At 58.1% G+C, this 56,507-nt stretch carries 58 protein-coding genes (1 of these 58 only partly in view); 32 read left to right on the top strand and 26 right to left on the bottom strand.

Annotated features, from left to right (window positions below):
* The first annotated feature begins 359 nt into the window (after positions 1–359).
* From cyoA to BHE81_RS03090, 6 genes are all read left to right on the top strand, one after another.
* A complete protein-coding gene (gene cyoA, locus BHE81_RS03115) occupies positions 360–1,304 on the top strand; it encodes a cytochrome o ubiquinol oxidase subunit II (protein ID WP_002891641.1) in 945 nt (314 codons plus the stop codon).
* A gap of 19 nt (positions 1,305–1,323) precedes the next feature.
* The gene (gene cyoB, locus BHE81_RS03110; RefSeq protein ID WP_002891638.1) at positions 1,324–3,315 is read left to right on the top strand and encodes a cytochrome o ubiquinol oxidase subunit I; all 1,992 of its coding nucleotides are present in this window, start codon (positions 1,324–1,326) and stop codon (positions 3,313–3,315) included.
* A complete protein-coding gene (locus BHE81_RS03105; RefSeq protein WP_002891635.1) occupies positions 3,305–3,916 on the top strand; it encodes a cytochrome o ubiquinol oxidase subunit III in 612 nt (203 codons plus the stop codon). Before cyoB ends, BHE81_RS03105 begins: the two co-directional genes overlap by 11 nt.
* Positions 3,916–4,245, top strand: a complete 330-nt coding sequence (locus BHE81_RS03100) for a cytochrome o ubiquinol oxidase subunit IV (protein WP_002891634.1) — start codon at positions 3,916–3,918, stop codon at positions 4,243–4,245. Before BHE81_RS03105 ends, BHE81_RS03100 begins: the two co-directional genes overlap by 1 nt.
* Positions 4,246–4,256: 11 nt before the next feature.
* A complete protein-coding gene (cyoE, locus tag BHE81_RS03095) occupies positions 4,257–5,144 on the top strand; it encodes a heme o synthase (RefSeq protein ID WP_002891629.1) in 888 nt (295 codons plus the stop codon).
* Positions 5,145–5,392: 248 nt separating this feature from the next.
* Positions 5,393–5,725 (top strand): hypothetical protein, encoded by a 333-nt coding sequence (locus tag BHE81_RS03090; protein ID WP_004178748.1) that lies wholly within the window; start codon positions 5,393–5,395, stop codon positions 5,723–5,725.
* Between the two features lie 39 nt (positions 5,726–5,764).
* Here BHE81_RS03090 and BHE81_RS03085 read toward each other — a convergent pair whose 3' ends face one another.
* A complete protein-coding gene (locus tag BHE81_RS03085) occupies positions 5,765–6,523 on the bottom strand; it encodes an IclR family transcriptional regulator domain-containing protein (RefSeq protein ID WP_002891624.1) in 759 nt (252 codons plus the stop codon).
* Between the two features lie 152 nt (positions 6,524–6,675).
* Between BHE81_RS03085 and BHE81_RS03080 the strand changes: the two genes are divergently transcribed.
* From BHE81_RS03080 to BHE81_RS03045, 8 genes are all read left to right on the top strand, one after another.
* Positions 6,676–7,497 carry a shikimate dehydrogenase family protein gene (locus BHE81_RS03080; RefSeq protein WP_019705321.1) on the top strand — a complete coding sequence of 274 codons (822 nt, stop codon included), beginning with the start codon at positions 6,676–6,678 and terminating at the stop codon, positions 7,495–7,497.
* A complete protein-coding gene (locus BHE81_RS03075) occupies positions 7,494–9,170 on the top strand; it encodes an FAD-dependent oxidoreductase (RefSeq protein WP_023302235.1) in 1,677 nt (558 codons plus the stop codon). Before BHE81_RS03080 ends, BHE81_RS03075 begins: the two co-directional genes overlap by 4 nt.
* A 13-nt stretch (positions 9,171–9,183) precedes the next feature.
* Complete coding sequence (locus tag BHE81_RS03070; protein ID WP_002891541.1) at positions 9,184–9,504, top strand: NIPSNAP family protein; 321 nt, start codon at positions 9,184–9,186, stop codon at positions 9,502–9,504.
* Positions 9,505–9,514: 10 nt separating this feature from the next.
* Entirely contained in the window at positions 9,515–11,212 is a 1,698-nt protein-coding gene (locus tag BHE81_RS03065) for an FAD-dependent oxidoreductase (protein ID WP_023302236.1), read from the top strand.
* Positions 11,213–11,269: 57 nt separating this feature from the next.
* A complete protein-coding gene (locus BHE81_RS03060; RefSeq protein WP_023302237.1) occupies positions 11,270–12,088 on the top strand; it encodes a sugar phosphate isomerase/epimerase family protein in 819 nt (272 codons plus the stop codon).
* Between the two features lie 10 nt (positions 12,089–12,098).
* Positions 12,099–13,463, top strand: coding sequence for an MFS transporter (locus tag BHE81_RS03055; protein WP_002891473.1), 1,365 nt, complete (start codon positions 12,099–12,101; stop codon positions 13,461–13,463).
* Positions 13,464–13,794: 331 nt separating this feature from the next.
* Positions 13,795–14,973: a Gfo/Idh/MocA family protein gene (locus BHE81_RS03050; RefSeq protein ID WP_004191717.1), complete on the top strand. Its 1,179-nt coding sequence runs from the start codon at positions 13,795–13,797 to the stop codon at positions 14,971–14,973.
* Between the two features lie 159 nt (positions 14,974–15,132).
* Positions 15,133–16,497 (top strand): MFS transporter, encoded by a 1,365-nt coding sequence (locus BHE81_RS03045; RefSeq protein WP_004144660.1) that lies wholly within the window; start codon positions 15,133–15,135, stop codon positions 16,495–16,497.
* Positions 16,498–16,541: 44 nt separating this feature from the next.
* Here the strand turns inward: BHE81_RS03045 and BHE81_RS03040 are convergent, their stop codons facing one another.
* Positions 16,542–17,033 (bottom strand): YajQ family cyclic di-GMP-binding protein, encoded by a 492-nt coding sequence (locus BHE81_RS03040; RefSeq protein ID WP_002891465.1) that lies wholly within the window; start codon positions 17,031–17,033, stop codon positions 16,542–16,544.
* A 191-nt stretch (positions 17,034–17,224) separates the two neighbouring features.
* On the opposite strand from BHE81_RS03040, the gene panE reads away from it, so the two are divergent.
* From panE to BHE81_RS03025, 3 genes are read left to right on the top strand one after another with little or no spacing between them, the layout of a single operon-like run.
* Complete coding sequence (gene panE, locus BHE81_RS03035; RefSeq protein WP_004178742.1) at positions 17,225–18,136, top strand: 2-dehydropantoate 2-reductase; 912 nt, start codon at positions 17,225–17,227, stop codon at positions 18,134–18,136.
* Positions 18,099–18,692, top strand: a complete 594-nt coding sequence (gene yajL, locus BHE81_RS03030; RefSeq protein WP_002891460.1) for a protein deglycase YajL — start codon at positions 18,099–18,101, stop codon at positions 18,690–18,692. Before panE ends, yajL begins: the two co-directional genes overlap by 38 nt.
* 50 nt (positions 18,693–18,742) lie before the next feature.
* Positions 18,743–19,219, top strand: a complete 477-nt coding sequence (locus BHE81_RS03025; protein ID WP_110246391.1) for an SRPBCC family protein — start codon at positions 18,743–18,745, stop codon at positions 19,217–19,219.
* 66 nt (positions 19,220–19,285) lie between these two features.
* Here the strand turns inward: BHE81_RS03025 and thiI are convergent, their stop codons facing one another.
* Positions 19,286–20,734: a tRNA uracil 4-sulfurtransferase ThiI gene (gene thiI / locus BHE81_RS03020; RefSeq protein WP_004151340.1), complete on the bottom strand. Its 1,449-nt coding sequence runs from the start codon at positions 20,732–20,734 to the stop codon at positions 19,286–19,288.
* Positions 20,735–20,915: 181 nt separating this feature from the next.
* On the opposite strand from thiI, the gene xseB reads away from it, so the two are divergent.
* Genes xseB through BHE81_RS03000 form a run of 4 tightly spaced genes read left to right on the top strand, consistent with a single transcriptional unit; the run spans position 20,916 to position 24,974 of the window.
* The gene (xseB, locus tag BHE81_RS03015) at positions 20,916–21,158 is read left to right on the top strand and encodes an exodeoxyribonuclease VII small subunit (protein WP_002891398.1); all 243 of its coding nucleotides are present in this window, start codon (positions 20,916–20,918) and stop codon (positions 21,156–21,158) included.
* Positions 21,159–22,058 carry a (2E,6E)-farnesyl diphosphate synthase gene (gene ispA / locus BHE81_RS03010; protein WP_004144656.1) on the top strand — a complete coding sequence of 300 codons (900 nt, stop codon included), beginning with the start codon at positions 21,159–21,161 and terminating at the stop codon, positions 22,056–22,058.
* Between the two features lie 18 nt (positions 22,059–22,076).
* The gene (dxs, locus tag BHE81_RS03005; protein ID WP_110246390.1) at positions 22,077–23,939 is read left to right on the top strand and encodes a 1-deoxy-D-xylulose-5-phosphate synthase; all 1,863 of its coding nucleotides are present in this window, start codon (positions 22,077–22,079) and stop codon (positions 23,937–23,939) included.
* Between the two features lie 60 nt (positions 23,940–23,999).
* Positions 24,000–24,974: an aldo/keto reductase gene (locus BHE81_RS03000; protein ID WP_023302238.1), complete on the top strand. Its 975-nt coding sequence runs from the start codon at positions 24,000–24,002 to the stop codon at positions 24,972–24,974.
* A gap of 45 nt (positions 24,975–25,019) precedes the next feature.
* Here the strand turns inward: BHE81_RS03000 and pgpA are convergent, their stop codons facing one another.
* From pgpA to nrdR, 6 genes are all read right to left on the bottom strand, one after another.
* Positions 25,020–25,523, bottom strand: a complete 504-nt coding sequence (gene pgpA / locus BHE81_RS02995; protein WP_004177266.1) for a phosphatidylglycerophosphatase A — start codon at positions 25,521–25,523, stop codon at positions 25,020–25,022.
* The gene (gene thiL, locus BHE81_RS02990) at positions 25,516–26,487 is read right to left on the bottom strand and encodes a thiamine-phosphate kinase (RefSeq protein WP_004178737.1); all 972 of its coding nucleotides are present in this window, start codon (positions 26,485–26,487) and stop codon (positions 25,516–25,518) included. The genes pgpA and thiL overlap by 8 nt, the downstream gene beginning before the upstream one ends.
* Positions 26,488–26,558: 71 nt before the next feature.
* Positions 26,559–26,978 carry a transcription antitermination factor NusB gene (nusB, locus tag BHE81_RS02985; RefSeq protein WP_002891356.1) on the bottom strand — a complete coding sequence of 140 codons (420 nt, stop codon included), beginning with the start codon at positions 26,976–26,978 and terminating at the stop codon, positions 26,559–26,561.
* Between the two features lie 19 nt (positions 26,979–26,997).
* On the bottom strand, positions 26,998–27,468 hold the full coding sequence (gene ribE, locus BHE81_RS02980) for a 6,7-dimethyl-8-ribityllumazine synthase (protein ID WP_001021161.1): 471 nt from the start codon (positions 27,466–27,468) through the stop codon (positions 26,998–27,000).
* Between the two features lie 87 nt (positions 27,469–27,555).
* Positions 27,556–28,659, bottom strand: coding sequence for a bifunctional diaminohydroxyphosphoribosylaminopyrimidine deaminase/5-amino-6-(5-phosphoribosylamino)uracil reductase RibD (ribD, locus tag BHE81_RS02975; protein WP_004144650.1), 1,104 nt, complete (start codon positions 28,657–28,659; stop codon positions 27,556–27,558).
* Between the two features lie 3 nt (positions 28,660–28,662).
* A complete protein-coding gene (gene nrdR, locus BHE81_RS02970; protein ID WP_002890417.1) occupies positions 28,663–29,112 on the bottom strand; it encodes a transcriptional regulator NrdR in 450 nt (149 codons plus the stop codon).
* A gap of 147 nt (positions 29,113–29,259) precedes the next feature.
* Here nrdR and BHE81_RS02965 point away from each other — a divergent pair, with 147 nt between their 5' ends.
* Both BHE81_RS02965 and BHE81_RS02960 read left to right on the top strand, forming a co-directional pair.
* Positions 29,260–29,799: a DUF3251 domain-containing protein gene (locus BHE81_RS02965; RefSeq protein ID WP_023302239.1), complete on the top strand. Its 540-nt coding sequence runs from the start codon at positions 29,260–29,262 to the stop codon at positions 29,797–29,799.
* A gap of 298 nt (positions 29,800–30,097) precedes the next feature.
* Entirely contained in the window at positions 30,098–30,982 is an 885-nt protein-coding gene (locus tag BHE81_RS02960; protein ID WP_002890412.1) for a nucleoside-specific channel-forming protein Tsx, read from the top strand.
* A gap of 54 nt (positions 30,983–31,036) precedes the next feature.
* On the opposite strand, the gene BHE81_RS02955 is transcribed toward BHE81_RS02960, so the two are convergent.
* From BHE81_RS02955 to BHE81_RS28020, 8 genes are all read right to left on the bottom strand, one after another.
* Positions 31,037–31,732, bottom strand: coding sequence for a helix-turn-helix transcriptional regulator (locus BHE81_RS02955; RefSeq protein ID WP_016529544.1), 696 nt, complete (start codon positions 31,730–31,732; stop codon positions 31,037–31,039).
* 23 nt (positions 31,733–31,755) lie between these two features.
* On the bottom strand, positions 31,756–32,121 hold the full coding sequence (locus tag BHE81_RS02950; protein WP_020802573.1) for a VOC family protein: 366 nt from the start codon (positions 32,119–32,121) through the stop codon (positions 31,756–31,758).
* Positions 32,122–32,257: 136 nt separating this feature from the next.
* Entirely contained in the window at positions 32,258–33,229 is a 972-nt protein-coding gene (gene secF / locus BHE81_RS02945; RefSeq protein WP_002890403.1) for a protein translocase subunit SecF, read from the bottom strand.
* Between the two features lie 10 nt (positions 33,230–33,239).
* On the bottom strand, positions 33,240–35,087 hold the full coding sequence (gene secD / locus BHE81_RS02940) for a protein translocase subunit SecD (protein WP_002890400.1): 1,848 nt from the start codon (positions 35,085–35,087) through the stop codon (positions 33,240–33,242).
* Between the two features lie 26 nt (positions 35,088–35,113).
* On the bottom strand, positions 35,114–35,446 hold the full coding sequence (gene yajC, locus BHE81_RS02935; RefSeq protein WP_002890398.1) for a preprotein translocase subunit YajC: 333 nt from the start codon (positions 35,444–35,446) through the stop codon (positions 35,114–35,116).
* A gap of 22 nt (positions 35,447–35,468) precedes the next feature.
* Complete coding sequence (gene tgt, locus BHE81_RS02930) at positions 35,469–36,596, bottom strand: tRNA guanosine(34) transglycosylase Tgt (protein ID WP_002890395.1); 1,128 nt, start codon at positions 36,594–36,596, stop codon at positions 35,469–35,471.
* 108 nt (positions 36,597–36,704) lie between these two features.
* A complete protein-coding gene (queA, locus tag BHE81_RS02925) occupies positions 36,705–37,769 on the bottom strand; it encodes a tRNA preQ1(34) S-adenosylmethionine ribosyltransferase-isomerase QueA (protein WP_002890390.1) in 1,065 nt (354 codons plus the stop codon).
* Between the two features lie 64 nt (positions 37,770–37,833).
* Entirely contained in the window at positions 37,834–37,950 is a 117-nt protein-coding gene (locus tag BHE81_RS28020; protein ID WP_004218831.1) for a hypothetical protein, read from the bottom strand.
* Between the two features lie 74 nt (positions 37,951–38,024).
* Between BHE81_RS28020 and acpH the strand changes: the two genes are divergently transcribed.
* Both acpH and BHE81_RS02915 read left to right on the top strand, forming a co-directional pair.
* Entirely contained in the window at positions 38,025–38,606 is a 582-nt protein-coding gene (gene acpH, locus BHE81_RS02920; RefSeq protein ID WP_004178734.1) for an ACP phosphodiesterase, read from the top strand.
* A 127-nt stretch (positions 38,607–38,733) separates the two neighbouring features.
* Positions 38,734–39,336, top strand: coding sequence for a peroxiredoxin (locus BHE81_RS02915; protein ID WP_002890386.1), 603 nt, complete (start codon positions 38,734–38,736; stop codon positions 39,334–39,336).
* Positions 39,337–39,459: 123 nt separating this feature from the next.
* On the opposite strand, the gene BHE81_RS28015 is transcribed toward BHE81_RS02915, so the two are convergent.
* On the bottom strand, positions 39,460–39,627 hold the full coding sequence (locus BHE81_RS28015; protein WP_032410022.1) for a hypothetical protein: 168 nt from the start codon (positions 39,625–39,627) through the stop codon (positions 39,460–39,462).
* A 55-nt stretch (positions 39,628–39,682) separates the two neighbouring features.
* Between BHE81_RS28015 and BHE81_RS02910 the strand changes: the two genes are divergently transcribed.
* From BHE81_RS02910 to fba, 5 genes are all read left to right on the top strand, one after another.
* Entirely contained in the window at positions 39,683–40,126 is a 444-nt protein-coding gene (locus BHE81_RS02910; protein ID WP_002890380.1) for a PTS sugar transporter subunit IIA, read from the top strand.
* Between the two features lie 5 nt (positions 40,127–40,131).
* Positions 40,132–40,419 carry a PTS sugar transporter subunit IIB gene (locus BHE81_RS02905; RefSeq protein WP_002890376.1) on the top strand — a complete coding sequence of 96 codons (288 nt, stop codon included), beginning with the start codon at positions 40,132–40,134 and terminating at the stop codon, positions 40,417–40,419.
* Positions 40,420–40,439: 20 nt separating this feature from the next.
* Entirely contained in the window at positions 40,440–41,831 is a 1,392-nt protein-coding gene (locus BHE81_RS02900) for a PTS ascorbate transporter subunit IIC (RefSeq protein WP_004151345.1), read from the top strand.
* A 65-nt stretch (positions 41,832–41,896) separates the two neighbouring features.
* A complete protein-coding gene (locus BHE81_RS02895) occupies positions 41,897–42,859 on the top strand; it encodes a carbohydrate kinase family protein (protein WP_002890372.1) in 963 nt (320 codons plus the stop codon).
* Between the two features lie 35 nt (positions 42,860–42,894).
* On the top strand, positions 42,895–43,749 hold the full coding sequence (fba, locus tag BHE81_RS02890) for a class II fructose-1,6-bisphosphate aldolase (RefSeq protein WP_072145331.1): 855 nt from the start codon (positions 42,895–42,897) through the stop codon (positions 43,747–43,749).
* 58 nt (positions 43,750–43,807) lie between these two features.
* Here fba and BHE81_RS02885 read toward each other — a convergent pair whose 3' ends face one another.
* From BHE81_RS02885 to BHE81_RS02875, 3 genes are all read right to left on the bottom strand, one after another.
* Positions 43,808–45,676 (bottom strand): amidohydrolase, encoded by a 1,869-nt coding sequence (locus BHE81_RS02885; protein WP_002890368.1) that lies wholly within the window; start codon positions 45,674–45,676, stop codon positions 43,808–43,810.
* A gap of 24 nt (positions 45,677–45,700) precedes the next feature.
* On the bottom strand, positions 45,701–46,246 hold the full coding sequence (locus tag BHE81_RS02880; RefSeq protein ID WP_002890365.1) for an antibiotic biosynthesis monooxygenase: 546 nt from the start codon (positions 46,244–46,246) through the stop codon (positions 45,701–45,703).
* 186 nt (positions 46,247–46,432) lie between these two features.
* Positions 46,433–47,074 (bottom strand): hydrolase, encoded by a 642-nt coding sequence (locus BHE81_RS02875; RefSeq protein ID WP_002890357.1) that lies wholly within the window; start codon positions 47,072–47,074, stop codon positions 46,433–46,435.
* 266 nt (positions 47,075–47,340) lie between these two features.
* Here BHE81_RS02875 and BHE81_RS02870 point away from each other — a divergent pair, with 266 nt between their 5' ends.
* Positions 47,341–48,243: a LysR substrate-binding domain-containing protein gene (locus tag BHE81_RS02870; protein ID WP_002890353.1), complete on the top strand. Its 903-nt coding sequence runs from the start codon at positions 47,341–47,343 to the stop codon at positions 48,241–48,243.
* On the opposite strand, the gene malZ is transcribed toward BHE81_RS02870, so the two are convergent.
* The 5 genes from malZ to phoB form a co-directional block, all read right to left on the bottom strand.
* Positions 48,240–50,057: a maltodextrin glucosidase gene (malZ, locus tag BHE81_RS02865; RefSeq protein ID WP_023302242.1), complete on the bottom strand. Its 1,818-nt coding sequence runs from the start codon at positions 50,055–50,057 to the stop codon at positions 48,240–48,242. The genes BHE81_RS02870 and malZ overlap by 4 nt on opposite strands.
* Positions 50,058–50,208: 151 nt before the next feature.
* The gene (gene proY, locus BHE81_RS02860) at positions 50,209–51,582 is read right to left on the bottom strand and encodes a proline-specific permease ProY (protein WP_009485323.1); all 1,374 of its coding nucleotides are present in this window, start codon (positions 51,580–51,582) and stop codon (positions 50,209–50,211) included.
* 86 nt (positions 51,583–51,668) lie between these two features.
* Positions 51,669–52,988: a branched-chain amino acid transporter carrier protein BrnQ gene (brnQ, locus tag BHE81_RS02855; protein WP_004144627.1), complete on the bottom strand. Its 1,320-nt coding sequence runs from the start codon at positions 52,986–52,988 to the stop codon at positions 51,669–51,671.
* A 413-nt stretch (positions 52,989–53,401) separates the two neighbouring features.
* Positions 53,402–54,697, bottom strand: coding sequence for a phosphate regulon sensor histidine kinase PhoR (gene phoR, locus BHE81_RS02850; RefSeq protein WP_002890344.1), 1,296 nt, complete (start codon positions 54,695–54,697; stop codon positions 53,402–53,404).
* Between the two features lie 21 nt (positions 54,698–54,718).
* Positions 54,719–55,408: a phosphate response regulator transcription factor PhoB gene (phoB, locus tag BHE81_RS02845; protein ID WP_002890343.1), complete on the bottom strand. Its 690-nt coding sequence runs from the start codon at positions 55,406–55,408 to the stop codon at positions 54,719–54,721.
* 182 nt (positions 55,409–55,590) lie between these two features.
* Between phoB and sbcD the strand changes: the two genes are divergently transcribed.
* Positions 55,591–56,507: the 5' portion of an exonuclease subunit SbcD gene (sbcD, locus tag BHE81_RS02840; protein ID WP_023284724.1), read on the top strand. 289 nt of this gene lie beyond the right edge of the window; 917 of the gene's 1,206 nt are visible here — the first part of the coding sequence; the start codon lies at positions 55,591–55,593; its stop codon lies beyond the right edge, outside the window.

Raw genomic sequence — 56,507 nt, 5'->3', positions numbered from 1 at the left:
TTGACAGTTTTCGTTCGATTCTTTAAATAATTTAACCGATTCAGCTCCGGGGATTTTATTTTCCGTTTTCACAATGTCTTTTATTTGATAATTAAATGTTAAACAATTGTTCTAATTTGTGGGTGGTTATGCCCATTAGCCGCTAAGCACTCCTTTTCTTATCCCTTTCGTTATCAATCCCGCGAAAATCAGGCTTTGCAAGCGATTAAGTAACACTACGTTACATATGTGACAAACCAAGCAGAAGCCGCTAACACAGAACTGACAGAGATCCAATCATGTTTACAGTAATGCAACCTTACCGTAAAATGCCCATACACTTTAAACGCCACCAGATCCCGTGGAATTGAGGTCGTTCAATGAGACTCAGGAAATACAATAAAAGTTTGGGATGGATGTCATTAATCGCAGGTACTGTATTACTCAGTGGTTGTGATTCTGCACTCCTTGACCCAAAAGGACAGATTGGACTGGAGCAACGCTCTTTGATTCTGACGGCCTTCGGCCTGATGATGATTGTCGTTATTCCCGCCGTCTTGATGGCAGTAGGATTTGCCTGGAAGTATCGCGCGAGCAATAAAGATGCGAAGTATAGCCCGAACTGGTCACACTCCAACAAAGTGGAAGCTGTGGTCTGGACGGTACCTATTCTGATCATCCTGTTCCTGGCCGTTCTGACCTGGAAAACCACTCACGCACTGGAGCCAAGCAAACCGCTTGTCCATGACGAGAAGCCAATCACCATCGAAGTCGTATCGATGGACTGGAAATGGTTCTTTATCTATCCGGAACAGGGTATTGCTACCGTTAACGAAATCGCCTTCCCGGCGAACGTACCGGTACACTTCAAAGTGACCTCTAACTCGGTGATGAACTCGTTCTTTATTCCGCGCTTAGGTAGCCAGATTTATGCAATGGCCGGTATGCAGACTCAGCTGCACCTCATTGCTGACGAAGCTGGTACTTATGACGGTATCTCCGCTAGCTACAGTGGCCCGGGCTTCTCAGGTATGAAGTTCAAAGCGATTGCCACCCCGGATCGGGCGACTTTCGATCAGTGGGTTGCAAAAGCCAAACAGTCTCCGAACTCCATGGACTCCATGGCCGCGTTCGAGAAAGTGGCTGTGCCTAGCGAATACAACAAAGTGGAATATTTCTCTAACGTGAAACCGGATCTGTTCAAAGATGTTGTGAACAAATTCATGTCTCACGAGAGCATGAACATGTCTAAACCTGAAGGCGAGCACGCTGCTCACGACGGGATGGAAGGCATGGACATGAGCCACGCGGAAACCGCTCACTAAGGGGCCGAGGAAGAAAACGATGTTCGGAAAACTTACACTGGATGCAGTGCCCTACCACGAACCTATTATCGTGGTAACGGTGGCTGCGATTATCATTGGGGGACTGGCGCTTCTGGCAGCCATCACTTACTTCGGTAAGTGGTCCTACCTATGGAACGAGTGGCTGACTTCTGTCGACCACAAACGTCTCGGTATCATGTACGTTATCGTGGCAATCGTCATGCTGCTGCGTGGCTTTGCTGACGCCATCATGATGCGTAGCCAGCAGGTGCTGGCTTCGGCCGGGGAAGCCGGCTTCCTGCCGCCTCATCACTACGATCAGATCTTTACCGCCCACGGCGTTATCATGATCTTCTTCGTGGCGATGCCGTTTGTTATCGGTCTGATGAACCTGGTGGTTCCGCTTCAGCTCGGCGCGCGCGACGTAGCCTTCCCGTTTCTCAACAACCTGAGCTTCTGGTTCACCGTTGTGGGCGTGATTCTGGTTAACCTGTCTCTGGGCGTTGGTGAGTTCGCGCAGACCGGTTGGCTGGCCTATCCGCCGCTGTCGGGAATTGAGTACAGTCCTGGCGTAGGGGTTGATTACTGGATTTGGGCGCTGCAGCTCTCCGGTATCGGTACTACCCTGACCGGTATTAACTTCTTCGTGACCATTATCAAGATGCGCGCCCCGGGCATGACCATGTTCAAGATGCCAGTATTCTCCTGGGCATCTCTGTGCGCTAACATCCTGATTATCGCCTCGTTCCCAATTCTGACCGTCACCATCGCGCTGCTGACCCTGGATCGTTACCTGGGCACCCATTTCTTTACCAACGATATGGGTGGCAACATGATGATGTACATCAACCTGATTTGGGCCTGGGGTCACCCGGAAGTGTACATCCTGGTTCTGCCGGTGTTCGGGGTCTTCTCCGAAATCGCCGCGACCTTCTCGCGTAAGCGTCTGTTCGGTTACACCTCTCTGGTATGGGCAACCGTCTGTATTACCGTTCTGTCGTTCATCGTTTGGCTGCACCACTTCTTCACCATGGGTGCTGGCGCGAACGTAAACGCCTTCTTCGGTATTACTACCATGATTATCGCGATCCCGACCGGGGTTAAGATCTTCAACTGGCTGTTCACCATGTATCAGGGTCGCATCGTCTTCAACTCGGCGATGATGTGGACTATCGGCTTTATCGTGACCTTCTCCGTAGGTGGGATGACCGGCGTGCTGCTGGCGGTACCGGGCGCGGACTTCGTTCTCCACAACAGTCTGTTCCTGATTGCGCACTTCCATAACGTTATCATCGGCGGCGTAGTGTTCGGTTGCTTCGCAGGTCTGACCTACTGGTGGCCGAAAGCCTTTGGCTTCACCCTGAACGAAACCTGGGGCAAACGCGCTTTCTGGTTCTGGATCATCGGCTTCTTCGTGGCGTTTATGCCGCTGTACGTGCTGGGCTTCATGGGTATGACCCGTCGTCTGAGCCAGCAGATCGATCCGCAGTTCCACCCGATGCTGGTTATTGCAGCTTGCGGTGCGGCGCTGATCGCCTGCGGTATTCTGTGCCAGCTGATTCAGTTCTACGTGTCTATTCGCGACCGCGATCAGAACCGTGACCTGACCGGTGACCCGTGGGGTGGCCGTACGCTGGAGTGGGCAACCTCTTCTCCACCGCCGTTCTACAACTTCGCTATCGTTCCTCAGGTTCACGAACGTGATGCCTTCTGGGAAATGAAAGAGAAAGGTGAAGCGTACAAACAGCCTGCTCACTATGAAGAAATTCATATGCCGAAAAACAGCGGCGCCGGCATCGTGATTGCCGCCTTCGCTACGGTATTTGGTTTCGCCATGATCTGGCATATCTGGTGGATGGCGATCGCCAGCTTCATCGGCATCGTAGCGACCTGGATTATTAAGAGCTTTGACGAGGACGTGGATTACTACGTACCGGTTGCAGAAGTCGAAAAACTGGAAAAACAGCATTTCGATGAGATTAACAAAGCAGGGCTGAAAAATGGCAACTGATACTCTTGCGCATACTGCCCACGCGCATGAACACGGGCACCATGATACAGGACCGATGAAGGTATTCGGTTTCTGGATCTACCTGATGAGCGACTGCATTATCTTCGCTACGCTGTTTGCTACCTATGCCGTTCTGGTGAACGGCACGGCCGGCGGACCGACGGGCAAAGATATTTTTGAACTGCCGTTCGTTCTGGTTGAAACCGCACTGCTGCTGTTCAGCTCCATCACCTACGGCATGGCGGCTATCGCCATGTACAAAAACAACAAAAGCCAGGTGGTTTCCTGGCTGGCGTTGACCTGGTTGTTTGGCGCCGGATTTATCGGGATGGAAATTTATGAATTCCATCACCTGATCATGGAAGGCTTTGGTCCGGATCGTAGTGGCTTCCTGTCCGCGTTCTTCGCGCTGGTCGGCACCCACGGTCTGCACGTGACCTCCGGTCTTATCTGGATGGCGGTGCTGATGTTCCAGGTTTCACGTCGTGGCCTGACCAGCACTAACCGCACGCGTATCCTGTGCCTGAGCCTGTTCTGGCACTTCCTGGACGTCGTGTGGATCTGCGTGTTCTCGGTTGTCTATCTGATGGGGGCGATGTAATGAGTCATTCTACCGATCATAGCGGCGCTTCTCACGGCAGCGTGAAGAGCTACATGACAGGATTTATCCTGTCCATCATCCTGACGGTCATTCCGTTCGCCATGGTGATGAGTGGCTCCGCCTCGCATGCGGTTATCCTTGGCACCATTCTGGTGACCGCTGTGGTGCAGATCGTGGTACACCTCGTGTACTTCCTGCATATGAACAGCAAGTCCGATGAAGGTTGGAACCTGACCGCATTTATCTTCACCGTAATCATCATTGCGATCGTGGTTGTCGGCTCCATCTGGATTATGTGGAACCTGAACTACAACATGATGATGCACTAAGAGCGGCGAGTATGTTTAAGCAATACCTGCAAGTAACGAAACCAGGCATTATTTTTGGCAACCTGATCTCCGTGATCGGCGGTTTCCTGCTGGCCTCCAAAGGCCACATCGACTATCCGCTGTTCGTCTGGACGCTCCTTGGAGTATCCCTGGTGGTCGCCTCGGGTTGTGTATTCAACAACTACATCGACCGGGACATCGATCGTAAGATGGAACGGACGAAAAACCGGGTGCTGGTCAAAGGGCTGATCTCGCCAGAAGCTTCGCTGGTGTACGCCACCTTGCTGGGTATTGCTGGCTTCATGCTGCTGTGGTTCGGCGCTAACCCGCTGGCCTGCTGGCTGGGGGTGATGGGGTTCGTGGTTTATGTCGGCGTCTACAGCCTGTACATGAAACGCCACTCCGTCTACGGCACGCTGATTGGCTCACTCTCCGGCGCTGCGCCGCCGGTGATTGGCTACTGCGCGGTCACCGGTGATTTCGACAGCGGTGCGGCGATCCTGCTGGCTATCTTTAGCCTGTGGCAGATGCCTCACTCCTACGCCATCGCGATTTTCCGCTTTAAGGATTATCAGGCGGCGAATATTCCGGTGCTGCCGGTGGTGAAAGGCATTTCGGTCGCCAAAAACCATATTACGCTGTACATCGTCGCCTTTGCCGTGGCAACCCTGATGCTCTCGCTGGGCGGCTACGCCGGGTATAAATACCTGGTCGTGGCGGCAGCGGTCAGCGTCTGGTGGCTGGGCATGGCGCTGCGTGGCTATAAAGTGGCCGATGATAAAGTCTGGGCGCGTAAGCTGTTCGTCTTTTCTATCGTCGCCATCACCGCGCTGTCCGTGATGATGTCCGTTGACTTTATGGTGCCGGATTCACATAGTCTGCTGGCTTACGTGAGATAATTACGCACTCCAGTACGCTCTAAGGCCCCGTTTTTACGGGGCTTTTATTTTCTGTTCCCTCACCGGATTCTTTCGCATTTCATACTTCCCTCCCCTCCCCCGTCGCTTTCCCACTATCTTTCATATCAAAAAATGAGGAAAAATTGAGCCAGTACGCATCGGGCATCACTCGCGCCGCACGGTCCTGCGATGCTACCTTTCGCCGGGGCTCTTGCCCCTTTGGGAAATAATCACTACAAGGAATTGCAATGAAAGAGTTAACACTGAACGAAATGGAGTATATCTCCGGTGGCTTTAATCTGTTCGGCGCAGCCAGCGGCTTCGCCAGCTTTGTCGCCAACTCTGGCGTCGGCTTCACCTCTTTTGTTCTGACCTCCGGCACCGCATTTGCCTCCTTCGTCGGCGACAGCGCGATGGCGTTTGGTTCCTTCCTGACCGGACAGTCAAACTGGGAAACCTTTGTGACCGCCGGAAAGGAAAACTGGGGAAGCTTTGTTAACACCGCCGGCAACAGCTGGAATACTTTCGTGAATAACGCGGCCAGCGACTGGAACACCTTTCTGACCAAAGCGTCGGCCTAAGCGACGTCTATCTTAGGGCAGCGCCACTGGCTGCCCTGTTTAACCCACCAGCATCGCCTGCGCGCTGTAGAGCAGATCGAGGTGATCGCGGCATAACGCTTCCAGCGAAGTGCGCGATTGATGACTGGTCAGACTCAGCGCCCCCCACCAGGTCCCTTCCCTGTCGGTTAACGGCACCGCCAGCACCAGCATGCCAATCTCAAACTCCTGCTCAATGGTGGCGTATCCCTGGCGCCGTACCTGGGCGATTTTCTCCATCAGCGACGCGATATCGGTCACCGTATAGGGGGTACGTTGTTCCCGGGTTATGCGCTGCAGGACGGTCTCACACTCTGCTTCCGGCAGCGAAGCCAGCCACAGTCGCCCCCCGGCGGTACAGAAAATGGGCACCCGCTCCCCAAGCCGCACCGACGTAGAGTTGAACGGCGTATGCCGACTGCGGGCGATATAGACCAGTTCATCTTCATCCACCACCCCCACCGAGGCGTGCTCTTCGGTCCGGCTGGCGATGTATTCGACAATCGGCCGTACCATGCGAGGAAACTGCGCCGAATCGACATAGGCCTGGCCAAGCCGCAGCGTCTTCGGGGTAAGCCAGTAATAGCGCCCGTCGGTTTGCAGATAGCGCTCATGCAGGAGCGTCAGCAGAAAACGTCGCGCGGCGCTTTGCGTCAGACCGCTCATTTTCGCCGTCTGGGCGACGGTGAGCTTTGGGCAGGTTTTGGAAAAAAGCTGAATTAGCGCCAGCCCTTTTTGTAAACCGACGATCAGATCGCGTGGATGAATGGTGTTTTGCATATTCGCTCACATTTTTGCAACATCATTATCGATTTCCTGCGATTATCGCAGCGTTCGTGCGATTAACAACCGACATGTCCGAATTCTGCGTTGTCGCTCCCAGCTTCCACTGAAATACTTTCACAACATTCATTTAACAAATGAGGTTTGAAATGGTCAGTGGAACTACCCAGGTTGTCGCCGTGATTGGTCATCCGATCGCCCAGGTGAAATCACCGGATAACTTCAACCGCTACTTTGCCGAACAGCACATGGACAGCGTCATGATCCCGGTGGATATCGTCCCGGACGCGGTGGCCGCCTACCTCAACGCCCTGCGCGGCTGGCAGAACATGACCGGCGTGCTGGTGACGGTACCGCATAAACAACGCGCCGCCGCGCTGGTCGACGACCTCACGCCGCGCGCCCGCCGACTCAACGCCGTCAATGTGATCCGCAAGCTGGCGGATGGCCGCCTGCAGGGCGATATGCTGGACGGCGTCGGCTTTCAGCTCGCCGCCGAGGCGCAGGGTTTTCAGCCGGCAGGTAAGCAGGCGCTGCTCTCCGGTTGCGGCGGCGTCGGCAGCGCCATCGCCTGGGGACTGTGCGAGGCGGGGATCCGTCGGCTGGCCCTGCACGATCAAACCCCGGCCACCCGGCAGCGCCTGCATGACCTTCTGGCCGAGGCCTTTCCGGCGGTGCAACTGAGCGCGCTGCCAGACACCCTTTACGGCCTCGATCTACTGGTTAATGGCTCACCGGCCGGCATGACCGGATTTGATGAGCTGCCTCTACCGCAGGCGCTGCTGGATACGCTCGACAGCACCACTCATGTGGCCGACGTTGTCACCGCCCCGGTGATGACGCCGTTGCTCACTTTCGCCGCCGCACGTGGTTGCAAAGTACAGACCGGGCCGGAAATGGCGCTGGCGCAGATGAGGCTGATGGGCCAGTTTATCGGCGCCATCCCGCAGGCGCAGGGAGCGGCGGCATGAAGAGCTGGGATGTGATCGTCATCGGCAGCGGCGCGGCCGGTTTTGCCGCCGCGGTCACCGCCTGCTGTAAAGGGCTGTCGGTGCTGATGCTGGAGAAAGCCGGCCATTTCGGCGGCACCTCGGCCATCTCCGGCGGCGCCGTGTGGCTGCACGATACCGACCAGGCGCGCGCCGAGGGCAAAAGCGGTAGCGCCGAGGCGATGAAAACCTACCTGCGAACCATTATCGGCGAGGGCCAGTACCGCGAAGATCTTGCCGAAGCGTTTGTCAGCGCCGGGCGGGAGGCGCTGGCCTTTCTCGAGCGTGAGGGGGCAGTAAAGTACAGCCTGCGTCCGCTCTCGCCCGATTACTATCCGGATGAACCCGGCGCAGTCGACGTCGGTCGTGCGCTGGAGGTGGTGGAGTATGACGGCCGTGAACTGGGGGACGCGTTTCGCGACCTGCGTTCACCGCCGCCGGGGATGCTGCTGTTTGGCGGGATGATGGTCAACCGCGTCGATATTCAACATTTTCTCGACATGCGCCGCTCGCTGCGCTCCCTGGCCCATTGCACCCGGCTGCTGCTGCGCTATGCCCGCGACCGGGTGAAGTACCCTCGCGGTACCCGCCTGGCGATGGGCAATGCGCTGATTGCCCGCATGGCGACTACGGCGCTGCGTAAAGGCATGAACCTGCGGCTGAATGTCAATGTTCTGACGCTGTGCGAAGCGCAAGGCGCGGTCCGCGGGGTGGAGATTGAGTATCAGGGGCAAAGAGAGACGCTGCACGCCCGACGCGGGGTGGTGCTGGCCGCAGGCGGCTTCGCCGCGGGCGCGCTGGCGGCGCGCTATCGGCCACATACCCGCGAACACTTCACCATGTCGCCGCCGGCCAACGATGGCGCCGCGCTGCATCTCGCGGCGGCGCTTAACGCTCGCGAGGGAGCCGATCGGGCCTCCAACTTTTTCTGGGCGCCGGTATCGGTGCTGACCCGGGCCGACGGCAGCGAGGAGCGCTTCCCCCATCTGGTAACCGATCGCGCAAAACCGGGCGTGATTGCCGTCAATCAGCGGGCGGTACGCTTCGTCAACGAGTCCAGCTCCTATCACCATTTCGCCAGCGCAATGCAGGATGCAGCGGAAAATGCCCCCTGTTTTTTACTCTGCGACGCCCAGGTGATGAAGCGTTATGGCCTCGGACTGGCGCGCCCGGCGCCGGTCAATAATGACGCCCTGGTCGCTGCTGGCTATCTGCACAAAGCCGATACCCTGGCCGCGCTGGCGCAACAGCTTGGTCTGGATACCCAAACCCTGAGCGAGACGGTAGCCCGCTACAACCGCGACGCCGCGCAGGGCGTGGATCGGGAATTTGCTAAAGGCGGCAACAGCTATAATCGGGCGATGGGCGATCCGGGCCATCAGCCTGACGCCTGTAATGCCCCCCTGCTCAGCGCGCCGTTCTATGCCATCAAACTTTATACCGGCGATCTGGGGACCTCACGGGGCCTGGTCACCACCGCCGATGCCCAGGTCGTCAATACCGAAGGACACCCCATCCCGGGGCTGTACGCGGTGGGAAACGACATGGATTCGCTGATGGCCGGCACCTATCCGGGCCCCGGCATCACCCTCGGCCCGGGGCTGACGTTTGGCTATCTCGCCGCCTGCCATCTGGCACAACACTCCACCCACTAATCAGGAAAACATCATGATCTACGAAAAACGCACGTACACCATCAATCCGCTGAAAATGGCCGACTGGCTGGCGCTGTACCAAAGCGATGCCCTGGCGGTGCAAACCGACCATCTCGGCCAGCTAATCGGCTTCTTTTTTACCGAGATCGGCGTGGTCAATCAGGTAGTGCACATCTGGGCTTATGAAAGCCTGGACGATCGTCTGGTGCGCCGCGCGCGGATGGCCCAGGACGAACGCTGGCAGACCTTCTCGCGTAAAAATCGCGAACTGGCCGCCGTGGAACGCCTCGAGTCGGTGCTGATGCGCCCCACCGCTTTTTCACCTCTGCAGTAAGGAGTCCAACATGAGCGGGCCTGTGAAGGTGGATGTGCTGGTGGTCGGCTCCGGCGCCGCGGGGCTCTCTGCCGCGGTGACTGCGGCGATGCACGGCGCCAGCGTCATGGTGGCGGAGAAAGCGTCAGTGCTCGGCGGAACCAGCGCCTGGTCCGGCGGCTGGCTGTGGATCCCCCGCAACCCGCTGGCGCGGGCGGAGGGCATCGACGAAGCAGCCGACGCGCCGCTGACCTATCTGCAGCATGAGATGGGGGGCGAAGCCGCCGATATTCGTCTGCAAACCTTCCTGCGTTACGGGCCGGAGATGGTGGAATTTTTCCATCAGCGGACGGCGGTGCAGTTTCTCTCGGGCAGCGCCATGCCGGACTTTCACCCGTCGCCGGGTGCGGCGAACGGTGGGCGGTCGGTCACCGCGCAACCCTACGATGGCCGCCTGCTCGGCGACTGGCTCCATCGCCTGCGTCCGCCGCTGGAAACCATTAGTCTGGGCGGGATGGGCATCGCCGGCGGCGCGGATATGGCGCATTTTTTCAATGCCACCCGCTCGCCGCGCTCCGCGCTGTATGCTGCCCGCCGCCTGCTGCGCCACGGCTGGCAGCGGCTACGCGCCGGACGGGGGCAGCATCTGGTCAATGGCAATGCGCTGGTCGCCCGTCTGCTGCGATCCGCCCTCGACGCCGGCGTGCGTTTTCAGCTCAATGCCCCGGTGGTCCGGCTGCTGCAGGGTCCGCCGGGCGTGTCCGGCGCGGTGCTGCGCAGCGACGGCGGGGAGATTCACGTCGAAGCTGGCGCCGTGGTGCTGGCCTGCGGCGGTTTTCCCCACGATCGCCAGCGGCTGGCGCAGGTGGTGCCCCACGCGGCGGAGGGTTACGGCCATTTCTCCGCCGCACCGCCGGACAATCAGGGCGAGGGGATCAGGCTTGGCGAATCCGTCGGCGGCCAGTTCGACACTTCCCTGCGCCACCCGCTGGCCTGGGCGCCGGTGTCCCGCGTCACTCTGGCCAGCGGCCAGCAGCTAATGTTTCCTCATCTGGTGGAGCGCGCCAAACCCGGGGTGATCGCCGTCCTGCCCAACGGCAAACGTTTTGTTAACGAGGCCGACTCTTACCATGACTTTATCGCCGCCCTGCTGGCGGCCACACCCGCGGGCGACACGCCGCAGGCCTGGCTGCTGGCCGATCGTCGCGCGCTGCGTCGCTACGGCCTGGGCCACGCCAGACCGTTCCCGTTCACCCCCACCGCCTGGCTGCGTACCGGCTATCTGCAGCGAGGAAACACCCTGGCGGAGCTGGCGAAGCAGTGCGCTATCGACGCCAATGCGCTGGCGGAAACCGTTGAACGCTTTAACCACTTCGCCAGCGCTGGCGAAGACGTCGATTTTCACCGCGGGGCATCAGCCTATAACCGCGCCCAGGGTGACCATCAGGTGACGCTCGGACCGCTGCGCGAAGGGCCGTTCTACGCGGTGCGCATTCTGCCCGGCTCGCTGGGCACCTTCAGCGGATTGCAAACCGACGAACACGCCCGGGTGCTGGATGAACAGCAGCAGCCGATACCGGGTCTGTACGCCATCGGCAACGACATGTCGAGCGTGATGCGCGGCTATTACCCCAGCGGAGGGATCACCCTCGGGCCCGCCATGACCTTCGGCTATCTGGTGGGTAAAAATCTGGCAAAAAAAACAAATACAAACAATAACATAGCTTGATTTCCACGAATGGATGCACCCTAACTCTCTTCACCTGCAACTGTACCGGAGCCCTTTATGAACAAGCGTACCCTATCGCTCGCCGCGCTGACCCTGCTCGATGTCCCTCCCCCCGAACAGGTGCGGATTGCGGCCAGAACCGGTTTTACCCACGTTGGACTGCGACTGCTCCCCGCCACACCGACCGACCCGGACTACGACATGCTGGGCGATACCCCGGCCGTCCGGGCGACGCTCGCCGCGTTGATGGAAACTGGCATCCGCGTGTCGGACGTGGAGATCGTCCGCCTGACCCCCGGGTTTACCCTCGACGATCGGCTGCAGCGTTTTATGGAGACCGCCGCGCGTCTTGGCGCCGGACAGGTGTTAGTCGCCGGCAATGATGACAACCTTCAGCGCAGCGCTGACAACCTCGCCATCCTCGCCGCGGCCGGTCGTCCATTTGGGCTGACCATGAATCTTGAGCCGATGCCCTGGACCCAGTTGCGCAACATCGCCGCAGCGCAAGCACTAATCGCCGCCAGCGGGCGGGAAGACATCGGCATTCTGGTGGACGCTCTCCATTTCTGGCGCGCGGGAGAATCGCTCGCCGCCCTCTCCAGCCTGCCCGCGCATCATCTCAACTATATGCAACTCTGCGATGGCGCGGCGCAGAGGCCGGAGAGCGAGCAGGAACTTATCCGCCAGGCCCGCTCGGCGCGCAACGTGCCGGGGGAAGGCGGTCTGGATCTGCATGGTCTGATGTCGGCCCTGCCGGCGACGCTGCCGGTCTCTCTCGAAGTGCCGCTTGACGGCGAGCAAGGCGCCCTGCCGCCTCTTCAGCGGGCGCAGTTACTGTTCGATGCCGCGCAGCCCTACCTGCACGCCTGCGCATAAGGAATACGCTATGACACAGACTCAACGCCTGGATGTCAGAGAGTTAATAAATCGTAACCCGCTGAGCCGATTTCAGAAGCTGATTATATTTCTCGGCTTTTGCGTCATCGCTCTCGATGGTTTTGATATCGCGATCATGGGCTTTATCGCCCCGACGCTAAAGCTGGAATGGGGGGTAAGCAACCACCAGCTGGGTCTGGTGATCAGCGCCGCGCTGATCGGCCTCGCGCTGGGGGCGATTTTCTCCGGCCCGCTCGCCGACTGGCTGGGACGTAAGAAAATCATCATCAACAGCGTTTTCTTCTTCGGTTTCTGGACCATCGCCACCGCCTTCTCGCACAACGTAGAACAGATGATGTTCTTTCGCTTTATGACTGGCCTCGGGCTGGGCGCCGCGATGCCGAATATCGGGACGCTGGTGTCGGAATACGCCCCGGAACGCCAGCGTTCATTTATTATCACCGTCATCTTTTGCGGGTTCACCTTCGGTGCGGCGGCGGGAGGATTTTCGGCATCGTGGCTGATCCCCCAGTTTGGCTGGCACTCGCTGATGGCGCTCGGCGGTATTCTGCCGCTGCTGTTTGCCCCCCTGCTCATCTGGCTGCTGCCGGAATCGGTTCGTTTTCTGGTGATCAAACAAGCGCCCGCGGCGCGCATACGCGCCATTCTTAACCGTCTCTATCCCGGACAAATCAGCGACAATGTGAGGTTTATCCTACCGGCGCAGCCAGCGGCCGGCAACGCGATGCGCATTGTCCTCTCCCGCCAGTACGGTTTCGGCTCGCTGATGCTATGGCTGGTCTACTTTATGGGGCTGTTCCTGGTCTATATCCTCGGCAGCTGGCTGCCAACGCTGGTTAAAGCGGTAGGAATGACCGTTAGCCAGGCGGCCATCATGACGGCGATCTACCAGGCGGGCGGCACCCTCGGCTCGTTGTTTGCCGGCTGGCTGATGGACAGGATCAACCCCCATCGCGCGCTGGGGATAATCTACGCCGTTGGCGGCCTGTTCACCATGGCGATGGGCTACGCCGCGGGCAGCTTTGCCTTGCTCTGTATGCTGGCGTTTATCAGCGGCGCCTGCCTGAACGGCGCGAATACCGGCATGAACGCCCTCTCCGCCCGCTACTACCCTACACAGGCGCGGGCGACGGGATCCAGCTGGATGCACGGCGTCGGGCGCATCGGCGCCATTCTCAGCGCCTTTGCCGGCGCCGAGATGATGGCGCTCAACCTGCCCTTTGAAAGCGTCTTTTTGATCCTCGGTATCCCGGCAGCCCTCACCGTCGCAGGCCTGGCGGCGAAGGGCATCTTTGCGGCCGGTCATCCTCCCGTCGCTTCAACTTCCCCCGCGTCTGTGCGCGGAGCGTCATAGCGGCATCTGGTTCCCGGTGCAATCGGCGGATTGCACCGCCTTCAGCAGCTAATAAAGAAAATTTATTTCATATTTTTTTGAAACGAAAAAACGCCCGCAACAATCTGGACGACTCCGGCAGGCGATATCCCGCCCTCACCTTTTCAACCAAGCGCAAAAGAAACTATCGCTAATTCGATCCCCCTCGCATATATGGAAAATAAATTCCACAACACAATTGAAACAGAACAAACATTTCCTTAAGTTGAAGTCAGTCTATCCGGATGCGCGTTGCCGCAGGCGTCGGCATTGAGCGCCTCAGAGTGCAAATGATTTCAAAAAGGAGAGCACCATGTTAAACGGCCTGAAACCCTTATCCCGTTCCCTGCGCTGGGGCATGGTCGGCGGCGGGGGAACCAGTCAGATCGGCTACAGCCACCGCTGTGCGGCGCTGCGTGACAATGTTTATACCCTGCTGGCCGGCGCGCTTGACGTCGATGCCGAGCGCGGGCGCGCGTTCGGTGAGCAACTGGGCATCGCGCCGGAGCGCTGCTACGCCGACTACCAGACCCTGTTTCGCGAAGAGGCGCAGCGCCCTGACGGGATCGAGGTCGTCTCGGTCACCACCCCGAACAATACCCATTTCGCCATCACCAAAGCGGCGCTGGAGGCGGGACTCCACGTTATCTGCGAAAAGCCCCTCTGCTTTACCGCCGAAGAGGCGCGCGAGCTGGTGGATCTGAGCAAAAAACAGAACAAAATCGTCGGCGTCACCTACGGCTATGCAGGCTATCAGATGATCCAGCAGGCGCGGCAGATGATTGCCGATGGACTGCTCGGCGAGATCCGCATCGTTAACATGCAATTCGCCCACGGCTTCCATAACCAAGCCGTCGAGCTGCAGGCAGAATCCACCCGCTGGCGAGTAACGCCGAAGTTTGCCGGGCCCAGCTATGTGCTTGGGGATCTGGCCACCCATCCGCTGTTTGTCGCCGAAACCATGGCGCCGCAGCTCAATATCAAACGGCTGATGTGCTCCCGTCAGAGCTTTGTTCCCTCCCGCGCGCCGCTGGAAGATAACGCCTTTGTCCTGATGGAATATGACAACGGCGCGGTTGGATCCATGTGGACCAGCGCGGTCAACAGCGGCGCCATGCACTCGCAAAAAGTGCGCATCGTCGGCGAAAAAGCAAGCATCGAATGGTGGGATGAGCATCCTAACCAGCTCAGCTATGAGGTGCAGGGCGAGCCGGCGCGCATTCTGGAACGTGGAATGCCCTACCTGTCGCCGAACGCGCTGGCGGATGACCGCATTGGCGGCGGCCATCCGGAAGGGCTGTTCGAAGCCTGGGCCAACCTCTATCGCCGCTATGCGCAGGCGATTGACGCCACGGACCGCGACGATCGCGCCTTCCTGCAAGACTTCTGGTATCCGGACGTCGAAGCCGGGCTGCACGGCGTCTATTGGGTAGAGCAGTGCGTCAAATCGGCTGACGCTGGCAGCCAGTGGGTTGACTTTACTTTACCTTAATTTTCCCCCTCGCCAGTGGAGTCCCCCTCCACTGGTTTATTGATTTTTACCAACTTGCCGCATCGCGCAACAGCCCCGTAATATCTGTTAAACAAACATTTATTTACGCTTCTTACCCCCCGCCGCTACACTAGGCGCAGTTTTTATTTTGAGGTGGTAATGAACGATAACAAAATGACGCCAGGGGAACTGCGCGCGACCTGGGGTTTGGGGACAGTATTCTCCCTGCGCATGCTTGGCATGTTTATGGTCCTGCCGGTTCTGACCACGTATGGCATGGCGTTGCAGGGTGCCAGTGAAGCGCTGATTGGCCTGGCGATCGGTATCTACGGCCTGGCGCAGGCGGTGTTCCAGATCCCCTTCGGACTGTTATCTGACCGTATTGGCCGTAAGCCATTGATCGTCGGCGGCCTGCTTATCTTCGTGCTCGGCAGCGTCATCGCCGCGCTCACCGACTCCATCTGGGGCATCATTCTTGGCCGCGCCCTGCAGGGCTCCGGCGCCATCGCCGCCGCGGTTATGGCCCTGCTGTCCGATCTCACCCGCGAACAGAACCGCACCAAAGCGATGGCCTTTATCGGCGTCAGCTTCGGCGTCACCTTCGCCATCGCCATGGTGCTGGGGCCGATTGTCACCCACCAGCTGGGTCTGCACGCGCTGTTCTGGATGATCGCCATCCTGGCGACCGTCGGCATCCTGCTCACCCTGTGGGTGGTGCCCAACAGCCATAACCATGTCCTTAACCGCGAATCCGGGATGGTGAAGGGCTGCTTTAGCAAGGTGCTGGCGGAGCCGCGCCTGCTGAAGCTTAACTTTGGCATCATGTGCCTGCACATTATGCTGATGTCCACTTTTGTCGCCCTGCCCGGACAACTGGAGGCCGCCGGCTTCCCGGCCGCCGAGCACTGGAAGATTTACCTGGTCACCATGGTTATCTCGTTCATCTCGGTGGTGCCGTTTATCATCTACGCCGAAGTGAAGCGCAAGATGAAGCGCGTCTTCCTGCTCTGCGTCGCCATCCTGCTGATTGCGGAAATTGTCCTCTGGGGCGCCGGAGGCTACTTCTGGGAGCTGGTGGCGGGCGTTCAGCTCTTCTTCCTGGCGTTTAACCTGCTGGAAGCGCTGCTGCCGTCGCTAATTAGCAAGGAGTCTCCGGCGGGCTACAAAGGCACCGCGATGGGCGTCTACTCCACCAGCCAGTTTCTCGGCGTGGCGATTGGCGGCGCGCTTGGCGGCTGGGTCGATGGTTTCTTTGATTCGCAAACCGTGTTTCTGCTGGGCGCCCTGCTGGCGATGCTGTGGCTGCTGGTGGCCAGCACCATGAGCGAGCCGCCGTACGTCAGCAGCCTGCGGGTGGAGGTGCCGGACGGCGTGGTGGTCGACAGCGCGCTGCAGGCGCGTCTGCTGAGCGCCAGCGGGGTTCATCAGGCGCTGGTGGTACCCGAGGAGCGTTCGGTGTATATCAAAATCGACAGCAAGGTCACCAACCGCTTCGAGATAGAGCAGCTCATCAAAGGGGTATAAAAAAAGCGGGGGAATTCCCCGCTTTTTGCTGTCTGCCCGCCGCCTTAGTCGCGGAAGTTTTTGAACTGGAACGGCTGTCCCAGATCGCCACCGCGCACCAGCGCCATCACCGACTGCAGATCGTCGCGGGACTTACCGGTCACGCGGATCTCTTCACCCTGAATCTGGGCCTGCACTTTCAGCTTGCTGTCTTTGATCAGTTTAACGATCTTCTTCTGCACCGCGCTTTCAATGCCTTGCTTCAGCTTCGCTTCAACAAACCAGGTTTTACCGCTGTGCACGATATCTTCCGGTACGTCGAGGGAGGTGCCTTCAATGCCGCGCTTGAGCAGCTTGGCGCGCAGGATATCCAGCAGCTGGTTCACCTGGAAGTCAGACTCGCTCAGCACTTTAATGGTCTTGTTGGCGTCGTTTAATTCAAAAGTGGCTTCAACGCCACGAAAATCAAAACGCGACTCGACTTCGCGGCTCGCGTTGTCCACCGCGTTACGGGCTTCCTGAAGATCAACTTCAGAGACAATATCGAAAGATGGCATCTTTTCCTCTCCTTCCGTTTCTTTTGCGTTGCATAATACCTGCAACGCGGCATAACTCAACTTGTTATCCCGGAAGCTTAGCTGATTACGCAACGCTCGCGCTATTTTCCCCGTGATGTCCGACGATGCGAAAAGCGACGAGATAGACTTTAGCCATCAGCGCCTGGGATAGCGGCAGATGAGGAGGAACAATGAAAGTAACCGTACTGGGATGCGGTGCGCTGGGACAACTATGGCTGACCGCGTTGTACAAACAGGGACATGAAGTCCAGGGCTGGCTGCGCGTACCGCAGCCATTCTGTAGCGTCAACGTCATTGAAACCGATGGCTCAGTGTTCAACGAATCGCTGACGGCCAACGACCCCGATTTTCTCGCCAGCAGCGAGCTGCTGATCGTCACCTTAAAGGCCTGGCAGGTGTCGAATGCGGTAAAGCACCTGGCCGGGATCCTGTCGGACACCACGCCAATTGTGCTGATTCATAACGGCATGGGCACCGTCGAGGAGCTGCGCGGCGTGAAACAGCCATTGCTGCTGGCCTCCACGACCCAGGCGGCGCGGCGCGATGGGAATGTCATCATCCACGTTGCCCAGGGCACCACGCATATTGGACCGGCAAAAAGCTACGAGGGGGACTACAGCTATCTCGCAGAAGTTCTGCAGAGCGTGCTGCCGGATGTCGCCTGGCATAACAATATCCACTCGGCCATCTGGCGCAAGCTGGCGGTTAACTGCGTGATTAACCCTCTGACCGCGCTCAAAGGGTGTAAAAACGGCGATCTGCGCGACTATACGCAGGAAGTTGCGGCCATTTGTCGCGAGGTGGCGGCGGTGATGGAGCGCGAAGGTATTCATACCTCGGCGGAAAACCTGCTATTTTATGTCGAACAGGTAATTGAAAGTACGGCAGAAAATATCTCTTCCATGCTGCAGGACGTTCGCGCCCAGCGGCATACAGAGATCGACTACATCACCGGTTTTCTGCTCAACCGCGCCCGCGCCCACGGCGTCGCCGTACCGGAAAACGCCCGCTTATTTGAATTGATCAAGCGTAAGGAGAATGAATATGAGCGCGTCGGCACTGATTTGCCTCGCCCCTGGTAGCGAAGAGACCGAAGCGGTCACCACTATCGACCTGCTGGTCCGCGGCGGAGTAAAGGTGACCACCGCCAGCGTCGCCAGCGACGGCAGCCTGACCATCGTCTGTTCGCGCGGCGTCAAACTGCTGGCGGATGCGCCGCTGGTCGAGGTGGCCGATGGTGATTTCGATATCATCGTCCTCCCGGGCGGTATCAAGGGCGCAGAGTGCTTCCGCGACAGCACGCTACTGGTGGAAACCGTCCGCCAGTTTCATCTCTCTGGGCGCATTGTGGCCGCCATCTGCGCCGCCCCGGCGACCGTGCTGGTACCCCATAATCTGTTCCCGATCGGCAACATGACCGGTTTTCCGGCGCTGAAGGAACATATCCCCGCCGAGCAGTGGCAGGATAAAAGAGTGGTCTGGGATCCGCGGGTGAATCTGTTAACCAGCCAGGGTCCGGGGACTTCGATTGATTTCGCCCTGAAAATGATCGATCTGCTGGTGGGGCGCGAGAAAGCGTATGAGGTCGCCTCACAACTGGTGATGGCCGCTGGCATCTATAATTACTACGAAGCCTGATAGCCGGTCCGCGCCGCGGGCTGGCTCCCCTTTTCCTGAGGAGTCGCAGCATGTCCCGGAGCGCAACCGATTCTCGCGATCTTGTAATCAGCCGCCTGCTCAGCGCGCCCGCCCCAGCCCTGTGGCGCGCGTGGGCCGACCCGGCATTACTCCGAACCTGGTGGTGCCCTAAGCCCTGGCAAACCGAGGTTCTGGCCTTTGATTTTCGCGCCGGCGGGGCCTTTCACACCGTGATGCACGGGCCTGACGGTGAACGCAGCGATAACCCCGGCTGTTTTCTTGAGGTTATCCTGCAACAAAAAATCGTCATGACCTCGATGCTGACGGCGGATTATCGCCCCGCCGTTTCCCCCTTCGCGATGACGGCCATCATCACCTTTGCCGATGAACAGGGCGGGTGTCGCTATACGGCTACGGTGCTGCATGCCGATGATGAAACCCGCGAGCAGCATGAGCAGATGGGATTTTTCGAGGGCTGGAATATTGTCATCGATCAGCTCAATGACCTGGCGCTGACCCTGCGCTAATATACTCCCCTGCCAATAGTAAAAAGGCCTTCCATCAGGGAAGGCCTTTTGCATCATAACAACCTGTTACGGGCGATACACTTTCACGTTGCTGAAGCCCTGCTCGCGCAAATAAAGCGCCTGCAGACGGCTCATCACCCCGCGCTCGCACCACAGCAGCCAGGTTTTGCTCTGATCGAGATCGCCAAATTTGGTGCTTAGCTTGTAGAACGGCAGGGAAACAACCTCAACCCCCTCGACCTTCAGCGGCTTGTCTTCCTGCTCGTCGATGGAGCGAATGTCGAGGATCGCGTCGTTGGCGCCAAAGCCGGTCACGGTTTCCACTTCCACCACCGTCTCTTCCGTCTGCTGGGCGATCTCGCGGATATCGATATTGCTCGCCTCTTCCACCACTTTATCAAGGATGCTGAAATCGAAGTGTTCTTCTTCCGCTTCGATCTTCGCCTTCACCGCCTTCACGGTCGGGCTCTTGGAGATCACGCCGCAATATTCCGGCATGGTGCGGGCGAAATCTTCCGTGCCGATCTCACGCGCCAGGTCGATGATGTGCTCTTTATCGTGCGAAATCAGCGGGCGCAGGATCAGAGTATCGGAGACATTATCGATCAGGCGCAGGTTAGTGAGGGTCTGACTGGAGACCTGGCCGAGCGCTTCGCCGGTGACCAGCGCCTGCACGCCATAGCGTTCCGCGACTTTTGACGCGGCGCGGACCATCATGCGCTTGAGCACGACGCCCATCTGGCCGTCGTCCACTTTTTCAAGGATTTCGCCGACTACTGGCTCAAAGTTAATCGCCACAAAGCGAACGCGGTGTGAGCTGCCGAAGCGGTTCCACAGATAATGCGCGACCTGACGGACGCCAATCTCATGGGCGGCGCCGCCAAGGTTAAAGAAGCAGTAATGAACGCGGCAGCCGCGGCGCATCAGCATGTAGCTGGAGACGCCGGAGTCAAAGCCGCCGGAGATCAGCGACAGCACATCTTCCTGGGTGCCGATCGGGAAACCGCCGATGCCTTCATAGCGGCCTTTCACCAGCAGCAGGCGATCGTTTTCAATCTCGAGATTGACGGTGACGTCCGGGTCGGTCAGCTTCACGCGCGCCGTTTCAATATGCTGATTCAGGCCGCCGCCGACGTAGCGTTCCACTTCAATTGAGGTGAATTCATGTTTGCCGCGACGCTTCACTCGCACGCAGAAGGTTTTGCCTTCCAGCGCCTCGCGCCACAGCGGCAGCGTCTGCTCGAAAATATCGTGCAGCGAGGTGAACGGCACGTCTTCGACTTCCAGAATATGGTGGATGCCGGGGATACGGGTCAGCGCATCGCGAATAGCCGGGCGCTGATTTTCATCTTTCGCGCGAACTTCGATATGATCCCAATGACGGACGACGGCCAGCGTCTCATCATAGTTTTTGAGAACGTTACGAATGTTCCCGGTTAAGATTTTAATGAAGCGCAACCGCACAGATTGGCTTTTGATGGTGATTTCCGGGAACAATTTAATGATAAACTTCATAGCGACAATAGTTCGTTGGCAAGCCCGACGGGGCTATAAGCAAAAGTTGTAAAGCAGCGCACACCGGTGCCTGCATCCTGGGCGCGGAGTATATCACCATTGCGCGTTATTTGCTTACACGCGTGACTTCGTTACCATACCCGGTATTGCCGTCGCGACATAACAAGAGTCTACATTCACTATGCCAAAGAAAAATGAGGCCCCGGCCAGCTTTGAAACTGCTCTGGGCGAACTGGAGCAGATCGTTAACCGTCTGGAAAGCGGCGATTTGCCGTTAGAGGAAGCGCTAAGCGAATTTGAGCGCGGCGTACAGCTGGCGCGCCAGGGGCAAAGTCAGCTGCAGAAGGCCGAACAGCGCGTGCAGATCCTGCTGGCGGATAGTGAAGATTCCCCGACCACGCCTTTTACGCCGGACGCTGAATAAATGGATTTCCCGCAACAATTGCAGGCCTGTGTGGAACAGGCAAACGAAGCGCTGCGCCGTTTCATCGCCCCGCAGCCCTTTCAGAACACTCCGCTGGTGGAAGCGATGCATTATGGCGCATTGTTAGGCGGTAAACGCCTGCGTCCCTTCCTTGTCTACGCCACCGGCGAGATGTTCGGCGTGTGCCGTACCACGCTGGATGCTCCTGCCGCGGCGGTCGAATGCATTCATGCCTACTCCCTGATGCATGATGATTTGCCGGCGATGGATGATGACGATCTGCGCCGCGGCCTGCCGACCTGCCATATTAAATTTGGCGAAGCCAACGCAATTCTTGCGGGAGATGCCCTGCAAACGCTGGCGTTCTCTATACTGAGTGATGCGCCGATGGTCGACGTTCCTGACCGGGACCGGCTGGCGATGGTTTCCGAACTGGCGCAGGCCAGCGGCGTGGCGGGCATGTGCGGCGGCCAGGCGCTGGATCTGCAGGCCGAGGGACAGCAGGTTGATTTACAGGCGCTGGAGCGTATCCATCGCCATAAAACGGGCGCCCTGATCCGCGCCGCCGTCCGGATGGGAGCCCTGAGCGCCGGCGAACGCGGCCGCGCTGCCCTGCCCGCGCTGGATCGCTATGCGGAAAATATCGGTCTTGCCTTCCAGGTCCAGGATGACATTCTCGACGTGGTAGGGGATACTGCGACCCTTGGCAAACGTCAGGGTGCCGACCAGCAATTGGGTAAAAGCACCTATCCCGCCCTCCTGGGTCTTGAGCAAGCCCGGAAGAAAGCGCACGACCTGATCGCTGATGCCCGCCGGTCGTTAGATGAGCTGGCCGCACAATCTCTGGATACTTCGGCACTGGAAGCGCTCGCGAATTACATTATTCAGCGCGATAAATAAACAAAAAATGAGTCTCTGATGAGTTTTGATATTGCCAAATACCCGACCCTGGCGCTGGTAGATTCCACCCAGGAGTTGCGCCTGTTGCCAAAAGAGAGCCTGCCGAAGCTATGTGATGAGCTGCGGCGCTATCTACTGGACAGCGTCAGCCGTTCCAGCGGTCACTTTGCCTCTGGCCTCGGCACAGTGGAACTGACCGTGGCGCTGCACTACGTGTATAACACGCCGTTCGATCGCCTGATCTGGGACGTCGGCCATCAGGCCTACCCGCATAAAATTCTGACCGATCGCCGGGACAAAATCGGCACCATTCGTCAGAAAGGCGGCCTGCATCCCTTCCCGTGGCGCGGTGAAAGCGAGTATGACGTGCTGAGCGTCGGTCACTCCTCCACTTCCATTTCCGCGGGTATCGGGGTGGCTATCGCCGCCGCGAAAGAGGATAAGCAGCGGCGCGCGGTGTGCGTCATTGGCGACGGGGCGATCACCGCCGGCATGGCGTTTGAGGCGATGAACCACGCCGGGGATATCAAACCCGACCTGCTGGTGGTGCTGAATGACAATGAAATGTCGATTTCCGAGAACGTCGGCGCGCTGAACAATCATCTGGCGCAGCTGCTCTCCGGTAAGCTCTACTCCACCCTGCGCGAAGGGGGCAAAAAGGTCTTCTCCGGGGTGCCGCCGATTAAAGAGCTGCTTAAGCGTACCGAAGAGCATATCAAAGGGATGGTGGTGCCGGGCACGCTGTTTGAAGAGCTGGGCTTTAACTACATTGGCCCGGTGGATGGCCATGACGTGCTCGGTCTGGTCAGCACGCTGAAGAACATGCGCGACCTGAAAGGCCCGCAGTTCCTGCATATTATGACCAAAAAAGGCCGCGGCTATGAGCCCGCCGAGAAAGACCCGATCACCTTCCATGCGGTGCCAAAATTCGACCATACCAGCGGCGTACTGCCCAAAAGCAGCGGCGGCCTCCCTTCCTACTCGAAAATCTTCGGCGACTGGCTGTGTGAAACGGCGGCCAAAGACAACAAGCTGATGGCGATCACGCCGGCGATGCGCGAAGGTTCAGGGATGGTGGAGTTTTCGAAGAAATTCCCCGATCGGTACTTTGACGTCGCCATTGCCGAGCAGCATGCGGTCACCTTCGCCGCCGGGCTGGCGATTGGCGACTACAAGCCGGTGGTGGCGATCTACTCCACCTTCCTGCAGCGAGCCTACGATCAGGTGATCCATGATGTGGCTATCCAGAAGCTGCCGGTGCTGTTTGCTATCGACCGCGCCGGGATCGTCGGCGCAGACGGCCAGACGCATCAGGGAGCGTTCGATCTCTCCTTCCTGCGCTGTATTCCGGATATGGTGGTAATGACCCCGAGCGATGAAAATGAATGTCGCCAGATGCTGTACACCGGCTACCACTACAGCGACGGCCCCTGCGCGGTGCGCTATCCGCGCGGTAGCGGCACCGGCGCGACGCTCGAGCCGCTGGCATCGCTGCCGATCGGCAAAGGGGTGGTGAAACGTCAGGGCGAGAAAATAGCGATCCTCAACTTTGGCACCCTGCTGCCGGAAGCCGCGGCGGTAGCGGACAAACTCAACGCCACCCTGGTGGATATGCGCTTTGTGAAGCCGCTGGATACCGCGCTGATCCTCCAGCTGGCCGGCGAGCACGACTCGCTGGTGACGCTGGAAGAGAACGCCATCATGGGCGGCGCCGGCAGCGGCGTGAACGAAGTGCTGATGGCCCACCGCCGGGCGGTACCGGTGCTCAATATTGGCCTGCCGGATTATTTTATTCCTCAGGGCACTCAGGAAGAGATCCGCGCCGACCTCGGCCTTGATGCCGCCGGTATTGAAGCCAAAATCCGCGACTGGCTGGCATAATTGCCCCTTCCGCTCCTGCTATGCTTAAGGGATACCCTTGATGAATAGCAGGAGCGCACTATGCACTATATCCCCCTCGGTGATACTGCCTTACGTGTTTCCCGAATCTGCCTCGGCTGCATGACCTTCGGCGAGCCGGACCGCGGCAGACACGCCTGGACGCTTCCGGAAGAGAGCAGCCGCCCGCTTATCCAGCACGCCATTGAAGGCGGCATCAACTTCTTCGATACCGCAAATAGCTACTCCGACGGCAGCAGCGAAGAGATCGTTGGCCGCGCCCTGCGCGACTTTGCCCGCCGTGACGAGGTGGTTGTCGCCACCAAGGTGTATCACCAGGTCGGCGATCTGGCGGAAGGACTTTCCCGGGCGCAGATCCTGCGCTCCATCGACGACAGCCTGCGCCGTCTCGGGATGGACTATGTCGACCTGCTGCAGATCCACCGCTGGGACTATACCACCCCGATTGAAGAGACGCTCGAAGCGCTGGACGAGGTGGTGAAAGCCGGCAAAGCGCGCTATATCGGCGCCTCGTCCATGCATGCCCGACAGTTTGCCCAGGCGCTGGCGCTCCAGCAGCAGAACGGCTGGGCGCGCTTCGTCACCATGCAGGATCACTACAACCTGATTTACCGGGAAGAAGAGAATGAGATGCTGCCCCTGTGCCAACGTAACGGCGTAGCGGTGATCCCATGGAGTCCGCTGGCGCGCGGCAGACTAACCCGCCCCTGGGGTGAGACCACCGCCCGGCTGGTCTCAGATGAGTTCGGCAAATCGCTGTACAGCGCCAGTGAAGAAAACGATGCGCAGATCGCCGGGAATCTCGCGGACGTGGCGGAAGAACTCGACGCCAGCCGCGCCCAGGTCGCCCTCGCCTGGCTGTTAAGCAAACCCGGCGTCGCCGCGCCGATTATCGGCCCGTCGCGTCAGGAACAGCTCGATGATCTGCTGCAGGCGGTGGATTTGACGCTCTCCCCGGAACAGATCGACAAGCTGGAGGCGCCGTATCAGCCGCATCCGGTGGTGGGATTTAAGTGAAGGGCGTGGTTTCCCCGGCAGCGTAGCGTTGCCGGGGAGAGGCGGTTAAAGCAGACCGATGGGCCAGTGATGGCCAATGACGTACAGCACGCCAGCGGAGATCACGCCGGCGACGATGTCGTCGACCATAATCCCCATTCCGCCGTGGATATTGCGATCAAACCAGCGAATCGGCCACGGCTTCCACATATCGAAGATACGGAAAATCACGAAGCCGGCGGCCACCCACTGCCAGTCCAGGGTCGGCAGCGCCATCAGGGTGATCCACATCCCGACGAACTCGTCCCAGACGATGCTGCCGTGGTCATGGGTGCCCATATCTTTGGCCGTGCGATGGCACAGATAGACGCCGATACAGATGCTCATCATCACCACCAGCGAGTAAAGCTGCCAGGGGAGAAAGGTCATCAGATACCAGAACGGGATCGCCGCCAGCGAGCCCATCGTCCCCGGCACCACCGGGCTTAAGCCGCTGCCAAAACCGGTCGCCAGCAGATGCCACGGATTACGCATGCTCAGGCGGCTAAGCGCCTCGTCTCGACTACGCAAAGTGATCGTATCCCTTTAAATCAAGCGCGACCGGCTTACCGTCGCGGATAAACTGCAGCCCTTCGCTCTCCGGCGCAATCTGTCCGATACAGGTAAAACGCGCGCCAAGATGGCCAAGAGCCACGTCCAGCGCCCCGCGGTTCAGCTCCGGTACGGTAAAGCACAGCTCGTAATCTTCCCCGCCGGCGAGCGCCCAGCGCAGCGCCTGCTCAGAATCAACCTGGCGCAGCATCGCATCGGAGTACGGCATGGCATCGAGATCGATACGTGCGCCGCAGCCGCTGGCTTTAAGAATATGGCCCAGATCGGAGATCAGTCCGTCGGAGAGATCGATAGCCGATGTCGCCAGGTCACGCAGCGCCTGGCCCTGCAGCACGCGCGGCATCGGCCGCAGATGACGGGCCAGCAGGTAGTCGGCGTCAGACGGTTCATCCACCGTTAGACGATTCTGCAGTACAGCCAGACCGGCGGCGCTATCTCCCGGAGTGCCGGTAACATAGATCCAGTCCCCCGGCTTCGCGCCAGCGCGTTTCATGGCGCGTCCCGGCGGCACAAAGCCGTGGATACCCAGCGTCATGGAGAGCGGGCCACGGGTAGTGTCGCCGCCAATCAGTTGCATATCGTAATAGTCCAGCTGGACAAACAGGCTGTCGCTGAAGGCTTCCAGCCAGACTTCATCCACCTCCGGCAAGGTCAGCGCCAGCGTGAGCCACGCCGGCTCCGCGCCCATCGCCGCGAGGTCGCTCAGGTTCACCGCCAGCGCTTTATAAGCGAGGTCGGCAGGGTCGATATCGGGTAAGAAGTGATTGCCCGCCACCAGGGTGTCGGTGCTGATTGCCAGCGTTTTTTTCTCGGGAATATGCAGGAGCGCGCAGTCATCGCCGATGCCGGTTTCAACATCAAGGCGGGCGCTTTTAACGCGATCAAAATAACGGGCAATCAGGGAGAATTCGCCGCATGCCATACGTTATGCCTCAGCAAAATAATAAATAAGGCCGGGCTGCGAGGCGACCCTCGCAAAACCCGGCCTGCAGTTTACTTCTTGTGGGGACGAATTACCGGAGCCGCTTTGTCCAGCACGCCGTTAACGAACTTGTGGCTATCTTCAGCGCCGAAGGTTTTCGCCAGTTCGATAGCTTCATTGATGGCCACTTTATACGGTACGTCATCACGTTTGGACAGCTCAAACAGCGCGATACGCAGCACCGCTTTTTCAACCTGGCCCAGCTCTTCCAGCTGGCGGGACAGGTAGGGCTTCATCAGGCCGTCGAGGTACGCGCTGTTAGTCGCCACTCCGGACAGCAGTTCGCGGAAATACAGAACATCAACATCTTTTACGTCCTGTTCCGCCAGGAACTGGTATTCGACATCAGCGATGTCGTTGTGGGACAACTGCCAGGAGTAGAGCGCCTGAACGGCACACTCACGGGCGCGGCGACGAGCAGCAGGTTTCACGGAATTCCCCTTACAAAAATCAGGCCTTGATGGCTTTCAATACGTTAATCATTTCCAGCGCGGTCAGCGCAGCTTCTGCACCTTTGTTACCGGCTTTGGTGCCAGCGCGCTCAATGGCTTGTTCAATACTTTCAGTGGTCAGAACACCAAAGGCTACCGGGATTTCGCTGTCCTGAGCGACATGCGCCAGGCCATTGCTGGCACCGCCTGCCACATATTCAAAGTGGGCGGTACCGCCGCGAATCACCGTCCCCAGCGCGATCACCGCGTCATATTTACCGGTTTTCGCCAGTGCGCCAGCCGCCAGCGGCAGCTCATACGCGCCTGGAACCCAAACGACGGTGATGTTTTCATCTTTTACCTGACCAATGCGTTTCAGGGCGTCAATCGCGCCTTCCAGCAGGCTGTCATTGATAAAGTTGTTGAAACGCGCAATGGTGATGGCGACGCGAGCGTCCGGGGTAGCAACGTTAGCTTCAATAATGTTCATACTCTTCCTTCGGGTTCATGTGCCCCGCAAGGGGGGCGGATTTTATCATATTATTCTGAGCGCTGCTTCCTAATAATCAGGAAAGCCTCACGCAGTGGTTAAATGCAGGCAGACATCCGGGCCAACCTGACGTATCTCATTGAATTTAAAATGGGGGGCCTGGCTCAGCTCTTCAAGCCCCGGCAGCGCGCATAATCCACGCGCCGCATTGCCTAACAGTTTAGGCGCAATATAGACGATAAGCTCGTCGACCAGGCCCGCCTGCAGCAGCGCCCCGGCAAGCGTGGCCCCTGCCTCAACCCAGACGCTGTTGATCTGCTGTTTGCCGAGCAGCATCATCAGCAGCACCAGATCGAGATGGCCGTTATGCTCCGGAACCAGCAGCGTGCGGGCACTTTCCGGCCACTGCCGTTCATCGGCGCGCAGGCGGGCAAACAGCGTTTCCCCCGCCTGCTGCACAATACGATGCTCAGGCGTGACGCGGTTCTGGCTGTCGATAACGACGCGCAGCGGCTGGCGCAAATTCTCTTCGGGATAAAGCGCCTGGGTATCGGCGCTCAGCTCCTGCCAGCGCACGGTCAGCGCCGGATCGTCCGCCAGCACGGTGGCGCTGCTGGTCAGGATGGCATGGCTCTGGGCGCGCAGACGCTGCACGTCGCGTCGCGCCTGCGGGGAGGTGATCCACTGGCTTTCGCCGCTGGCCATCGCCGTGCGGCCGTCCAGCGAGGCGCCCAGCTTCAGCTGCACCCAGGGAAAACCGGTGCGCATCCGCTTCAGAAAGCCCTTATTCAGCGCTTCCGCTTCGTTCATCATCAGCCCATGGCTGACCTCAATGCCGGCCTGCTGCAGGCGATACAAACCGCGCCCCGCCACCTGCGGGTTCGGATCCTGCATCGCGGCGACCACGCGGCTGACGCCGGCGGCAATCAGCGCATCGCAGCATGGCGGCGTACGGCCATGGTGGCTGCAGGGCTCAAGAGTGACGTAGGCGGTGGCTCCGCGCGCCTTTTCGCCAGCCATGCGCAGGGCGTGCACTTCAGCATGCGGCTCGCCGGCGCGATAGTGAAACCCCTCGCCGACGATCTCGCCGTCTTTCACAATGACGCAGCCGACGTTAGGGTTAGGATGGGTAGTAAAGCGACCGCGCGCGGCAAGCTTCAGCGCACGCGCCATGTACATTTCGTCCTGCATGGCTTAGTCCTGTAAGCGGGCGATCTCTTCGCCGAATTCTTTAATATCTTCGAAGCTGCGATAGACCGACGCGAAGCGAATATAGGCGACTTTATCCAGCTTTTTCAGCTGCTCCATCACCAGGTTGCCGATCATTTTGCTGGCCACTTCGCGCTCGCCGGTGCCGCGCAGATGAGTCTTGATATGGTTGACCGCCATTTCCACGTCGTCGGCGCTAACCGGACGTTTCTCCAGCGCTTTCAGCATCCCGCTGCGCAGCTTGTCTTCGTTGAAGGGTTCGCGCACATCGTTACTCTTCACCACCCGCGGCATCACCAGCTCCGCCACTTCGAAGGTGGTAAAGCGTTCATTACAGACCAGGCACTGCCGACGGCGACGCACGGAAGAGCCTTCCCCCACCAGACGAGAGTCGATCACTTTGGTATCCACGGCGAAACAGAAAGGGCAATGCATAGCGCGTCCTGACAGGTAGTTAAACTGAAGAGTAGTTTACCGCGAAGTGACCGGACTACAAAGAAAGAGCTTTTGAGACAAAGGATCTATGGGAGATGAGGCCGGTTTGGCTACCATTAAGCATCCTCTGTAAACGGAATCCTGACCATGACAAGACGTTACCTGAAGCTCGCCATCGCGGGCTGCCTGTTCACCCTGACCGCCTGCGCCCAGCAAAGCGAAATCCGCCAGATGCACCAGAGCGCGAGTACGCTAAGCCAGGAGATGACCCAGCTCAACCAGCAAACGATCAAAATCACCCAGCAAAACGCGCTGAACGCCAAATCCACCCGCGGCGTCTATCTGCTGCCGGAGGCCAAGACCCCGGCGCGGCTGGAGAGCCAGATCGGCACCCTGCGCATGTCGGTGGGCAGTATTACCCCGGATGGCGATGGGTCACGCCTGACCTTACGCATTCAGGGCGAATCCAACGATCCGCTGCCGGCCTTTACCGCCACCGTCGCTTCCGGACAGATCACCGGCACCACCCACAGCTATCAGGAAGTCAATGTTCAGGATCAGCTGATTAGCGCGCCGGCCAGCACCCTCGCCCCCAGCGATGTCGATATCCCGTTGCGCCTCAATGTAACGCCAGATAAAGTCGGTTTTATTCGCGTACACGATATCCAGCCCGCCGCCGCCCAGTAAGCCTTCAGCCGGGCCTGCCCCGCCCGGCTACGTCCTGCCCCGTCTTTCTTATCCACTTACAACTTTTCGCAAGAGTTCATTAGAAATCGTTCTGCAGCGCGATTTTCAGTAGCATTTTGTCAAGAAATGCATAGAATCGTGAACGCAATCGATTACGCATGTTCTGGTTATGTGAAACAACACGTATTTTTGTGAGCAATGATTCCTATAATAGACCCCCACAGAAAGACGAAATATTTAGAAACGCTTCGGCACTTCTTTTAACGCCTTCAGGCTCAATTTAAACAGTGGCATTACTATGAAAAAAACATTACTGGCAGCGGGTGCGGTTGTGGCGCTCTCCACTACTTTTGCCGCGGGCGCGGCAGAAAACGACAAACCGCAGTATCTGTCTGACTGGTGGCACCAGAGTGTTAACGTGGTGGGCAGCTACCACACCCGTTTTGGACCGCAGATCCGTAACGATACCTACCTGGAATACGAAGCGTTCGCCAAAAAAGACTGGTTTGATTTCTACGGCTATATTGATGCCCCGGTATTCTTCGGCGGCAACAGCACGGCAAAAGGTATCTGGAACAAAGGTTCCCCGCTGTTTATGGAGATCGAACCGCGTTTCTCTATCGATAAGCTGACCAATACCGACCTGAGCTTCGGGCCGTTCAAAGAATGGTATTTCGCCAACAACTATATCTACGATATGGGCCGCAACGACTCCCAGGAGCAGAGCACCTGGTATATGGGTCTGGGTACCGATATCGATACCGGCCTGCCAATGAGCCTGTCGCTGAACGTCTACGCCAAGTACCAGTGGCAGAACTACGGCGCGTCCAACGAAAACGAATGGGACGGCTATCGCTTCAAAGTGAAATACTTTGTGCCGCTGACCGACCTGTGGGGCGGTTCGCTGAGCTACATCGGCTTCACCAACTTCGACTGGGGTTCTGACCTCGGCGATGACAACTTCTACGATCTGAACGGGAAGCACGCGCGCACCAGCAACTCTATCGCCTCCAGCCACATCCTGGCGCTGAACTACGCGCACTGGCACTACTCTATCGTCGCCCGTTACTTCCATAACGGCGGCCAGTGGGCTGATGATGCGAAGCTGAACTTCGGCGATGGTCCGTTCAGCGTTCGCTCGACCGGCTGGGGTGGTTACTTCGTGGTCGGCTACAACTTCTGATTGCTGATACAGCAAGACAGCGCCCGGGCCGCAGCTCCTGCTGCCCGGGCTTTTTTATTTCTCCCGCACCTCGCACCGGACCTTGCGCAGAAAATCGCTTAACGAGCGGTCGGCGCACTCGCTGAATCGACGTTCGGTCCTTCTGACCTCCAGACAACGGTCGAGGCGAAAATTGCGGTAATCATTGCGCAGCTCGCACCAGGCCACCAGCAGCCAGCGTTCGCCCCAGAAAAACAGCCCCAGGGGCAGCACGTCGCGCTCGGTCACCCGGCCTGTCTCATCCTGATAGCGCAGCTGCAGCACCTGCTGGCCGGAGACCGCCTGATGAATGACGTCAAAATGGGTTTTAGCATAGCGATGGGCGCCGAAATCGGGGGCAAACAGGCGAGTCTGCTCCGCCTGGCGCCGACGCGCCTCCGGCAGGATCGCCAGCATCTTCTCCTGGGCGGATTCCAGCGACTGCGACAGCGCCTCACCGCCCCAGGTTTTTAGCAGCCGAATCGCAGCGATCAGCGCCTCGGATTCTTTGGTGGTCAGCATCAGCGGCGGCAGATCGTAGCCCGCCAGCAGCCGGTAGCCGCTGCCCGCTTCGCCCTCCACCGGTACGCCGGAGAGGGAGAGATCGCGAATATCGCGATAGACGGTACGCTCCGACACGCCCAGCCGCTCCGCCAGCAGCGCGGCGGTAGTGAGCCGCCTGCCGCGCAGGATCTGCACAATCTGAAATAAACGGTCGGCGCGTCGGGTCATGTCTCACTTCACAAAAGTTAAGGTTAAGCCGGCTGGTGCAGGCCGACGCAGTTGCCCTCGCTGTCGGTAAACAGGGCGATGGTGCCAATATCATTCGGCAGCGTCAGCGGGCCGAAGACACAGGCCCCACCCGCCGAGGCAACGCGCTCCAGCGTGGCGGCAAGATGATCAGTATGCAGATAAATAATAGCGCCCTGCGCCGAGGGCGCGATACCTTCAAATTTGGCCAGCGCGCCGCCGGGGGCCGGATCCTGATGCGGGAACACCGCCAGCTCGGCGCAATCCATGGTTTCGCGACGCAGCGACACTTGCATCACCGGCTCATAAAACGCGACGGCGCGATCCATATCGGCGACCGGAATTTCAAACCAGTTAATCACGTTGTTCATACTTCCTCCTGCTCGTTAGTGAGTTCAGGGGCAGTGTATGGGAGGGCTCCTGACAGCATACTGTCAGCAGGTTTTGTCGCGGGCAAAAAAATCCCGGCCGCAAGGGCCGGGATTGCTTTATCTCAACTGAACTCTATTACGGCAGAATGGACGGCTGATCCGCCCCTTCTTTTTCGACCTTCTGCTGGATCAGATGCTCGCGCTTCATGCCCAGCTTCAACGCCAGCGCGGAGGCGACGTAGATAGAAGAAGCCGTACCGATGGAAACACCGATCAGCATGGTCAGCGAGAAGCCTTCCAGAATCGGGCCGCCGAACAGGAACAGCATCAGGATCACCATCAAAGTGGTACCAGAGGTGATCAAGGTACGGTGCAGCGTCTGGGTCAACGACACGTTAAAGATCTCATACGGCGTACCGCGGCGGATCTTACGGAAGTTTTCACGGATACGGTCCGATACCACGATACTGTCGTTCAGCGAGTAGCCGATAACCGACATCAACGAGGCCACGATGGTCAGGTCGATCTCGATATGGAACAGCGACAGCACGCCCATGGTGATCACCACGTCGTGCGCCAGGGCGATAACCACCCCGGCGGCCAGACGCCATTCGAAGCGGAAGCCGACGTAGATCAGGATACAGACCAGCGCCGCAATCAGCGCCAGGGCGCCGGTTTGCGCGAGGTCCGCGCCGACGCTCGGGCCGACAAACTCAATACGCTTCACTGCCGCATTCTGGCTGGTCGATTCGTTAATCACCGTCACGACCTTGCTGCCCAGCTCCTGGCTGCCGTTGGCGTCATGCACCGGCGGCATACGTACCATGATGTCGCGGCTGCTGCCAAAGTTCTGCACCTGCGGCTCTTCAAAGCCCGCTTTCTGCAGGGAATCGCGCATCTGGTCCAGATCGACCGGTTTCTCAAGGGTAATTTCAATCACCGTACCGCCGGTGAAATCGAGCCCCCAGTTAAACCCGCGAACGCCGATGATGGCGATCGACACAATCAGCAGAAAACCTGAAATGCCGAAGGCCCAGTAGTCCCAGCGCATAAAGTCCCAGACTTTACGGCCGTGGTTCAATTGTTCAACAGTATATTCCTGTGCCACAACGCACTCCTCAGATAGACAGCTTTTTAACGCGCTTGCCGCCGTACAGCAGGTTCACGATGGCACGGGTGCCGACGATAGCGGTAAACATTGAGGTCGCGATACCGATACCGGTGGTAATCGCAAACCCTTTAATGGCACCGGTACCGACCGCGTACAGGATGATCACTTTGATAAGCGTCGTCACGTTGGCGTCGAAGATCGAGCTGAACGCGCCGCGATAACCTTCGTCAATCGCCTGCTGAACGGTACGCCCGTTGCTCAGCTCTTCTTTGATACGCTCGTTGATCAGAACGTTAGCATCGACCGCCACCGCCAGGGTTAACACGATACCCGCGATGCCCGGCATGGTCAGCGTCGCCCCCGGGATCAGGGACATAATGCCGACAATCAGTATCAGGTTGGCAATCAGCGCCGAGGTCGCAATCAGGCCGAACTTCTTATAGAAGAGGATCATGAACAGGATAGAGACCACCAGACCGGCCAGACAGGCTTCCAGACCCTGCTTGATGTTCTGCATTCCCAGGGTTGGGCCGATAGTCCGCTCTTCGACGATCTGAATCGGCGCAATCAGCGCGCCGGCACGCAGCAGCAGCGACAGCTGACGCGCTTCGTTCGGATTGCTGATACCGGTGATACGGAAGCTGTTACCCAGACGCGACTGGATGTTGGCGATGTTAATCACCTCTTCCTCTTTCGCCAGGATAGCGCGACCGTTAGCGTCTTTCTTACCGCTGTCTTTATACTCCACGAACAGGGTCGCCATCGGCTTGCCGATGTTGTCCTTAGTGAAGTTAGACATGATGTTACCGCCCGCGCTGTCCAGCGAGATGTTAACCTGCGGCTGGTTGTACTCATCCATGCTGGAGGTCGAGTCGGTGATATGGTCCCCGGTCAGGATCACCCGCTTGTACAGCACTACCGGCTGGCCTTCACGCGTCTGCTTCACTTCCGAGTCGCCCGGCACGCGGCCAGAGGCGGCGGCGGACTGGTCCACGTTAGTATTGACCAGACGGAACTCGAGGGTCGCGGTCGCGCCAAGGATTTCCTTCGCACGCGCGGTATCCTGGATACCCGGCAGCTCAACCACGATGCGGTCAGCGCCCTGACGCTGAACCAGCGGCTCGGCGACGCCCAGCTGGTTCACACGGTTACGCAGGATATTAATGTTCTGCTGAACCGCGTACTCACGGGCTTCTTTCAGGCGCTCATCGGTCATCACCGCTTTCAGGCTGTTGTCACCCTGAGAGGAAATAACCAGATCGCGATGGCGAGGGCTGAGATAAGAGATAGCCTGGTCGCGCGCCGCGCTGTCGCGGAAGACGATGCTCAGACCGTAGTTGTCTTCTTTACGCACGGTCGCGTAAGGAATGCCTTTGTCGCGCAGCTCGCTGCGCAGGCTATCGATGTTCTGTTCCTGCAGTTTGCCTAACGCGGTGTCCATGTCGACTTCCATCAGGAAGTGCACGCCGCCGCGCAGATCAAGACCCAGCTTCATCGGCTCGGCATAGAGCGCCGCCAGCCAGCGTGGGGTTGCCGGAGCAAGGTTCAGCGCCACGACGTATTTGTCACCCAGCACGTTAAGCAGCGCTTCGCGCGCGCGCAGCTGGGTATCAGTGGTGTCGAAGCGCGCAAGAATAGCGCCCTCTTCCAGTGCCACAGACTTCGCGGTTATTTTTTCTTCTTGTAAAGTTTTCTGGACCTGGATCAGCGTTTGCTCACTGGCGGCGACGCCGCGCGCGCCAGTGATTTGAACAGCCGGATCCTCACCATACAGGTTGGGAAGCGCATAGATCAGGCCGACGACAATGACGACGACCAGCATGACGTACTTCCACAAAGGATAACGGTTTAACACGGCAGTTCCCTTTGGGAAAAGTTGGATTACAGCGCCTTCATGGTGCCTTTCGGCAGAACGGCAGCAACGAAGTCACGTTTGATAACCACTTCAGTGGTATCGTTCAGCGCGATAGCAATGTAGCCAGTTTCCGCTACTTTGGTCACGCGACCGACCAGACCGCCGTTGGTCAGCACTTCATCACCTTTGGCGATGGAGTTCATCAGGTTCTTATGTTCCTTGGTGCGCTTCTGCTGTGGACGCAGGATCATGAAGTAAAAAATCAGACCGAACACCACCAGCATCAGAATCAGAGACATCGGGCTGCCCTGCGCCGGTGCACCCGTTGCCGCTACCGCATCAGAAATAAAAAAGCTCATTGAAATTCCCTCATTATTAAAATTAATCAACGTTCAAAGGAGGCACGGTGCGCCCCTGACGTTGGTAAAAATCGGTCACGAAGCTCTCTAATTTACCCTCTTCGATAGCCTTGCGTAAACCAGCCATTAAACGCTGATAGTAGCGCAGGTTATGAATGGTATTGAGACGCGCGCCCAATATTTCGTTGCAACGGTCGAGGTGATGCAAGTAAGCGCGTGAATAATTGCGACATGTATAGCAATCACACTCGGCGTCCAGCGGCGCGGTATCGCTTTTGTGCTTCGCGTTGCGGATTTTCACCACGCCGTCGGTGACGAACAGGTGGCCGTTACGCGCGTTGCGCGTCGGCATGACGCAGTCGAACATATCGATACCGCGACGTACCCCTTCCACCAGATCTTCCGGCTTCCCGACGCCCATCAGGTATCGTGGTTTATCGGCCGGGATCTGCGGGCAGACGTGCTCCAGAATACGGTGCATGTCTTCCTTCGGCTCACCAACCGCCAAACCGCCGACAGCGTAGCCATCAAAGCCAATCTCTACCAGACCTTTCACCGAGATATCGCGTAAATCTTCGTAAACGCTACCCTGAATAATGCCGAACAGCGCATTTTTATTGCCAAGGCTATCGAAACGGTCGCGGCTGCGCTTCGCCCAGCGCAGAGACATCTCCATTGAGCGCTTGGCGTAATCCCAGTCCGCCGGGTACGGCGTACATTCGTCGAAGATCATCACGATGTCAGAGCCGAGATCGTACTGAATCTCCATCGATTTTTCCGGATCGAGGAAAATCGGATCGCCGTTGATCGGATTGCGGAAGTGGACGCCCTGCTCGGTGATCTTACGGATATCGCCAAGGCTGAACACCTGGAAACCGCCGGAGTCGGTCAGGATCGGTCCTTTCCACTGCATAAAATCGTGCAGATCGCCGTGCAGCTTCATGATCTCCTGACCCGGGCGCAGCCACAGGTGGAAGGTGTTGCCGAGAATAATCTGCGCGCCGGTGGCTTCCACCTCTTCCGGCGTCATCCCTTTGACGGTGCCGTAGGTGCCAACGGGCATAAAGGCCGGTGTTTCCACCACGCCGCGCTCAAACACCAGGCGACCGCGGCGGGCGCGACCGTCGGTGGTATCCAGTTCAAATTTCATGCTTGCTCCTGCGTCAGAAAAACAGTCCGACGTTTTCATACTCGCCACGGAATGATTCCGTAGCTAAAAAATGCGTTATGGCGTCTACAAGCCGGCGTACCGGCCTTTTCAGGGACGCTCAGAAATAGCCTGCGGATTGTACGTGATAAACATCGCATCCCCGTAGCTAAAAAAGCGATATTTCTGCTCAACCGCCACCTTATAGGCGTTCATGGTGTGCTGATAACCCGCAAACGCCGACACCAGCATAATCAGGGTGGATTCAGGGAGATGGAAGTTAGTCACCAGCGCATCGATCACCTGGTACTGATAACCCGGGTAGATGAAAATCTGCGTATCGTCGAAGAACGGCGCGATCAGCGCGTCTTTCGCCGCCTGCGCCGCGCTCTCCAGCGAACGTACCGAGGTGGTGCCCACCGCGATCACGCGGTTGCCGCGCGCTTTCGCCGCCAGCACCGCATCGACCACCTCCTGCGGCACTTCGGCATATTCGGAGTGCATGGTGTGCTCTTCAATGCTGTCGACGCGCACAGGCTGGAAGGTGCCCGCGCCCACATGCAGGGTGACAAACGCCATCTCAACGCCTTTGGCGCGCAGTTTGTCCAGCAGCGGTTCGTCGAAATGCAAACCGGCGGTCGGGGCGGCTACCGCGCCCGGCCTGGTGCCATAGACGGTTTGATAGAGCTCGCGGTCGGCGTCTTCGTCCGGGCGGTCAATATAGGGCGGCAGCGGCATATGGCCGATCCCGTTAAGGATCTCCAGCACCGGGCGCTCGTCGTTAAACTCCACTTCAAACAGCGCGCCGTGGCGCGCCAGCATCGTGGCCTTAATACTTTCGTCATCGCCCAGCAGCAGTTCGGCGCCCGGTTTCGGCGCTTTCGAGGCGCGAATATGGGCCAGAATGCGCTTATCATCCAGCATCCTCTCCACCAGCACTTCAATCTTGCCGCCACTGGCCTTACGACCGAACAGACGCGCCGGGATCACCCGGGTGTTGTTAAACACCAGCAGATCGCCGGGATTGAGCTTATCGAGGATGTCGGTGAAGGTGCCATGCGTCAGCGCGCCCGTCGGCCCGTCCAGGGAGAGCAAGCGACAGCTACTGCGCTCAGGCATCGGATAGTGGGCGATCAGAGATTCGGGTAGTTCAAAAGCAAAATCGGTAACGCGCATGACGGTAACTCAGACTGAATAAAGAGGCGGGTAGTCTAGTGCCGGGGCGGTCTGGCTGCAACCTTTACCCCTCCGGATGAATGACATAATCTATATTCCAAATCATTCCGAATGCCGCCATGCGGCAACCGAATGCCTTACCGGTGGCAAAGGTGCCGCGCGCGGCCAGACAGCATGCCATTCGGCCACCGAGGCGGCGTTCAGCGCAACATCGGTGTTTCCACCTGCCCGCTCGTATTTAAAGGATGTCGTTTTATGAATTTTCTCGCCCACCTGCACCTGGCCCATCTCGCCGACAGTTCGTTGCCCGGCAACCTGATGGCCGACTTCGTGCGCGGCAACCCGCAGGGCGACTATCCGGCGGAAATCATCGACGGCATCTTTATGCATCGGCGGATTGACGTGATGACTGACAACCTGGCGGAAGTCAAAGAGGCGCGGGAGTGGTTTCGCCCGCAGACCCGCCGCGTCGCCCCCATCACCCTCGACGTCATGTGGGATCATTTCCTGTCCCAGCACTGGGCGCAGCTCTCCCCTGACCTGCCGCTGGACGAGTTCGTACGCTACGCCGAGCGGCAGATCGTCCCCATCCTGCCCGACTCGCCGCCCCGCTTCGTCAATCTCAATCAATATCTGTGGTCGGAGCGCTGGCTGGAGCGCTATCGGGAAATGGATTTTATTCAGCGCGTGCTGAACGGCATGGCCAGCCGCCGTCCACGTCTCGAGGCGCTACGCGACTCCTGGCAGGATCTGGATACCCATTACGACCGTCTGGAGACGCAGTTCTGGCGCTTTTATCCGCAGATGATGCGCCTGGCAGAAAACAAACAGCTGTAATAGCCACGTCATTGATAGGTAAAAGCTGGCTGAACGATTGTTAGCGCCTCTTTGTGTTATTGCCGGGCAGGCTCTATACTTGCCCGCGTTGCGTTCCAAATAACCTTAGTAATTACAGGAGAATCAAATGGTTCTGGTCACTCGTCAAGCGCCGGATTTTACTGCAGCCGCTGTGCTGGGTAATGGTGAGATCGTTGAGAAATTCAATTTCAAACAGCACACCAACGGTAAACCTACCGTTCTGTTCTTCTGGCCGATGGACTTCACCTTCGTGTGCCCGTCTGAGCTGATCGCGTTCGACAAACGTTACGAAGAATTCCAGAAACGCGGCGTGGAAGTGGTTGGCGTTTCCTTCGACTCCGAGTTCGTGCACAACGCATGGCGTAACACCCCGGTAGACCAGGGCGGTATCGGCCCGGTTAAATACGCGATGGTTGCTGACATCAAACGTGAAATCCAGAAAGCTTACGGTATTGAGCATCCGGACGAAGGCGTAGCGCTGCGCGGCTCCTTCCTGATCGACGCCAACGGCATCGTTCGTCATCAGGTGGTTAACGACCTGCCGCTGGGCCGTAACATCGACGAAATGCTGCGTATGGTAGACGCCCTGCAGTTCCACGAAGAGCACGGCGAAGTCTGCCCGGCGCAGTGGGAAAAAGGAAAAGAAGGTATGGCCGCCTCTCCGGAAGGCGTTGCAAAATACCTGACCGAAAACGTCTCCAGCCTGTAATCGGCACGCGTTTTAATAAAAGGCTCGCTCAGGCGGGCCTTTTTTGTTAGCGGCGTCAAAATTTAAGAAAATGACCCGCCGATATTTGTGACCAGCGATACACTTCTGCCGAAAAAATTCGCCCTACCTCTCACTTTTTCTCTGGCAAATTTCAGCGTCAAAATACAAAGCCTTCATAACAGCCTGAAAAACATATAAATTATTTATATCGTTTTCTGCCGGTACTTTGCCGTCGATGCGATCCCCATCAATATTTAAAACCGCGGATGTGATCTCATCCATCATTTTCATCAATGTATTTGGTCATGATTTAACTCAGGAACAGGAATACGTTCAGGAGCTGAGGATGGAAATTATTTTTGACCCGTCGTTAATCGCCCTTAAGCAGAATATTTCCCGTGCGGAAGAGGCCATCGAACTGGCGGGTTCATTACTTGCCAGGCGCCAGATTTGCAGCGCCGAATATGTCAACGAGATGCTGACGGTATATGAAGATTTTGGCGCCGCCATCGTGATAGATGACGGGATTGCCATGCCGCATGCCCGGCCGGAAAAAGGGGCATTACAGACCGGGTTCTCACTTGTCACCACCGCCACGCCAATCTCCTTCGGCCACGATGAGTTCGATCCGGTTTCCGTGGTCATCGCGATCGCCGGCGCCGATGCTGACAGTCATATCAAAATGATCCAACTGATAGCCTCGCTGATCGAGTCAGATATTGTGACCTTTCTTCAGCAGGAAAATGACGTTAATTCAGTCTTACATTTCATTCAAAAACAAATGGAGTAGTCATTATGTTAGTTATCAGAACGGTTTGTGGTAACGGTATTGGCAGCTCATTGATGGCTGCGAATAATGTGAAAAAGATCTGTGACGAATTAGGCATCAAAGCGGACGTCGCCTCGGTCGATTTTGCTAACGCCGTCGGGGAAAAAGCCGACCTTTACGTCACGATCAAAGAACTAGCAAATCAATTTCCGGCCCACTGTCATGTCGCCATCATTCGCAGCTACGTCCATAAAGCGAAGATCGCCGAGGATATTACCGATGCGCTGATGAAAATTGCTGCGACTCACTCTTAATCAGCATAGAGGGAACGACCATGCAGGCTATTCTTAGTTTCTTAACGGAAATATTCAGTCAACCCGCCTTTTTAATGGGGCTTATCGCCTTTGTTGGTTTAGTGGCGCTGCGCTCCCCCGGTAACAAACTGCTTACCGGCACATTAAAGCCGATTTTAGGCTATTTGATGTTGAGCGCTGGGGCAGGCGTTATCGTTGCCAATCTCAATCCGCTGGGCGGTATTATCGAGGCCGGATTTAATATCCGCGGCGTTATTCCGAACAATGAAGCCATTGTCTCCGTCGCCCAGAAAATGCTGGGCGTGGAAACCATGAGTATTTTACTGTTAGGCTTTATTTTCAATCTGATTATCGCCCGCTGTACCAAGTATAAATATATCTTTCTGACCGGCCATCATTCGTTCTTTCTCGCCTGCCTGTTCTCCGCCGTTCTGCAGGCGGCGGAGTTCCAGGGCTGGATGTTGATCCTGATCGGTGGATTCCTGTTGGGCTCATGGTCGGCCATCTCCCCGGCCATCGGTCAGCGTTACACCAGGCAGGTAACCGAAGACGGCGGGATCGCCATGGGCCATTTCGGCTCTCTCGGCTACTACCTCTCGGCATGGATCGCCAGCCGGACCGGCAATCCGGCAAATTCCTTCGCCGATACCGAAATTTCAGAAAAGTGGGGCTTTCTGCGCGATACCACGGTCACCACCGGTATCGTGATGTTTGTTATCTACTTTGTCTGCAGCGCTGTCGCCGGGTCGGCGTACCTGAGCACCATCACCGACCAAAACATGCTGATCTTCTCGGTGCTGACCGGTCTGCAGTTCGCCGTTGGCGTAGCCATTGTCTATAACGGCGTGCGGCTGATCCTCGGCGATCTGGTGCCGGCGTTCCAGGGCATCAGCCAGAAGCTGATCCCGGACTCCATCCCGGCCGTTGATTGCGCGGTGTTCTTCACCTTTAGCCCCACCGCGGTGGTAGTGGGATTCATCAGCTCCTTTGTGGGCGGGCTGGTCGGGATGCTCTTGCTCGGCGGGCTGGGCATGGCGCTGATTATTCCCGGCATGGTGCCGCACTTCTTCTGCGGCGGCACGTCCGGCGTCTTCGCCGACAAACTGGGCGGTAAGCGCGGATGTATCATCGCCTCCTTTATCGGCGGGATCTTCCTCGCCTTCCTGCCGGCGATGCTGCTGCCGGCGCTCGGCAACCTCGGGTTTGAAAACAGCACCTTCGCCGATTTCGACTTCGCGGTATGGGGCATCATTATCGGGAATGCGTTCACCCAGTTTGGTCAGATCACTATCTATCTGATTTGTCTGGCGCTGCTCGTCGCGCTGCTGGCGCCTTTCTGCTTCCGTCACGTCCAGGTGGTGGGCAACACGCTCAGCTATGAGGAGCTGACGGCGAAGCAGAAAAATGAATAAGCGAGGTCATTTTTCCCGGCGGGAGGGCCACGCTTTCCGCCGCTGACAAATAATCAGGAGCGGTTATGGCTATTTTGTCCATTGGATTTGCTTGTTTCGATCAGTTTTTCTTTCTCAATGAATGGCCCCAGGAGAATACCAAAAACTTTTGTCATGATTTTATTGAAAGCGGCGGCGGTCCGGCGGCCAATGCGGCCTGGCTGCTGGGATTATGGGGCGAGGAGGTTTATTACATTGGTCATCTGCAGCAGGACCTTTACGGTCAGCGCATTATCGATGAGTTTGCCGAGGCGGGGGTGGATACCAGCCAGGTGGTTTTCTCTGATGACATGATCACCCCGCTGGCCTCGGTGCTGGTCAATCGCTTAACGGGTTCGCGGACGATTATTACCCGCAAGATGCAAACGCCGCCTTCCCTGACCTACGAGCAAAAGCTCAAACTGGACGACCTCGCCGAGCGACTGATTGCCAGCGAGGAGCCGGTCACCATTTTAATTGACGGCCATGAGGCGGAAATCAGTGAATATTTAATTAAGAAACTGCCCAACGCCAGGGTCGTGATGGACGGCGGGTCACTGCGCGCCAGCAATATTAAACTGGCGGCCTGGACTGACTATTTTGTAGTGAGCGAACATTTCGCCCGCGATTATATGAGCTATCGCTCGCTGAGCACCGAAGCAGAAATTAAAGCGGCCCTGATTGAGTTGAATAAAATTTGCCGCGGTGAAGCATTTATTACCCTTGGCGAAAAAGGCTGCGCTTTTTTAAAAAGCGGTATGCTGCAGATCGTCCCGTCCTGGCTGTGCAATGCCGTTGATACCACCGGCGCCGGGGATGTATTTCACGGCGCCTTCACCTATGGCGTCCATTACTCATGGCATATCGATAACATTATTTTATTTGCCAGCCTGACCGCCGCCATTTCTATTGAGAAAAAAGGGGTTCGGGAATCGATGCCGGACCTGGCGGTCGTCCACCACTCGTTAAATAGCTACGAGAGAAACTTAACGCAATATTTTGAAGAATAACTGCATTTAATAAATATCAAGAGGTGAATATGTTAGTGTCGATGAAGGACATGCTTCAGCATGCCCTGCGGGACGGCTACGCCGTCGGTCAGTTCAACATTAATAATCTGGAATGGGTCGGCGCCGTATTAAGCACCGCCCAGCAGTGCCGCTCACCGGTTATTTTGGGGGTGTCCGGCGGCACGGTTAAGCATATGCTCGGGTTAAAATGTATTCATGACATCGTGGTTAACGCCATGGAGTATTTGCATATTGATGTTCCGGTGGCGCTGCATCTGGATCACGGCACTACCCAGGAGGCCTGCGAAGCGGCGATCGCCGCCGGCTTCAGTTCCATTATGTTTGATGGCTCGCATCTGCCGTTCAGGGAAAACCTGGCCATTACCCGCCACCTGGTGACGCTGGCGCACAGCAAAGGTATCTCTGTGGAGGCCGAACTGGGGACCATCGCCGGCAGTGAAGACGGCATTGTCAATTCCGAAGTCATCTACGCCGATCCCCAGGAGTGCTACACCCTGGTGACAGAAACCCAGGTGGATTGCCTCGCCGCCGCGCTGGGCTCCACCCATGGTCTGTATAAAGGTAAAGCCCGACTGGGATTTACCGAGATGAAAGCCATTGCCGAGCAGGTGAAGGTTCCGCTGGTGCTGCATGGCGGCACCGGAATTGCCGATGAGGATATGCGCCGGGCGATTGCCTGCGGCACCGCCAAGATTAACGTTAATACCGAAAATATGTACGCCTGGTGCCAACAGGTGAAAGCAATTTTCGCCGCCGACACCGGGCACGATGTGAACGATCCGCGGAAAGTCATCGCCCAGGGACTGCAGCCGGTACGCGAGATGATTGCCCGCCGCATGGCGCTCTTTGGCTCAGAGCAGCGCTATTGACGCCGGGCCTGCGGCTGAAACCACCGCCCCGACGCTGCCGGGGCGGTGGTTTCAGGTATCAAAAAGCAAAGCAGGAACAGCCCAGCACGCCCCAGAAGGCCTGCTCGTCAGAGACCGGAATCGACGACTTACGCGCAATATCATGCTGATGGCCGTGGACGCCACAGCTACCGCAGCACTGGTGCATCTGCACCATGGCGCCGATTTTAGCCGTCGCCGGCGGAGCGGAACGGTAATGGCCCGGGACCTTCACCACCGGCGACCACTCCGGCAGCACCGGGATCGGCGGCGGCGCCAGCGGCGAGAAGTGACCGGCGGCGTACACCACTTTGCCGTCAACCACCGTCAGCACCGACTCAATGCCTTTGATCTCCTCTTCCGCGACGCTGAAGTAGTCTTTCGACAGCACCACCAGATCGGCAAGCTGACCGGCGGCCAGACGGCCTTTCTTGCCCTGCTCGCTGGAGAACCAGGCGCTGCCCGCCGTCCACAGCTCCAGCGCGACATCGCGCGGCAGGCGGTTGGCGTCGTCATACATCGCCATCCCGCCAACGGTGCGCCCGGAGACCAGCCAGTACAGCGCGGTCCACGGGTTATAGCTGGCGACGCGGGTCGCATCGGTGCCCAGCCCCACCGGCACGTCCAGCGCCAGCATCTTTGCTACCGGCGGGGTATGTTTCACCGCCTCTTTGCCGTAGCGATCGACAAAATATTCGCCCTGGAAGGCCATCCGATGCTGCACCGCAATACCGCCCCCCAGCGCCTTCACCCGCTCAATGTTACGCTCGGTAATGGTCTCGGCATGATCGAAGAACCAGTGCAGGCCATTAAACGGGATATCGCGGTTCACCTTCTCAAACACGTCCAGCATCCGGCTGATGGACTCATCGTAGGTGGCATGCAGGCGGAACGGCCAGCGATGCTCCACCAGATGGCGTACCACCCGCTCCAGCTCATCCTCCATGCCTTGCGGCAGATCCGGCCGCGGCTGCAGGAAATCTTCAAAATCCGCCGCCGAAAATACCAGCATCTCGCCGGCGCCGTTGGCGCGATAGAAGTCAGTCCCCTGCCCCGGCTTCAGCATGTCGGTCCAGCGTTCGAAATCCTCCAGCTCCTGCTTCGGCCGCTGAGTAAACAGGTTGTAGGCGATGCGCACGGTCATCTGATCTTTCGCGTGCAGCTGTTCGATAATTTCGTAATCTTCCGGATAGTTCTGGAAGCCGCCGCCGGCGTCGATGGCGCTGGTCAGCCCCAGTCGGTTCAGCTCGCGCATAAATTGACGGGTGGAGTTCACCTGCAGATCCAGCGGCAGCTTCGGCCCCTTGGCCAGCGTAGCGTAAAGGATCATGGCGTTCGGTTTGGCGATCAGCATCCCGGTCGGGTTGCCGTGGCTATCGCGGACGATCTCGCCGCCCGCCGGATCCGGCGTCTCTTTGGTATATCCCACGGCTTTCAGCGCCGCACGGTTCAACAGCGCGCGATCGTAGAGATGGAGCACAAACACCGGCGTATCAGGCGCCGCCTCGTTCAGCTCTTCCAGGGTCGGCATCCGCCGCTCGGCGAACTGAAATTCGCTCCAGCCGCCGACCACCCGCACCCACTGCGGGGACGGCGTGCGATCCGCCTGATCCTTCAGCATTCGCAGGGCATCCGCCAGCGAGGGGACGCCCTCCCAGCGGAGCTCAAGGTTGTAGTTCAACCCACCGCGGATCAGGTGCAGGTGAGAATCGTTGAGGCCCGGGATCACCGTATGCCCTTTGAGATCGACGATTTGCGTCCCCTCGGCGGCAAAGCTCATGATCCGATCGTGACTTCCGGTGGCAACAATTTTTCCGTCGGCGATGGCCACGGCTTCCGCCAGGGGATTCGCACGATCGAGGGTATGAATCTGACCGTGGGTCAGAATCAGTGTGGCAGTTTGCGACATAACGCACTCCTTGAGGAGGCTGACTCAGTTTTTCTTCAACCAGCCAGCAAACAGGCGGGTCACGATGGGCATCCAGAACCAGACCACCAGCGCAACCACGCAGGCATCATTGATGAGGTGCAGCAGCAGGCTCCCCTTAAGCGACGGCAGCAGCATGCCGGTCACCGCAGGCACCAGGTTGGTGCTGGGGAAAATCACCAGCAGGGTGATCAGAAACTGTTTCCAGCGCCGCGGCTGGCGTACGTTCACCGTCGGCGGGGTAAACCAGAAGGCCGGTTCAGTCCGCACCTCAGTCCGATCGCCTTCCGTCAGCAGTGGGGCAATCTCAGCCACCAGTTGCCGACGGGTTTCCGACTGCGTCCAGGCGTAGAGGTGCTCCAGGGTATCGAAGCGGATTATGACGCTCCACAGATTCTGCCCTGCGGCGGGCCGGATCACATTCGCCCCAAGATGGCCGGGAAATTCTGCCGCAATGGGCATAATTTTACCGAGCCACTCTTCGTAGCGCTGGCTGTGTTGCGGATCGAGCAGATGGCTGATAACCAGGGTCACCGATTTTTGCTGCGCCATGACGAGTTCCTTGCTTCAGGGAAATGGCTGGTTTTCTCCTGCCACTCTCCATAAATGATCTGACACAACATCCTTCATGCTGCGTTGAAGCGGCAGGCGGGCACGTCCCCGTGAACTTGAATAAATTCAGTAGCTGGGGACGGACAAACGCAGCCAACAACGCAGCAGCCTGAAGGATGGAGTGATTTACGCTTTACGCTCCGGCGCGCCATGCACCATGGTATAAGCGTAATCGACGCCCATCCCGTAGGCGCCGCTGTGTTCGCGCACCAGGTCCATTACCGCATCGTAGGTCGCTTTGCGCGACCAGTCGCGCTGGTACTCCAGCAGCACCTGCTGCCAGGTCACCGGCACCGCCCCCGCCTGCACCATCCGGTCAATAGACCGCTCATGGGCGTCGACAGAGGTGCCGCCGGAGGTATCCGTCACTACATAGACCTCGTAGCCCGCCTCCAGCGCCATCAACGCCGGGAAGGTCAGGCAGACTTCGGTCCACAGAGCGGAGATCACCAGCTTTTTACGGCCGGTCGCTTTCACCGCTGCCACAAACGCATCGTCTTCCCAGGAGTTCATGGAGGTACGTTCAATCGGCTTGACGTCAGGATGCACGGCCAATAATTCCGGCCAGATATAGCCGCTAAAGCTTTTGGTCTCTACGGAGGTATAAATCACCGGTACATTAAAAATTTTGCCCGCTTTTGCCAGCGCCACGGTGTTATTTTTCAGGGTCTGGCGATCGATATTCGCCACGCCAAAGGACATTTGCGGCTGATGGTCAATAAAGATAAGCGCGGAATTAGTGGGATCGAGCAGTTCACGAATAGACATTAAATACCTTCTTAATCAATTAGTTAAAAAGATGACATGATGATTAATGCGTCGTGTGGATCCTGACTGATAAAGCATGGTGAGTATAGCCAGTTATTTCTAACAAGTTATTAAGGATTTTTTATGGTTTATATTTTTTGCCGCGACCAGGATTTATTCACGCCTGTTTTAATCAAATTTTTACGCCAAACTGTTCTGATTTATTCACTGGCTTTGATTATTGCGCTTAGGTACAACAGAGAAAACAAATTAATGGATAGCTTCATATGCGCGTAAACTTTGATGTTTTGATGATCCTTGATGCCCTTGACCGCCACGGATCCTTCGCCACCGCCGCGGAGTCGCTGTATAAAACCCCCGCCGCTCTGAGCTATATGATCCAGAAGCTGGAGAGCGATCTGAACATCGTGCTGTTGGATCGTTCCGGCCATCGGGCAAAATTTACCGATACCGGCCGGCTGATGCTGGAGAAGGGGCGACAGCTTTTAAGTGCCGCCAGAGATCTGGAAAAGCAGGCCCAGCAGCTGAGCGCGGGCTGGGAGCGAGAGCTAGCCATCGCCCTTGACGCCTCATTTCCCTTTTCGGCCCTGCTGCCGCTGATCGCCGAGTTTTACGCGCAAAACCCACAGACGCGACTGAACTTCAGCCATCACACCCTCGCCGGTTCGTGGGAAGAGCTGACCCATCATGGGGCGGATATTATCCTCGGCGCCATCAATGAGCCGCCCACCTCCGCGGAGTGGTCATGGCAAACCCTCGGCGCGTTGGATAACATCTTCGTCGTCGCCCCCCATCACCCGCTGGCTCAGGCGAAGGAGCCACTGGCCAATAAACAGCTCAGCCAGCATCGGGCCATCGTGATCCGCGACAGCGCCCGCTATTGCCATCCGCTCAACAGCAATCTCCTCGACGAGCAGCCGCAAATCGGCGTCGATGATTTCGCCAGTAAAGTCGAACTATTGTGCGCCGGGCTGGGCTGCGGCTTTCTGCCGCGCCATATCGCTCGCCCGTGGTTGGTAAAAGGCAGTCTGGTGGAGAAAAGCGTCGCCTGCTGGCGGGAAAAGGATATTACCTATATGGCCTGGCGCAGCGGGAATGATGGGCTGGCTCAGCGCTGGTGGCGGGAGGCGCTCCTCCGCGGCGACCTGCTGAGCCAGCTCTACCATTAACGGCCGGACCAGACGTTGGCGGAGATGGCCGGGAGGGTCAGCACCCCGTCCTGGAAGGCGCCGGCGCCCTCCTGCAGCGTCCACCCGGCCACGTTCAGCAGCGGGGAATCTTCAATAACCACCTCGCAGGCTTCCCCGCGGTTAATCGCCACCAGCACCCGCTGCTGTTTGTAGACGCGGACAAACACCACCACGTTATCCTCGGCGTAAATCACCTGACAGCCGCCATAGCGCAGCGCCTGGTGGGCCTTACGCAGTTTCGCCATCCGCTGATACAGCGCCAGCAGCTGGGTATCCTGCAGCGCCGGATCCCACGGGAACGGTTTGCGGCAGAACGGATCGTTATTGCCATCCACGCCCACCTCGTCGCCATAGTAGATGCACGGTACCCCCGGCCAGCTGAACAGCCACACCACCGCCAGCGGCAGGCGCGCTACGTCTTTGCCAAGAAGAGATTTAAAACGCGCCGTATCATGGCTGTCGAGCTGGTTGAACATCCGCAGCTGCTGCTGATGCGACAGCCCGGCGCGATAATTATCCATCCACACCATACAGGTCTGGGCGTCTATTTTCTGCGGATCGTAAGAGATATCGGTATTGGCGAGGAATCCCCAGATCGGGAAGGTGAAGCCACGATAGTTCATCGCCGCGTCTTCGGCATCCGCCTGCAGCCACTGGCGCGCGTCGCCAAAATGTTCGCCAAAGACAAAAGCTTCCGGCTGCGCTTGCTTCGCTGCCTGGGTAATGCCGGCGATATGCTGCAGGTTATTCCGCGCCCCGCCGCCTTCGCCCAGCATATGCACCACGTCAAGACGCCAGCCGTCCATGCTCCATGGCGCCTTCAGCCAGTGGCGTACGATACTGTCTTCACCGGCATAGATCTCGTTGACCAGGCTGGTCGACCGATAGTCGAGCTTCGGCAGACTGGCATAGCCCAGCCAGTTGTGCGCCTGCCCCTCCTCTGAGAAGGTAAACCAGTCGCGCCACGGGGAGTCCGGATCGTGGCCGGCGCCGCCGCTGCCCTGCTGGTGACGGTCGAACCAGGGATGGGAATCGCCGGTATGGTTGAACACGCCGTCGAGGATCATGCGCATTCCCGCCCGCTGGGTGTTGTGGCGCAGCCGGAGCAGCGCCGCGTCGCCGCCAAACTGCGGATCGACGCGCCGATAATCCTCGGTATCGTATTTATGCACGCTGGGGGCGGCGAAAACCGGGTTCAGATACAGAGCGGTTACGCCGAGCTGCTTCAGGTAGGGAAGTTTTTCGCTGATGCCGTCGAGATCCCCGCCGTAGAACGTCGACCCGCCCGCCTCGCCGGTAAGCGGGTCGTCCCACGCCTTGCGCACAATCTCCCGTCCCGCCGCGTGATGGTAATAGACCGCATCCTGGTCGGCGTCACGCGCGGCGCTGCGGGCAAAGCGATCGGGGAAAATTTGATAGAACACCTGATCGGCCACCCACTGCGGGCCGGCGTCCGGCAGGTCAATGGCGAACTGCTCCAGTCGGGCCGGCGGGAATCGGGTGAAGCCTTGTGGCGTAAACCAGCGCTGATGGTCGGCCCACAGCAGCTTAAAGCTGTAGCGGCGGCGCGGCTGGCCGCTGGCGAGAGAGATTTCGCCGCGCCATGCCACCACGCCTGGCTGCGGCGCCTGGCGGAGCCGCTGCATCGGCAGCGACAGCTCTTCGTTATCCTCTTCCGCGCGCAGCGTGATCCGCTGCGGCAGCGACTCACCGCTTAACCACAGAGTAATAAACAGTCGGTCCTGTTGCACCTTGATAAAGGGTGCAACCGGAAGGTGCCATGCCTTCAACATCGTGAATCCTCATTGTGCAGAATGGGCACACCTTGCCATAGCCGCCGGGCGCAGAACTCATCATCTCAGAACTTTTTGGGGGAGGATAACGGGGGAGGACGCGGGACCGCAAGCCGCCCCGGCCGCGCGATGCTGACCGGGGCGATGTCGATTACTGAGCCTGCGCCAGGCGGCGCTCACGGCGGGTCTTAAAGACCCAGCCGAGCAGCAACAGCGCAATCCACGCCATACCGACGTACAGCGAGATGCGGGTGTCCGGATGATAGCCGATAAGGGCGATAATAAAGGCCAGGAACAGCAGGCCGATCACCGTGGTCAACACCCCGCCAGGGACTTTGAATTTCAGCGCCTTAACCTCTTCGGGCGACAGACGGCGGCGGAAGGCTATCTGTGACAGCAGGATCATAATCCACACCCACACCGTGGCGAAGGTGGCCAGGGAGGCGATCACCAGGAAAACGTTCTCCGGCATGATGTAATTTAGGTATACCGCAAACAGCAGCGCAATGGTCATCACCATCACCGTCACCCACGGAATACCGCGACGCGACGTTTTAGCGAACACCTTCGGCGCGCTGCCCTGCTCAGCCATGCCGTGCAGCATACGGCCCACGCCGAACACGTCGGAGTTAATCGCCGACAGCGAAGCCGTCAGGACCACGAAGTTAAGAATACTGGCCGCGAAGGTAATGCCCAGATGCTGGAAGGTCAGGACGAAGGGGCTGCCGTCGGTTCCCACCTGATTCCACGGGTAGATGGACATAATGACGAACAGCGTGCCGACGTAGAACACCAGAATGCGCATCGGCACCGAGTTGATGGCGCGCGGAATGGATTTCTCCGGGTCCTTCGCCTCACCGGCGGTAATGCCGATGATTTCGATGCCGCCGTAAGCGAACATCACCATCTGCAGCGACATAACCATTCCCAGCCAGCCGTTGCTGAAGAAGCCGCCGTTGCTCCACAGGTTATGAATCCCCGTCGGCTGGCCGCCGTTGCCGATCCCCCAGATAATGATGCCGAACCCGGCGAGGATCATGATGATAATGGTGGCCACTTTGAAGAACGAGAACCAGAACTCCAGCTCGCCAAACACCTTGACGCTCATCAGGTTGACGGCGCAGATGATCAGCACCACGCTGAGCACCCAGATCCAGTGCGGCACCGTCGGGAACCAGACGCCCATGTAGATGCCGAAGGCGGTAACGTCGGCGATGGCGACGATCAGGATTTCAAAGCAGTAGGTCCAGCCGGTGATATAGCCCGCCAGTCCGCCGAGGTTTTCCTGGGCATAGCGGGAGAATGAGCTGGCGGCAGGGTTATGCACCGACATCTCACCGAGCGCCCGCATAATGATATATGCCGCGACGCCGCCGATAATGTAGGCCAACAGTACGCTGGGTCCGGCCATTTTAATGGCGTCGGCCGAGCCGTAAAAAAGCCCGGTGCCGATGGCGGAACCCAGGGCCATAAAGCGAATGTGCCGGGTGCTTAGCCCGCGCTTAAGCTTGTTACTACTTTCCATCGTGGTTTTTCAATGCCGTTTAACACAAAAAATAAAAAACCACGGAACCCGAAGTCCCGTGGTTAAACGCTTGTCCTCACCGCCGGTTAATGCGCGCTGGAAGTCACCTGACGTCCGGCTGCGCGATCCCAGATCACCGCGAGAATGGTCATCACGGCGGTGGGCATCAGCCAGGCCAGGCCCTGCTCCGCCAGCGGCAGACGCGCGGTCCAGTCCGGCAGAATCGCGGCAAATGCCGATGACTTAATCCCGTCAATGATACCAAACATCAGGCTGATAAACATGGCCGGCGCGATAACGCGGGACGAATTATGCCACCAACTGCGGGTAAAGCTTAATACAACCAGTGCGATACACGGCGGATAGATAGCGGTCAGCACCGGAATCGATACCTGGATCAGATGGCTAAGGCCCAAATTGGAGACCGCCATGGAGAACAGGCCGAGAACAAAGACCAGCGTGCGATAGGAGAACGGCAGATACTGGGCAAAGAACTCAGCGCAGGCGCAGGTCAGGCCCACCGCCGTCACCAGGCAAGCGATGAAGATCAGCGCCGCCAGCAGGAAACTGCCCGCCCCGCCGAAGGTGTGCTGCACGTAGGCATGGAGGATCGCCGCGCCGTTGGCGGACTGATCCACGAGAGTAGCGCTGTCAGAGCCCAGACGGAACAGCGCCAGATACAGCAGGGTCAGGCCGACGCCCGCCATCAGGCCAGCCCAGACGGTATAACGGGTCAACAGACGCGCTTCGCTGACGCCGCGTGAGCGAGCGGCATTAACAATCACGATGCCAAATACCATCGCGCCGAGGGTATCCATGGTCAGGTAGCCGTTGACGAAGCCATTGGAGAATGGTGCCGTACGATACGCTTCCAGCGCGTCGCTGATCGGGCCCGCTGGCCAGATGATGGCGGCGACCGCCAGCACAATCAGGGCGATAATTTTCAGCGGCGCAAGGAAATTGCCCACGGTGTCCAGCAGTTTGCCCGGATAGAGGGAGACCAGAATCACCAGCGCGAAGTAAATAACGCTGTAGATCAGCAGCGGCAGCGGGCCGTCGCCGGTCAGCGGGGCAATACCGACTTCAAAGGAGACGGTCGCGGTACGCGGCGTCGCGAACAGCGGTCCTACCGCGAGATAGCACACCACCGCCAGCAGGATACCGGCCACTTTACCAATCGGGGTGCTCAGGCTTTCAACGCCGCCGCCGACTTTCGCCAGCGCCACCACCGTCAGCACCGGCAGACCCACCGCAGTGATCAGGAAGCCGATCGCCGCCGTCCAGACGTGCTCGCCCGCCTGTAAGCCAACCATCGGAGGGAAAATAATGTTGCCTGCGCCAACGAACAACGCGAAGGTCATAAAGCCCAACGCTATGATGTCGCGAGATTTTAACTGATGGGTCATAAATTCATTACTGCCTGTGGATGTGGTGTTGTAAAAAAATGGAAAAATACCGCGCTCCCCTCTCAGGGACGATACAGCGGCCATTGCCGGTAAACTCAGCGAGATATGCTCCCGAAGCGGCGTGGGAAAGAATTGTTTTTGGTATTACCACGCAAAAGCAGTCTGTCATCGACTGCGCAGGCGCAATTTAAACGCTTATAACGTTTTAAAGCAAGGCACGATCGCAAAAGCAGATGATTATGCTGGTTATGTCTTTAACACCAGAATCATTTACCATATTGATAGAAAACCCGTGGCTTATCATGCGAACAAAAAAGCAGCGCACGCTCATTAAATAGGCGAGAAAAAACGACTGCCAATGAAAATGACCAGCTGAAGCTGGTCATTGGCAAGATAAACTGACAGCGCGTCGATCAGGCGTCATTTTTGGCAATTAATCGTTCCGGGAGCAGGAAGCTAAAGCGGGTTCCCTTGCCCACCGTGCTGTCGATTTCCAGCCGGCTGTCATGATGGTTAACCGCGTGTTTGACGATCGCCAGTCCCAGGCCACTGCCCCCCGTTTGCCGGGAACGGGCTTTATCCACCCGATAAAAACGCTCGGTCAGACGGGGAATATGCTCCGGCGCAATGCCTGGCCCGTTATCCTCGACGCTGAACAGCGCTCCCTGCGGGGTTCGCTGCCAGCTGACGCGAATTTCGGTCCCCGGCGGGGTGTGGTTCACCGCGTTATAGACCAGGTTGGAGATGGCGCTGCGCAGCTGCTCCTCATTACCCAGCACCTTGAGCTGCTCATCGACGGTGAAGATCAGCGTCTGTTTCTCCTGGCTGAGAGTTTGCGCCTCGCGCTCCACCACCCGCAGCATCATCGGCACGTCGATGCGATCATTCATCGCCAGCGCCGGCGCGGCTTCAATACGCGACAGCGTCAGCAGCTGCTTCACCAGGCCTTCCATACGTTGAGTTTGCTCCCGCATGGTGTGCAGGGCTTTTTCTCGGGTCGCCCCCTCCAGCACCTGCTCCTGCATCATCTCCAGATAGCCCTGCAGCACCGTCAGTGGGGTGCGCAACTCATGGCTGACGTTGGCGAAAAAGTTCCGCCGCGCCCCTTCCAGCTGATGCATCTGCGTCACGTCGCGCGCCACCATCAGCCACTGCTTGTCGCTGTAGGGCATCACGCGAATTTCCAGATGACGGGCGTTATTCAGCACCAGATTGAGCGGCTTTGAAAAATCGCGCTGTTTCAGATAGTTGGCGAACTCAGGATAGCGCAGAAGGTTAAGAATGTTTTGGCCACTGTCGTCCGGCCAGCGCAGGTTTAGAATCTGCTGCGCCAGGCCATTACACCAGAAAATAGCCCCCTCTTCCGTGGTCAGGACGACCGCATCCGGCAGCGATTCCGCCCCGCTGCGAAAGCGTTTAATCAGGCTTCCCAGCTCGCGCCGACGCTTTTTATTACGCATCTGCATCTGATGCAGACCATACAGCAGCGGCTCCCAGCTGCCGCGTCCAGGCGGAGGAGTCATGCTCCGATCCACCCACAACCACCACGACAGGCGCATCAAATTCCAGAAATGCCAGATCAGCAAACCGGTCACTGCCGCCAGTAAAAACCACGGCAGATGACCCACAAACGCCCCCAGAATCAGGGCCGGAATACACGCTAAAAAGAGCTCCAGCGCCAGCCTTTTCCATGACAGCCGTTCCAGCACGGGTCACACTCCTGTCAAAATTCAGAAACGGGCGGAGAAACGATACCCCGTGCCGCGAACCGTTTGCACCATGCGATCATGGCCACTGTGTTCCAGCGCTTTGCGCAGGCGGCGAATATGGACGTCCACCGTGCGGTCTTCCACATAGACGTTGGTTCCCCAGACGTGGTTCAGCAGCTGCTCGCGGCTGTACACTCGCTCAGGATGGGTCATAAAGAAGTGCAATAATTTAAATTCCGTCGGCCCCATGTCCAGCGGACTGTCGCCGGTCATCACCCGATGCGACGAAGGGTCGAGGCTCAGACCCTGCATTTCGATCACCTCTTCCACCGCCATCGGCGAAATACGGCGCATCACCGCTTTGATTCGCGCCACCAGCTCTTTCGGTGAGAAAGGCTTGGTAATGTAGTCGTCCGCGCCGGTCTCCAGGCCGCGAACACGATCCTCTTCTTCTCCACGCGCGGTCAGCATCACAACCGGGATATCCCGCGTCATCGCCTCGCGCTTGAGCAACTTAATAAACTGCAGCCCCGAACCACCCGGCAGCATCCAGTCCAGGAGAATCAAATCAGGCCAGGGTTCATTGAGTTGATTCACCGCGCTGTCATAATCTTCCGCCTCGACAGGCTGAAAGCCATTTTGCTCCAGAACAAAGCAGACCATTTCGCGGATTGGAGCTTCATCTTCAACGACCAGAATTCTTCTCGCCATTATTTACCCTGTGTTTTTTAGCCATCAGTATAGAAGTGCGGCGTCATTATGCGTCACTTTTGTGACAGATTTATGAAAAAAATGACGGTCTGATGATCGGGTAATTTGAAGCATGACGCGGACTTACCCCGCGCCGACAAATGATATACTGCCGCCCATGCTTTTTTCGCTAGGGAAGATTTATGCGCCTCCTTCACACCTCCGACTGGCACCTGGGCCAGAATTTTTACAGTAAAAGCCGCGCGGCCGAACACGACGCTTTTCTTACCTGGCTACTGGACCGCGCGCAGGAGCATGAAGTCGACGCCATTATCGTGGCTGGCGATATTTTTGATACCGGCTCGCCGCCGAGCTACGCCCGCGAACTGTATAACCGTTTCGTCGTCCAGTTGCAGCAGACCGGCTGTCGCCTGGTGGTGCTGGCGGGCAACCACGACTCGGTGGCGATGCTCAATGAATCCCGCGATATCCTCGCCTTCTTACACACCACCGTGGTGGCGAACGCCGGCTACGCGCCGATTGAGCTGCCGCTGCGCGACGGCACGCCGGGCGCCATCTTCTGTCCGGTGCCGTTTTTACGCCCGCGCGAGCTGGTGACCAGCCAGGCCGGTCACTCCGGTCGGGAAAAACAGCAGCTGCTGCTGCACGCCATCAGCGACTATTATCAGGAGCAGTATCAGCAGGCCTGCGCGCTGCGCGGCGATCGGCCGCTGCCCATCATTGCCAGCGGCCATCTGACCACCGTCGGCGCCAGCAAAAGCGATGCCGTCCGCGACATTTACATCGGCACACTGGATGCCTTTCCGGCGCAACACTTCCCCCCTGCCGACTACATTGCGCTGGGCCATATTCACCGGGCGCAGATGGTCGGCGGCTGCGAGCATATCCGCTACAGCGGCTCGCCGCTGCCGCTGAGCTTCGATGAAACCGGCAAAGCGAAATCGGTGCATCTGGTGAGCTTTAGCGAGGGGCGACTTAGCGCCGTGGAAACCCTGGAGGTGCCCGTGACCCAGCCTCTGGCGGTAATCAAAGGCGATCTGGCCGCCATCACCGCCCAGCTGGAGCAGTGGCGCGGCGTCGAGCAGGACCCGCCGGTGTG

Source organism: Klebsiella sp. AqSCr, assembly GCF_008452795.1.
Lineage (GTDB): Bacteria > Pseudomonadota > Gammaproteobacteria > Enterobacterales > Enterobacteriaceae > Klebsiella > Klebsiella pneumoniae.
This window is presented reverse-complemented; position numbering and strand designations above follow the sequence as displayed.

Bases quoted from the DNA above. Each gene is read 5' to 3' on its own strand.
- BHE81_RS03085 (WP_002891624.1), bottom strand. From the start codon at position 6,523: ATGCAAAACACCATTCATCCACGCGATCTGATCGTCGGTTTACAAAAA.
- yajC (WP_002890398.1), bottom strand. From the start codon at position 35,446: ATGAGCTTTTTTATTTCTGATGCGGTAGCGGCAACGGGTGCACCGGCG.
- BHE81_RS28015 (WP_032410022.1), bottom strand. From the start codon at position 39,627: ATGAAAATGATGGATGAGATCACATCCGCGGTTTTAAATATTGATGGG.
- BHE81_RS03025 (WP_110246391.1), top strand. From the start codon at position 18,743: ATGTCCCGGAGCGCAACCGATTCTCGCGATCTTGTAATCAGCCGCCTG.
- BHE81_RS02960 (WP_002890412.1), top strand. From the start codon at position 30,098: ATGAAAAAAACATTACTGGCAGCGGGTGCGGTTGTGGCGCTCTCCACT.
- yajL (WP_002891460.1), top strand. From the start codon at position 18,099: ATGAGCGCGTCGGCACTGATTTGCCTCGCCCCTGGTAGCGAAGAGACC.
- BHE81_RS02870 (WP_002890353.1), top strand. From the start codon at position 47,341: ATGCGCGTAAACTTTGATGTTTTGATGATCCTTGATGCCCTTGACCGC.
- phoB (WP_002890343.1), bottom strand. From the start codon at position 55,408: ATGGCGAGAAGAATTCTGGTCGTTGAAGATGAAGCTCCAATCCGCGAA.
- thiI (WP_004151340.1), bottom strand. From the start codon at position 20,734: ATGAAGTTTATCATTAAATTGTTCCCGGAAATCACCATCAAAAGCCAA.
- thiL (WP_004178737.1), bottom strand. From the start codon at position 26,487: ATGGCATGCGGCGAATTCTCCCTGATTGCCCGTTATTTTGATCGCGTT.
- BHE81_RS02955 (WP_016529544.1), bottom strand. From the start codon at position 31,732: ATGACCCGACGCGCCGACCGTTTATTTCAGATTGTGCAGATCCTGCGC.
- BHE81_RS03075 (WP_023302235.1), top strand. From the start codon at position 7,494: ATGAAGAGCTGGGATGTGATCGTCATCGGCAGCGGCGCGGCCGGTTTT.
- BHE81_RS03040 (WP_002891465.1), bottom strand. From the start codon at position 17,033: ATGCCATCTTTCGATATTGTCTCTGAAGTTGATCTTCAGGAAGCCCGT.
- nrdR (WP_002890417.1), bottom strand. From the start codon at position 29,112: ATGCATTGCCCTTTCTGTTTCGCCGTGGATACCAAAGTGATCGACTCT.
- xseB (WP_002891398.1), top strand. From the start codon at position 20,916: ATGCCAAAGAAAAATGAGGCCCCGGCCAGCTTTGAAACTGCTCTGGGC.
- proY (WP_009485323.1), bottom strand. From the start codon at position 51,582: ATGGAAAGTAGTAACAAGCTTAAGCGCGGGCTAAGCACCCGGCACATT.
- acpH (WP_004178734.1), top strand. From the start codon at position 38,025: ATGAATTTTCTCGCCCACCTGCACCTGGCCCATCTCGCCGACAGTTCG.
- ispA (WP_004144656.1), top strand. From the start codon at position 21,159: ATGGATTTCCCGCAACAATTGCAGGCCTGTGTGGAACAGGCAAACGAA.
- dxs (WP_110246390.1), top strand. From the start codon at position 22,077: ATGAGTTTTGATATTGCCAAATACCCGACCCTGGCGCTGGTAGATTCC.
- cyoB (WP_002891638.1), top strand. From the start codon at position 1,324: ATGTTCGGAAAACTTACACTGGATGCAGTGCCCTACCACGAACCTATT.
- panE (WP_004178742.1), top strand. From the start codon at position 17,225: ATGAAAGTAACCGTACTGGGATGCGGTGCGCTGGGACAACTATGGCTG.
- BHE81_RS03045 (WP_004144660.1), top strand. From the start codon at position 15,133: ATGAACGATAACAAAATGACGCCAGGGGAACTGCGCGCGACCTGGGGT.
- BHE81_RS02965 (WP_023302239.1), top strand. From the start codon at position 29,260: ATGACAAGACGTTACCTGAAGCTCGCCATCGCGGGCTGCCTGTTCACC.
- cyoA (WP_002891641.1), top strand. From the start codon at position 360: ATGAGACTCAGGAAATACAATAAAAGTTTGGGATGGATGTCATTAATC.
- BHE81_RS28020 (WP_004218831.1), bottom strand. From the start codon at position 37,950: ATGGCATGCTGTCTGGCCGCGCGCGGCACCTTTGCCACCGGTAAGGCA.
- cyoE (WP_002891629.1), top strand. From the start codon at position 4,257: ATGTTTAAGCAATACCTGCAAGTAACGAAACCAGGCATTATTTTTGGC.
- BHE81_RS03060 (WP_023302237.1), top strand. From the start codon at position 11,270: ATGAACAAGCGTACCCTATCGCTCGCCGCGCTGACCCTGCTCGATGTC.
- brnQ (WP_004144627.1), bottom strand. From the start codon at position 52,988: ATGACCCATCAGTTAAAATCTCGCGACATCATAGCGTTGGGCTTTATG.
- BHE81_RS02905 (WP_002890376.1), top strand. From the start codon at position 40,132: ATGTTAGTTATCAGAACGGTTTGTGGTAACGGTATTGGCAGCTCATTG.
- BHE81_RS02880 (WP_002890365.1), bottom strand. From the start codon at position 46,246: ATGGCGCAGCAAAAATCGGTGACCCTGGTTATCAGCCATCTGCTCGAT.
- ribD (WP_004144650.1), bottom strand. From the start codon at position 28,659: ATGCAGGACGAAATGTACATGGCGCGTGCGCTGAAGCTTGCCGCGCGC.
- tgt (WP_002890395.1), bottom strand. From the start codon at position 36,596: ATGAAATTTGAACTGGATACCACCGACGGTCGCGCCCGCCGCGGTCGC.
- BHE81_RS02885 (WP_002890368.1), bottom strand. From the start codon at position 45,676: ATGTCGCAAACTGCCACACTGATTCTGACCCACGGTCAGATTCATACC.
- BHE81_RS03100 (WP_002891634.1), top strand. From the start codon at position 3,916: ATGAGTCATTCTACCGATCATAGCGGCGCTTCTCACGGCAGCGTGAAG.
- BHE81_RS03065 (WP_023302236.1), top strand. From the start codon at position 9,515: ATGAGCGGGCCTGTGAAGGTGGATGTGCTGGTGGTCGGCTCCGGCGCC.
- BHE81_RS02895 (WP_002890372.1), top strand. From the start codon at position 41,897: ATGGCTATTTTGTCCATTGGATTTGCTTGTTTCGATCAGTTTTTCTTT.
- BHE81_RS02900 (WP_004151345.1), top strand. From the start codon at position 40,440: ATGCAGGCTATTCTTAGTTTCTTAACGGAAATATTCAGTCAACCCGCC.
- BHE81_RS03080 (WP_019705321.1), top strand. From the start codon at position 6,676: ATGGTCAGTGGAACTACCCAGGTTGTCGCCGTGATTGGTCATCCGATC.
- queA (WP_002890390.1), bottom strand. From the start codon at position 37,769: ATGCGCGTTACCGATTTTGCTTTTGAACTACCCGAATCTCTGATCGCC.
- BHE81_RS03105 (WP_002891635.1), top strand. From the start codon at position 3,305: ATGGCAACTGATACTCTTGCGCATACTGCCCACGCGCATGAACACGGG.
- BHE81_RS03070 (WP_002891541.1), top strand. From the start codon at position 9,184: ATGATCTACGAAAAACGCACGTACACCATCAATCCGCTGAAAATGGCC.
- BHE81_RS03090 (WP_004178748.1), top strand. From the start codon at position 5,393: ATGAAAGAGTTAACACTGAACGAAATGGAGTATATCTCCGGTGGCTTT.
- BHE81_RS02950 (WP_020802573.1), bottom strand. From the start codon at position 32,121: ATGAACAACGTGATTAACTGGTTTGAAATTCCGGTCGCCGATATGGAT.
- BHE81_RS03050 (WP_004191717.1), top strand. From the start codon at position 13,795: ATGTTAAACGGCCTGAAACCCTTATCCCGTTCCCTGCGCTGGGGCATG.
- BHE81_RS03055 (WP_002891473.1), top strand. From the start codon at position 12,099: ATGACACAGACTCAACGCCTGGATGTCAGAGAGTTAATAAATCGTAAC.
- BHE81_RS02875 (WP_002890357.1), bottom strand. From the start codon at position 47,074: ATGTCTATTCGTGAACTGCTCGATCCCACTAATTCCGCGCTTATCTTT.
- BHE81_RS02910 (WP_002890380.1), top strand. From the start codon at position 39,683: ATGGAAATTATTTTTGACCCGTCGTTAATCGCCCTTAAGCAGAATATT.
- ribE (WP_001021161.1), bottom strand. From the start codon at position 27,468: ATGAACATTATTGAAGCTAACGTTGCTACCCCGGACGCTCGCGTCGCC.
- BHE81_RS02915 (WP_002890386.1), top strand. From the start codon at position 38,734: ATGGTTCTGGTCACTCGTCAAGCGCCGGATTTTACTGCAGCCGCTGTG.
- BHE81_RS03000 (WP_023302238.1), top strand. From the start codon at position 24,000: ATGCACTATATCCCCCTCGGTGATACTGCCTTACGTGTTTCCCGAATC.
- malZ (WP_023302242.1), bottom strand. From the start codon at position 50,057: ATGTTGAAGGCATGGCACCTTCCGGTTGCACCCTTTATCAAGGTGCAA.